The following is a 57,671-nucleotide window of genomic DNA, read 5'->3' as shown; positions in this document are numbered from 1 at the left end:
GATCCACATTCAGTTGCTCTACAAGCACATCCATTCCGTCCACCACAATTCGATCAATCCTTCGCCCTGGTCGTCGCTGTCGATGCATCCGATCGAACATCTTCTCTATTTTTCCGGATCGCTGATCCATCTGCTGATACATTCGCATCCGCTGCTTGCCATCTACCACTTGCATTTCGTCGGCTTCGGCGCGGTGGTGGGCCATGTCGGTTTCGACAAGATCGAGACAGGCGATGAGAGTGCGATCGACACCCACGCGTTCGCCCACTACCTCCATCACAAATACTTCGAGGTGAACTACGCCGACGGCGGCATTCCACTCGATCGGTGGTTCGGCACCTGGCATGACGGTACCAAGGCCGGCGACGAGCTGATGGAAGCGCGCTGGCAGAAAAAACGCGACAGAATGAACGCCAGCATGGAGGCCGAGAAATGAGCCACCGTCCGACGGTAGCCGTACTTAGAGCGCTGAAGGGAAAGCGCCAGATCTTGACGATGCACGTCGACTCCGCGGCAGAAGCGGCCGCCGCGGAGGAAGCCGGCATCGATATGTTCACCTGCGAGATCGACGAGAAGCTTCCAGGCATCCGTGCCGCGGCCCCAAACGTCTTCATCCAGGCAGGCTCCGCACAAGGTGTCTTCTCCAGTCCCGAGGCCGCCATTCGCGAAAGCTTCCGTGCCATGGAACTGGGCGTCGATGGCGTCTACTTCGCCGGAGGCCTGCACATCGTGGAGGCCCTGGCAAAGGAAGGGATCCCGGTAACGGGCCATGTGGGTTACGTTCCTCGCTGGCGGACCTGGACAGGCGTGCGGGCGGTTGGGAAAACCGCTGAAGAAGCCGCCCACCTTTACGAGAGCGTGAAAGCTCTCGAGAGTGCAGGTGCCTGGGCCGTCGAGATGGAACTGATCCCCGTCGAGGTTGCGGTCTTCATCACCAACAACACACGCCTTATCACGGAGGGTATGGGCTGTGGGAATGTTTGCGATACGCAGTATCTCTTTTCCTGTGATGTGCTTGGCACGAACACCGGTCATATACCGCGGCACGCCGAAAAGTTTGCCGATCTCGCCGCCGAGGAGGCGAAGCTCCAAGCCATGCGAGTGGCTGCGTTCCAAGCATTCGCAAACGCAGTCCTCTCCGGGGCTTATCCGGAGCGCAAGCACGAGATCCACGTCGACGCCGCGATCGTGGAGCACCTCGCGCGCAGGCTGGAAGCCTGACATGTCCTTGGGCTAGATGCAGTTCGACCACACAACGATGAACGGGGCCTCGATGACCAGCCAACCGAAATTCGCGCTGAACCACATGACCGCGCCGCGGCTTGACTGCCGAGCGTTCCTCGACCTGGCGGCGTCTCTGAACTGTGTCGGCGTCGAGCTTCGCAATGACCTGGCCGACAAGAAGTTGACTGCCGCGCCGTTCTTCGACGGTGAGCACCCGGCGGCGATCGGCGCTTATGCGCGCGCGAAAGGGCTGCGGCTGCTGGGCTTGTCAGAAGCCTACGGCTTCAATGCGTGGTCGGACAGCATGCGCGACAAAGTCCAACTGCTCATCGAACAGGCAGCGGAAGCGGGCGCGGAGTCGATTAGCCTCATCCCGCGCAACGACGCGCCGGTCTATGCCGGGAACGAGCGCGATGAGGCGTTACGTCAGGCGCTCAGCGAGATCATGCCCATGCTTGACAAGGCAAAGCTCATCGCCCTGATCGAGCCGCTGGGTTTCGTCACTTCGTCGCTGCGCCACAAGGCCGACGCCGTCGCCTCGATCAAGGCGGTAGGCGGCGAAGCGCATTTCAAGCTCGTACACGACACCTTCCATCATCACCTTGCGGGCGAGCGTGACTTCTTTCCAGCATTCACCGGCATCGTGCACATTTCAGGTGTTGTCGACCCGTCCCTGGCACCCGAAGACATGCAGGACCGACATCGTGTCCTAGTCGATGATCGCGACCGCCTTGAAAATACGGGCCAGCTTCGTGCTTTGCTGGAGGCCGGCTATGCGGGGGCATTCTCCTACGAAGCATTTTCTACCGAGGTGCATACTTCCTCAGCCCCGGCTGCGTCGCTTAGACAGAGCATGGAATTTGTTGTTACGAACTTAGCTCGATAGCTGCGGCCGGTCTCGAAACGATGGGGCGTTGCGCAGCTATTTCACACCAATGAAGACATCGCAGTTATGCGCCGACCGCCGCTTTTGGGTCGCGTCGCCTGGAATATACATAGGCGAGGTTTGCGACCCGCAGCAGAGAATTGAGCGCGGCTGCCGCCGCTTCGACGTGGCCTTCGTCAGTCTCTTTCAGAGGGCCTTGAAGCGTAACCCGCCGAAATTCGCCAACCTTTCAATGACCGCCATACGAGTTTCCGCCTCGGCCAGATCCGATGTGGCGCGACCGAGGACAGGATCTCCTCCGGTGAGTGGTCTGAAACGCGATATCAGCCGCAAGCCGTCGCGCCAATGTCCTATCTTCCGCAACTGACGAAGACAACATCTCAGGCAGGTTCACGTCCCCACCTTGGCGAGATCGCCTGAGCCGTTCAACCAGCGCCCTGAAGCAGGTCGCAGGTTGCGAGTAGGAGCGCGAGCCGCACGATCGCTGCCCGAGCTCAGGCAGCCCGCTTGGCAACGATGCCGTCTAGCCACCCGACGGCCATGTCGGGTACCGAGTCGAGCAACTTGCGCGTATAGTCGGCATGGGGCTGAGCTAGAACCTGATCCTTGCCCCCCTGCTCGACGATCTGGCCGTCTTGCATAACGACAACGCGGTCGGCGATGGCGCGCACTACTTCGATATCGTGGGTGATGAAGAGATACGAGACACCCAGGCGTGCCTGCAGCCGCATCAGCATCCGCAGCACTTCCGCCTGAACCACTTTGTCCAGAGCTGATGTGATCTCGTCGCAGATGATCAGCCGCGGGTCGGCCGCAAGGGCGCGAGCGATGGCAATGCGCTGCTTCTGTCCGCCCGACAGCTGGCCGGGGGTGCGGTCGATATGGGTTTCGTTCAGTTCGACAAGATCCAGCAATTCCTGAACTCGCGCATTGCGGCGCGCGCCACGCAGCCCCTGATAGAGCGTCAGTGGACGGCCGATTATCTTGCGCACCGTCTGGCGGGGATTCAACGCGGTATCGGCGGACTGATAAATGATCTGGATCTGTTTCAGCGTCTCCAGAGATCGGCGGCGTATGATGCCCTGCAGCGGCTTGCCGTCATAGATCAGCTGCCCCGATGACAATTCCTTCAGTCCGACGATGACACGACCCAGCGTCGATTTTCCCGAACCGGATTCCCCGACCAGCGCCACGGTCTCGCCCCGGCCCACTTCGAGATCGATCGAGGTCAAAACCGGGAAATCGCCATAGTGCGCGCTAAGACCGGTTACCGACAAAAGCGGCATGCCCTTGCCTCCATGCTGGTCACCATGGCCGACGGGCATCTCATGCACTGCCCACAGGCTTTTCGTATAGGCATGAGCGGGCTGCTCCATGATCCGCGCGATGGGTGCCTCCTCCACCACCTCGCCGTTGCGAAGAACCGCCACCCGATGCGCGACCTGGGCGACAACCGCCAGGTCATGCGTGATGTAGATCGCTGCCACACCGTAATCCTCGATCACCTTGCGGATCGAGATCAGGACCTGGACCTGGGTGGTCACATCGAGCGCGGTGGTCGGCTCATCAAAGACGATCAGGGCCGGATTGCAGATCATCGCCATGGCGACCATGGCGCGTTGCAACTGCCCGCCCGAAACCTGATGCGGATAGCGCCTTCCAAAGTTCTGCGGGTCGGGAAGCTGAAGCGCATGGAACAGGTCGAGTGCGCGTTTCTGCGCCGTTTCGCGCGTCATCCCGCCGCGATCGAGGGCGACCGCGATGATTTGGTCCATCAGGCGATACGCCGGATTGAAGGCTGCCTGCGCGCTTTGCGCGACATAGGCGACCTTGGTTCCGCGGAACTTGCGCCGCTCCTCTTCCGGAACGGCGAGGATGTTGTAGCCCGACAGCCGCACCTCCCCCCCGGTGACTTTCGCGCCTGGACGAAGGTAGCCGAGGGCCGCCAGCCCAACGGTCGATTTGCCGGCTCCGGATTCGCCAATCAGCCCCAGTACTTCTCCAGGACGGATCGACAGGCTGACGCCGTTAACGATTTTCGACCATTGATCGTTCGATTTCGCTTCTATTCTCAGGTCTACAATATCGATGACGCAAGCGGTCGGTATTGCGGTCACGGTCTGGCCCTCCATCGTCTCAATCCTCGTCGCTCAGGCCGCTTGCCCGGTTCAAGAGCCAGTCGACCACGAAGTTCACCGCGATGGCCAGAAAGGCAATGGCTGCCGCCGGAATGAGGGGGGTGATGTCGCCCATGTTGATCAGGGCCGCATTATCGCGGACCATCGATCCCCATTCCGCCGTTGGCGGTTGAATGCCGACTCCGAGGAACGAAAGAGCCGCGATATTGAGGAAGATGAAGCAGAACCTCATGCCCAGCTCGGACAGGATCAATGGCAGGATGTTCGGAAAGACCTCATTGACCGCTATCCATAGCAGGCTTTCCCCGCGCACCTTGGCGTGCTCGACAAAATCCAGACTTGAAATATTCAGCGCAGCTGCCCGTGCGATGCGATAGAAGCGCGTCGAGGTGAGCACGGCGATAATCAGAATGAGGTTCGACACCGAGGAACCGAAGATCGAAAGGATCATCAGGGTGAAGATCAAGTCCGGGACAGACATCAACGCATCGACAAGACGCGAGATCACCTGGTCAACGATCCCTCCGACCAGTGCTGCGATAACACCCAGCAGGCAACCGATGACGAAGGATATGGCTGTGGTGACCAGCGCGATCGAAATGGAGTTCCGGGCGCCAAAGATAAGACGCGACAGGAAATCGCGGCCGAGCTGGTCGGTTCCCAGAACATGGCTGGCGCTCCATGGCTCGAACGGAACGCGCGAGACGACGTCGGCCTCGCCGCAAGGCGCGAGCAACGGAGCGAAAAGGGTAACGAAGGCGTAGATGGCAACGATAATCATACCGAACTTCGCGCTCGGCGGCGCCGTTAGAGCGAGCTTCAGCGCGCGCGAGACGCGGTTGGGGGCGACGGATCGGACTTGAAGGCTTTGCTCCATGGTTCACCTCCCTCAACGTGAATGCAGCAGACGCGGATTGCTGACGATCGAGATGATGTCGGCGATCAGGTTGAATGCGATATAGGCAGCGGCGAAGATAAGCGCGCAGGCCTGGATGACCGGCACGTCGCGATTTCGCACGGCGTCGATCATCGCCTGACCGACACCGGGGTAGACGAACACGACTTCGATCACGACTACGCCCGAGATCAGGTAAGCCAGGTTCAATGCGACCACGCTGGCGATGGGACCGATCGCGTTGGGCAATGCCTGGCGCATCACGACGCGTTTTTCCGGCTCGCCCTTGAGGCGTGCCATCTCGATATAGGGGCTCGCCATGACCGACAGGATCGCAGCGCGCGTATTGCGCACCATGTGCGCCAAGATAACCAGCAGGAGGGTGAGGATCGGCAGCACCATTCGGTAGAGCTGCTCGCCCAGCCCCATGCCGTTGCGAATGCCCGCCATCGACGGGAAAAGCTGCAGCTTCACAGCCAGGACCATCATGACAACGTAGGCCACGAAGAATTCGGGAATCGAGATCGAGGCAAGCGTAGAGGTCGACAGGAACTTGTCGAGGAACCGGCCGCGATAGCGGGCGCACACGATGCCCAGTGCGACGGAGAGCGGCACCGCGATCGCGGCAGTGATCGAGGCCAGAACGAGGGTATTCTTCAAGCGCGGCCCGATCAGGGCCATCACCGGGCGTCCAGAGAATGAAAATCCCATGTCCCCCGTCGCGGCCGCCCCCAGCCATGCGAGATAACGCAGGAACCAGGGGCGGTTCAGTCCCAACTTCGCCTCCATCGCCGCGATTGCAGCCGGCGTAGCGTTCTGGCCGAGGATGGCAGAGGCATAGCTGCCGGGCAAAAAGCTGACCGCCGAGAAGATGATCACGGAGACGATCAGCAGGCTGAGTAGTCCCAAGCCGATCCGACTCGCCGCCATCGACAGGATCGGATGGGATCTGGTCGTCATACGTGCTCTCCGCTGGTTCACTCGCTTGCGGGGACGGCTCCCGGCGGCCGGCAGGTACGTGCTCATGCGTTCGTCCGCCACCAACGCTCGGCCCCGCGATGGTTGTCGGCGGGCAGAATGCCCCCCAATGCCGCGTGACCGATATCCGTCGTCATGGCGAGACGCCAAGAAACGAATGCCACGGTGATCAAGCCGCCCTCGTCATGCAGCATCTGTTGCGCTTGGGCATAGATCTTGGCGCGTTTTGGCTGGTCCATCTCTGCGCGCGCCGATTTGACGAGCGCGTCGAAGGCTGGTTTTTTGAAGCCGGTGTTGTTCCAGGGAGCGTCAGAGACATATGACGTGGCAAGCAGCCAATCGAGCGTGACGCGGCCGTACCAGTCGGAAGCGTTGAATGGCTTTTTCAGCCAGACGTTGTCCCAGTAGCCGTCGTCGGCCTCTTGGATGATGTTTACGGTTATCCCGGCCTTGGCCGCATGGTCCTTGAACAGGACTGCCGCATCGACCGCGCCGGGGAAAGCGGTTTCGGCCACCGACAGGTTCACGGTCACATTGTCCAGACCCGCCTCCTTCAGAATGGCCTTTGCGGCACTCGGGTTATAGTCATGGTGAGGCGGCGTTTCAGCATAGAACGGCATGATCGAGGCGGCCGGATTGTCGTCGCCTTTCTTGGCCTCTCCCAAGAAAACCTTGGCAAGAATGTCCTCGCGGTCGATGGCGAGTTTCAGCGCTTTGCGCACCGCTGGATTGTCATAGGGCGCGACGGAACAGTTCATGTCGAATGTCAGATGCCGCAGGCTGGGTGTGCGAACGATCTTCAAGCGCGGGTTTCGCTCAGCCATCGCCACGTTACGGATATCGAGATCCTCGATCACGTCGACTTCGCCCGTCATCAAAGCGTTGAGCCGGGCAGTACTGTCGGAAATGTTCACCACCTCCACCTCATCGAAATGAGGTAGGCCGGGCTTGTGGTAATTGGTGTTGCGCTTCAAACGGATCGCGATACCCGGCTCGAAGCTCTCCAGCTTAAATGCACCCGTCCCGATGCCGCTTTGCCAATCGATGCCGCCGCCCTCGCGGGCCGGAAAGATCGACAGGTGGTAATCCGACATCAGGTAAGGAAAGTCGGCATTGCCCTCTTCAAGAATGAATACGATTTTGTCATCGCCGTCCTTGTCGATCTGCTTAATCTGCTTCACGATGGCGAGCGCGCCCGAAGTACTTCCCTCGCCCATGTGATGCAGAAGCGATTGACGCACATCCTCGGGCGTTAAGGGACGGCCGTCGTGAAATTTCACCCCCTTGCGCAGGGTGAACGTCCATCGTGTCGCACCCTCCTCGCCCGTCCAGCTTTCGGCCAGGTCGCCAGCAAGCGAGCCGTCCGGCTGCAATTCCACGAGGTTGTTGCAAAGCGACCCGTTAAAGGCAAAGCCGGTCATCACAGTCGCCCAGCTTGCCGGATCGAGCGTATCCTGTTGCGAACCGTCATTCATGCCGTAGCGCAGCTTACCCCCTTGCCTGGGCTTGTCCTGGGCCCAGGAGAGGCCCGGCAGGGCAACCATGCCGGCGACGGCGCTTGCCCAAACAAGCAAGCCCCGCCGCGTCGGTGCCATACCGGCGACGGCGGTACGATGTTCACGATTTTCGATATTCTGCCGCTCCATAAGTTCCTCCCTTTCCGAAACAGCAACACCATCATGCGTATCTGCAACCGCCCTGCCGCAAAAATGCGCGTCAACGCCCGGCAAGCACCAAAGCAAAGCCGCCCTGCTCAGCCATGAGAGAGGGCGGACCATACCCGCCCCCAGGCAGTTCCAATAGGCTCAGGTCTTGAGCCACCAACGCTCGCATATTCGCATATTGTCGAGCGGCATCAGGCCACCCACCTTGTGGTAGCCCAGCTTGTTGGAAACACCGTTGCGCCAATCCACAAAGGCAACAGTCAAGAGGTTTCCATCATCATGGATGATCTGCTGTGCCTCAGCATAGTAGGCCGTGCGCTTGGTTTCGTCCGTCTCGGCCCGCGCCCTTTCGCACAACTCGTCGAAACGGGCATTCGACCAGCCGGCGTTCCAGGGAGCCTTGGATGTGTAGATCGTCGAGAACAGCCAGTCGACCGTTGCCCTGCCAAACCAGTCCACGCCGGCGAAGCTTTTCTTCAGCCAGACGTTTTCCCAATAGCCGTCAGCCGCCTCGCGCACGACGTTGATGTTGATGCCGGCCTTGGCTGCATGTTCCTGATAGAGAACCGCCGCGTCGATCGCCCCGGCAAAGGCGTTGTCGGCGACGTGAAGATCCACAGAGACTCTGGTTAGCCCCGCCTTGGCCAGGTGTTCCTTGGCTTTCTCGATGTTGTAATCGCGCTGCGGCATCCCATGATAGTATTTCATGATCGAGGAAACGGGGTTGTCGTTACCCTTGCGCCCCTCGCCAAGAAATACTTTTTCGATGATGTCGTCGCGATCGAGCGCATATTTCAGCGCCAGACGGACATTGGGGTTGCCGAACGGCGCCACGCGCGTATCCATATCGAACGAGAAGTGCCGCAGGCTCGGCACGCGCTGGACGCTGAAATCCGAGCTGCGCTCGACCATTGCAACATTGCGGATGTCGAGATCCTGAATGAAATCCACCTCGCCCGTCAGCAAGGCATTGAGCCGCGCAGTCGCGTCGGGGATGGAGATAAACTCGACTTCGTCCAGATAGGGTTTGTTATTCTTGTGATAGTTCGGGTTACGCTTCAGTCTGGTGGCGATGCCAGGTTCGAAGGAGTCGAGGAGAAACGCGCCCGTTCCCTTGCCCGACTGGATATCGATGCCGCCGTCCTGCGCCGGAAAGACCGACAGGTGGTAGTCCGACATCAAGTAAGGAAAGTCAGCGTTGCCGCCGGCAAGCTTGAAGACGACTGTGTCGGACCCGTCGAGGTCAATCGAGGAAATCTGCTGAACTATGGCGCGGGCGCCTGACGTCGAGTCGGGCTTCATATGATGCAGGAACGATTGGCGCACGTCCTCCGGCGTCAGGCTCTTGCCGCCATGGAAGGTGACACCCTTCCTCAGCTTGAATCGCCAGGTCGCGGCTTTGTCCTCCTGCTCCCAGCTTTCGGCGAGATCGGGGGCAACTTCGCCGTCGGGCAGGATTTCGACCAGATTATTATAGACACCACCATTGAAACTGGCTCCCGTCCAACTGGTTGACCAAGTGCCTGGATCGAGATTGTCATTCTGCGAGGCGTTGTGGAGCCCCAGCCGCATCTTGCCTCCGATCTTCGGTTCGGCCGTCTGGCCGTACGACAATCCCGGCATGGTCATGACTGCACCCGCAGTGAAAAGCGCCGAACTGCGTGCCAGAAATTCGCGGCGGGAAATCGCGCCGTTGCATAGCTTGCGAGCCAGATCGTCCATCTGGATTTGATCCACTTCATTCATGTTCACCTCGGGATTGCTTGGCTGACATCTCGGCCGCTTCTTCGTTCCGGCACCCTCGAAACTACAGTAGTTGGAAACGCGAACCTGTCAACAAACTGATTGACCAATCAATCATATAATGGTGAAAATAGCGGATCTTGAACCCAAGGAAGAGTCTGCTCTCTTCCTGCTCGCCCTTGCCATGTCCGGTCGAACCCTATTGCGAGATGAGAGACCCGCTGCTGATCAAAGGACAAGTCGCTCGGTCCCTATCTCAGCTGGACCATGGAGTGGCCAATCAAACTACCCGGTGCTGGCGGTTCCATCAGCCTTCGCCAGAACCGGCGTGACCAGGATATCCAGTTTGTCTGCCACACCTACGACGATCAGGCTGCCTTGTGCGCCGCTTTCGCACAGCGAGCGCCGCTGGCGGCTGGTTTTGCCACCCGCGCTACATCCCGATCTGCCGTTCGGAGGGTCGTCATGAAAACTGTATTCTCCGACCGCCACAAGATGCAAAGCGTCGAAACCGAATTCTATCGGGGAAAATGGGTAAAGGCGTTCGAAATCCCGCGCCGGGCGCAGCTGATTCTGGATGCGGTGCAGCGCGCTGATCTCGGCCCGATCGTCGAGCCGGAAAGTTTCGACCTCGCACCGGCTTTTGCCGTGCATGATGCGGATTTCGTTCGTTTTCTGGAAAATTTCTGGGCCGAGTGGGTGTCTGAATCCGGTGCTATCCCAGCCTATCCCAACATCTGGCCTCCGCGTCGCACGCGTATGATCCCGACTGTTCGGCCGGGCGCAGAGCTCGGTCGCTACGCAGTCGACATGAGCAGCCCGGTTCTGGAAGGCACCTGGCAAGCCACGCGAGCTGCAGTTGATTGCGCCTTAACCGGGGCCCGTTTCGTCAACGCGGGCGACCCTTCAGCCTTCGCGCTCTGCCGGCCGCCCGGACACCATTCCGGACGCGACTATTTCGGTGGCTACTGCTTCTTGAACAACGCGGCCATCGCCGCGCAATATTTCCGCGACGCCGGCGCGCATCGCGTCGCCGTGCTGGACATCGACTACCACCATGGCAACGGCACGCAGGATATTTTCTACGACCGAGATGACATCCTGACCGTCTCGATCCATGGCGACCCAGTTCAGGAATACCCCTACTATATCGGTTTCGCCGACGAGACCGGACAAGGAACTGGTCAGGGGTTCAATCTCAATCTTCCGCTACCTTGGGGAACAGATTTTTCCACCTGGTGCGCGGCACTCAACCGGGCTATCGACCGCATAGCGGCAGCGGCTCCTGACCGCCTGGTAGTCTCGCTGGGGGTGGATACGTTCGAGGAAGATCCGATGTCGCATTTTAAGCTGGCAAGCCCCGATTTCGTCGAGATCGGGCGTCGCATCGGCGCGCTGAAAATACCAGCACTGTTCGTGATGGAGGGAGGCTATGCTATCGAGACGATCGGAACGAACGTCGTAAACGTCCTGCGGGGCCACTTGTCCGCGCAGGTATGAGATCAAGGCCGGACAGCAGTTCCGGCCTTCAGAAGTCCTCAGGAAAGTGCAACCGCATGAAAGCCAGGCAGGCCTCGTGACCGATCTTCTGCCCTTCGGCCATCGACATTGTTGACACCAGGTTCTCGATCCACAGTCCTGAAATCAGTGCGTTCAACGAGATCGCCAACTGCGCAGCATTGATTGATACGCCACGCAGTTGCGCAAGCTCAGTGATATCGGCATAGACGGCCCGGTTGTAGTGTTCGCGCAGCTCCGCGCATCTTTTATGATAAAGGGGAACCCGAACCGCTTCGGCCCAAAAAGCCAGCCACAACGCGATCGTATCCCGGCCGGCCGCTTTACGGCTGAAATCAGTATCGATCATCCGCCGGATGCGGTCGGCCGGGCCGAGCGCGGACGCGTTGAGCTGGGTGAGATAGGCTTCGTACTCCGCAGCCGTATGGTCCAGGGCGGCGAAGATGATGCCTTCCTTAGATTGGAAATGAAAGGAGACCACGCCATAGGAACATTTCGCCTCAGCGGCGATCGAGCTGATCGTGACGCCCGTGAGGCCCCGCTTCGAGATGACCTTGACCGCCGCCTCGACAAGGCTGCGGCGGCGATCGATGACCTGATCGTCGCGGCTGGTCGCCATCGTATTGCCCTTGGTGCCCCGTGACCTGGCTTTCACATCTGACATGGAAATTCAGCTTTTCATTCGAAAATGGGTCGGAATCCTGTCTCGCCATGCGCGCGGCGAAAAGCAAGCCTCATCGTTGCGGAAAGACGTCTAGCGCACCGCTTCATTGGCTGACTCAAGTCCTAGAAAGCGGGCGGCGTTGTCGTGCAGCCACAGCTTGCGCACCTCGTCGCCGAGGTCGAGGCTGTTGACTTCGGCGACCGCTGTATCGACCGGCATCATCGGGAAAGCCGAGCCGAAGATCATTTTGTGCTTCAGGATCGTGCGGCCATATTGCAGCAGCGGCTCGTATCCCGAATGCGCCTTGGCCAGCAGCCTGGGACGGACGGCAAGCACGCCGATGTAAAGGTTCGGGTGGCGCCAGGCGGCCCCGATCAGTTCCTGCACCCAGGGCCATCCGGGGGGCGAAGCTATGGCCCGCAGTTCGGGATAGCGGACCATGACGTTGTCCAGGTATTCCGGCTTGCCCAGCGACATTGGTGTGTGCGTAGAGAAGTTGATGCCGCAGTGAATGTTGACCGGCACATCGAGTTCGATCGCCTTTTCGTACAGCGGGAAGAGCCGCGCGTCGTCGGGCGCCATCTTCAGCTCAAAACACTGAAGATTGAGACCGCGCAACCCGAGGCGGTTGACCGCATGATCGAATTCGGCCACCGCATCCGCCTGATAGGGGTCGACACCCGCAAAGCCGATGAAGCGCGGCCCGTGCGAATTTATGAAATCCGCTACCAACTCGTTGGCGACCTTGAAGCCAAACGTCGTGCTCACATCGCGTGCCTTCAACACGACATGGCGCGTACCGAGCCGCTCATAGGTCTCCAGATATCCATCCAGCCCCTGCGCGGCCTCCGAACCCGCCGAGAGCATCTCGCTTGCCTCATAGACCCGCCTATAATTGCTCAAATGCGGGGCCGCAGGGGAAAACTCCGGCAGCGGCGGCCGACTGGAAAAATCGATAAGCATGGCTCAGTTCCATTTCCCGCGGTCTTCCAGGATCACCTTGGCCGCGTTGTGCCCGGGAACGCCGGTAACGCCGCCGCCGGGATGAACCGATGCGCTGGCCTGGTAAAGCCTTTCGATCGGGCTGCGACAATCGGCATAGTTCGGAGAGAACCGGCGGAAGAACATCTGGTCGGCGCTGATTTCACCGTGATGCACATGACCGTTCGGAAGATCAAAAATTCTCTCCAGATCCAGCGGCGTAATGACCTGTCGGTGCAGGATGTGCTCCTCGATGTTTGGGAACTGGGTCTTGAGCACCTTCAACACATTCTCCCACAGTTCCTCGCGCCGCTCATCCCAACTGCCCCTGACGAGCGTGTAGGGCGCGTGTCCGCCGAAGATGTTCATGATGTGGTGCCCGGGAGGCGCCAGCGTTGGATCCACCATCGACGGCACCTTCACGATCAGGAACGGCTCGTCGGCGATCTCGCCCTCCTGAGAGATGCGATGCGCGCGTTCCATATAGGCGACGCTGGGGGCGATCGTCATTTGCGGCAGGACGCCGCCTTCGCGCGCGGCCTGTGCGAAGACAGGCGCGTCCGGCAGCGATTTTAGCGCCAGGTTGACGCGAAACACCGTGCTTTCGCAACGGATGTTGGAGATGTCGCGATTGAAGTGCTCAGGCAACTGACCGGGCTCGATGAGCTTGGTGAAGATCGTGCGCGCTGTCGCATTGGCGACCACGATCCTTGATCGGATGTCCTCGCCACCCGCGAGCCGGACGCCGACCGCGCGTCCGTTCTCGACCAGGATTCTTTCGACCGGGACACCGGTGCGGATTTTCATGCCATGCACCTCACCGGAACGGCGGATGGCGTCGGAGATCGCGCCCATTCCGCCTTTCATGAATCCGGCGGGGCCTGCCGGCGTACTGCCGTCGCGCACGATGCCACGCGCCAGCATATAGGCCGAGCCCGGCGTCTTCAGACTGGAATTGGCGCCGCCGCCGCCGGCAAAGAAGCCGAGGACCAGTTTCACATCCTCCGACTCGAACCAGCGCGACAGGTAGTCGTAGGCGCTCATAGTCAGAAGGTTGTAGATGTCGAAAAATTGCGGACCAATCTTGCGAAAGCGCCATACGAATCCAGCCATGCGCCTCAAGTCGCGCATCTTGCTGCTGCCGGGATTAATGGGAATTTCCCAGAGAAGCTGCCTCATAAAGGGGGCGATCTTCTGCATATGGGCCCGATAGCGCCCGTATGCCTGACCGTCGGCGTTCGAGAACCTGCCGATTTCGGCTGCGAATTTGTCGGGGTCGTCCCACATGGTGAAGGTCCTGCCGCCTTCAAGCGCGAAGACGGTGGGATGCGCCGGCAGCACCTCGAAGCCGTATTTTTGCAGCTCAAGGTCAAGGATGACCTTGGGCTGCAAGAGGCCTTGGTAGTAGGACGCTATAGACGAGCGATATCCGGGCGCGATCTCTCCGGTCACGGCCGCGCCGCCGACGACATCGCGCCGCTCGACCACCAGGACCTTGACCCCGGCACGCGAAAGATAGGCGCCGCAGGTCAGCCCGTTATGACCACCACCGACGATGACGGCGTCATAGTGCGGCTTCATGCGTTGGCTCCTTCGATCCAGGCGCCGACCGTGCGATCATAGGAACCAGCCCGCGGGCCGGCGTCCCGCGCCTTGAGCTGCGGCTTGGATATCTTTAGCGAAGCGGTGCGGGGGAAATCCTCGACGACGGCATAGAAGCGGGGAACCTTGAAGGCAGCGAGACCGGCCTGGGCTGTAGCGATGACACCGTCCAAGAGCTGCTGGTCGAGGCCTTGGCCTTCCTTGAGCTTCAGATAGGCCTTGACCTCCTCGCCCCTGAGAGCGTCCGGCACGCCGACCACCGCGACTTCGGCCACGCCGGGGGCCGCGGCAAGAACCGTCTCGACCTCACGCGCGGCAATATTCTCGGCCGAGCGCCGGATCATGTCCTTCTTGCGGCCGACGATGTAGAAAAAACCGTCCCCGTCTTGACGGAACAGATCACCGGTGGAAAACCATCCGTCGCGCAGGACCTCGGCGGTCGCTTGCGGATTGTTGTAATAGCCCAGCATGATACCGGGACCGCAGATCTGCAATTCGCCAACTGCCCCTTGCTCGACGGGATTGCCCACCTCGTCGACGATGCGGCATTGTCGAAATGGACAGGGCACCCCGCACGATCCGGATCCGACCTTGTCGGAGCGCTCGATCGGGGCAAACATTGCCGGGCCCACCTCCGTCATACCGAAAGCCTCGCGCGCATTCAGATCGAATCGCGTTTCCAAAGCTTGGTGAAGATCGCTCGGACAGCCGTAGATGTTGGCGCGCACCACCTTGTTGTCGGCGTCGTGCGGCTGCGTGGCCATACCATGCAGAATCCACGGCAGCAGACAGAACTCGATACCGTACTCCTTCAGCCAGGAAGAAAAGCGGCTGGTCGATTGCCTCGCGGCGACGAAGAGCGTGCCCCTCTGATACATGGTCATCAGCAACAGCCACTGCGGATCCATGTAGAAGAAGGGCGTCGAGGCCAGAATGCGGCGATAGACCCTGCCGTCACGAAATGCATTCACCTTGCCTGCGGAAATCCAGTAGCGCTGGCTCAGCATGCAGCCTTTTGGGAAACCGCTGGTGCCCGACGTGAACTGGATGTTCAGGAGGTCGTCTTGGCCGACGCGTTCGGGTGCCGCGAAGCTATCGGTCGGCTCGCCCAGCGCCTGCCAGTCGCGCGCGCCGTCTGGTACGTCTCCTCCCACGACGATCATCCGCTCCAACGGCAGCGACACCAGATCCTCGGCGTGTGCAAGATCGAGCGTTGCACGCGTGGAGGCGTGGGTGACCACCCATTCGGCCTCGGCGACCTTCATCACATGCGCGGTCTCGCGTGGCGTGTAGCCGGGATTGATGGGCAGCATCACTGCCCCGATTCTGGCAAGCGCCAGCCAAGTCAGCGGAAAGGCGGCGATATTCGGCAGCATCACGCCGACATGTGTGCCCTTGCGGATCCCGATCGCCAGAAAACCCGCTGCGAGCCCATTCACCGTACGTCGCATATCGGCATAGGTGATGGTTTCACCGCGCTCGAAGAAATTCCACAACAGCCTATCACCAGCCTCATCGGCGGCGGCATCGATAAGCGCGCCGATATTGTCGGGCAGTGGCTCGGCTTCTATTCCACGAACGCGGTCAACATACCCGACGACAGGTTGCGCCAGGACTTCGTCCTTCCACATTTCCACCTCCGAATGCAGCAGATCAGTGTTGAGTTCCTGTGGCCGCGCCGTCGACAAGATGGGCGGCGGCAACAGTCAGTGCGCGAACCACATCGCCTTGAGATCGGTGTACTTGTCCATCGCGTGCAGAGATTTGTCGCGACCGAAGCCAGACTGTTTGAAGCCGCCGAAGGGAACCGCCATCGACCCACGATCAAAACAGTTGACCCACACCACACCCGCCTTGATCGTCTTGGCCGCTCGGTGTGCGTTCTTGATCGAACCCGTCCAAACCGCGCCCGCAAGGCCGTAGATCGTGTCGTTCGCCACCTCCATTGCCTCGTCGAAGCCCTTGACCGTGATGGCCGACAGCACTGGACCGAATATCTCTTCCCGCGCGATCTTCATGTCGTTCCTGACGCGGTCGAAAATGGTCGGCTCGATGTAGAAGCCGCCGGTTTCGACCCGAACGCGGCTGCCGCCAATCAGCGTGGTCGCCCCTTCGGCACGGCCGGCGTCGATGTAGCCCAGCACCCGATCCATCTGCTCTTGGGTGACCAGCGAACCCATGCGGGTAGCGGCGTCCAGCGGGTCGCCGGGCACGAAGGACTTTGCCTGTGCCATTATCTTTGCGAATAGCACGTCCCGAACGTTTTCATCGACGATCAGACGGCTACCGGCATTGCAGACTTGCCCTGTATTGGCGAAAATGCCGGCGGCGACCCCGGCCGCGGCTGCATCCAAATCGTCGCAATCGGCAAGCACGACCTGCGGAGACTTGCCTCCAAGCTCCAGGCCGATGCGTTTGATGTTGGATTGACCAGAATATTGCATGAAATACTTGCCGACCTCGGTCGAGCCGGTGAAGCCGACACAGTCGACATCCATGTGCAGGCCGAGCGCCTTGCCGGCGATGTGACCGAGGCCGGGCACGACATTCAGGACACCGGGTGGGAGCCCGGCCTCGATGGCCAACTCGCCGAATTTCAACGCCGTGAAGGGCGATTGCTCGGCCGGCTTCAGGACCACCGAATTACCGGTGGCTAGCGCAGGGCCGAGTTTCCATGCGGCCATCGACATCGGATAGTTCCACGGCACCACGGCGGCGACGACACCCAGCGGTTCGCGCACCACCAACGTGGTCATCTCATGGGAGGTCGCGGCCACCTCGTCATAGACCTTATCGATTGCCTCGGCATACCAGGCAATGCAGTTGGCGGCGCTGACCACATCGCCGTTGAACGCGTTGGCAATCGGCTTGCCGACATTGAGCGTCTCCAGGAGCGCCAGCTCCTCGCGATTGGTCAGGATTAGTTCGGAGAAGCGCAGCAATATTCTGCGCCGATCGGCGGGCGTCATGCGCGACCAGACACCCGCGTTGAAGGTCTTGCGCGCTGAGCGGACCGCCCTGTCGACGTCGGCCTCGTTGCACGAGGCCACCTGCGTCAGCAGCCGTCCGTCGCCGGGATAAATGCAAGCAAAGGTCTCATTCGAAACACTCTCGACATATTGGCCGTCGATGAAGGGGCGGTTCGGCAGCCGTACTGATTTTGCACGTGCATGCCAGTCGATAGTTTGCAGCATGTCAGTCTCATCCTTTTGTTAAGATTTGCGCAAGACCGATTCCCGGGCGATCGCGTCTAGCGTCCAAGGCCATGCGCCGCGCCGACCTCGGAAATGGCCTGGCGCATTATGGCGACGATGTCGTCGATCTGTTCGCGAGTGATAATGAGCGGTGGCGAGATGACGCACAGATCGCCCAGCGGCCGAACGATCAGCCCGAGCTCGAAACAGCGCTGGTCGATCTCCCGGGTAAAGGCCTTGTCCTCGTCCAGCGGATCGATCCGGTCGGTGTCCAGCAGGCATTGGACACACCCCACCAGTCCCACCGAGCGAACGTCGGCCACGCCTGGCAGGTCGGACAACGACTGCAGCCGATCGGCGAAATAGTCCGCCTGGGCGCGCGCATGCTCGACAACGCCGTCACGTTCCATCAGCGCGATGTTGGCCAGCGCCGCGGCGCAAGCCACCGGCTGGTTGGTGTAGGTATAACCGTTGGTGAACCAGCTACCCTTGGCGTTGTCGCCCGAAACCCGCGCGAGCACCTTGTCGGAGATCGCAAGCCCTCCCAGGGGCACGTAGCCCGAGGTCACGCCCTTGGCGAAAGTGATGATGTCGGGCACGATACCGAACAACTTCTCCGATGCGAACCATTCGCCGCAGCGACCGAAGCCGGTAACCACCTCGTCCGAGATATAGAGTATGTCGTGCTTCTCGCAGATCGCCTTGAAGCGGGCGTGATATCCCTCCGGCGGAATGATGACGCCGCCAGACGCAAGGATCGGCTCCGCAAGAAAGGCGGCGATCGTGTCCGCGCCTAGCTCCGCGATCCGATCCTCGAACTCCGACACAAGATCATCAAGGAATTCCTCTTGCGTTCGGTTGCCGGCATGACGCGGATTAGGACTCGCAAGAAATGTGATCCTGTCCTGCTGAATGTCGAAGTTCGGCCAATTCCCCGTGCGTCCCGTGCAGGCAGCGGTCAGCGCAGTCGAGCCGTGGTAGCCATCATAGCGCACGACTATGCGCTTCTTCTTGGGCCGCCCCAGTACGTTGTTGTAGAACTCGGAAAATCGGAGCGCGCTATCGACTGCGGTCGACCCTCCAGTGGTGAAGAATATACGGTTAAGGTCTCCTGGCGTCAGCGTTGCGAGCTTCTCGGCCAGAAGCGCAGCTGGGCTCGTGGCCATATACCAGGGAGATGCGTAAGGCAGCGTCATTGCCTGATGCGCTATGGCGTCCACGATCTCCTTGCGACCATATCCAACCTGGGCGCACCACATGCCCGCCGGGCCGTCGATCAGCCTGCGGCCATCGTCGGTATAAACATAGATTCCTTCGGCATAGGCCAGAACCGGCTGGGAGGACTTTCCAAGTTTTGCCATTTCCTGAGCAGGCACGAGAATGTGCTCGCGCATTGCGGTTTTAATGCCACTATCGAGAACACCCACCATGCGCGACCTCCCCATGCAATTGACCGACGCGCATCGGCTCATCGTCCTGCCACCGTGCGCTTTCGTTCCAACTAGTGACGCAAGTGGAGTGAAGTGTCAACAATTCTGATTGCTTGATCAATCAAAATTCTGCAGTTTTCCGATGCAGGACACAACCCAACGCTTTCCCCGCCTCAGAACCGTCAGGGAGCATTATGGGTCACGCCTCAATGACCGCCACCCTCGTAGATCCGGCCATGGCGCGGGAGGAAGGAGAGTAGCTACGGGCGTTGCGGCGCAGGTCGTCGTTATCAGCTTCTCGCGCCCGCACACGCCCGCGGCCAGCCTCGTGGAGGGGGCCCCGTAACCCGTCGACCCTGCCTCGAAGCAGACGGGCAGTCGATCATACCTCTTCCCACTTGATCGTCCGCTCTATCATTGTCGGACCATTCTCAACCCACCGACAAACCGCACCGCGCCAGTGTGGTCGCACTCTGCAATCGCCACCGCGTGCTTCTTCTTGGCTACATCAAACGAAATGAACGCTTCGCTATGCTCTCCCGTGGCTCGCCCCTAGTGCGTGAGGATCGGTTCGGCCAATCCGAACAGCCCTCGTCTCCTAATCGCACAAAAGGACGAGCCACCGATCTCCGTGAACGTGACGTCTAGAAGAAGGGACGTGAATTGACGATCCTGCTTGGTGCCAAAGATCGCTCCCGTATGCTGGGCAATGTTTCAACTGCGATCCAGTCCAGCGGCGGGCAAATTGCACCTTCCGTCTATTCCCTCCTCAGCTGCTTGCAGGAACGTCTTCCGTGGGAATTGGGTACAGGTGGCTCACTTGATCCGAACCTGTCAGATCGTCTTCATCCGGGCAGCCTAAGCATCCGGCTATCCGAAACGTCCCGCTCTCTCTTCTTCCTATTTTGAAGCGCGGTACGTCCCGGCGGCGGTTCTGCTTCTAAGCCACCTGATACGGAGCTCTAGGATGAAACGAACACTATTATCAGTCGGGCGCCATCGGGTTGGTCGCATGTGCGTCTGCGTCTTACGCCGAACCAATTTCCCTTCACTTGACCCATGCTTTTGAAAGCCACTTTGCGCGACATGCTTTTGAAGCCCTGCGAACGCGACTGGATTCTGGTCTCCTTCTTCCTGGTCCGGCGCGCAGATATCGATCTGGTGCTTCAAATAGGACGAGCTCACGACGCGCCAAGCGCAAATGCTGTTGCGACTTGTGCCATCCCTATCGACCTTCCTCAGGAGTTCACTTAGGATGAGAACTTCATCATTTCGACTGGATGTTGATGTTGACAGAGATGGTCGCCACGACGGCTATCTCAATGTGAAAAGCGCGAATGAGCTTTCACCTTTCGGGCAGTCAATGGTTCCGATCACGTCCATACGCAACGGGGATGGGCCCTGTATCATCGTCATTGGTGGATGCCACGGAGATGAGTACGAGGGGCAGATCATTGCCAGAACCGCGTTGAATCGGATCAAGGCAGAAGACGTCCGTGGCCAATTGATCGTGCTCCCCGCTGCAAACGCCGAGGCAGTGAGGATCGGGCAACGATTTTCGGCTTCCGACAATGGTAACTTGAACACCGCGTTTCCTGGCTCACCGAGTGGAACAACAACGCAGCGCATTGCGCACTTCCTTGAGACGTTTCTTATCCCGAGAGCGGACGTCGTTTTGGATATCCATTCCGGCGGCAAGCACATCGATTACTTTCCGTCAGCGATGATATCGGGCGCGATTGAGGGCGAGAGGAGGCAGCGCCTCATCGAGTTGACCAGGTGCTTTGGGCTCCCCGTCGCGTTCTTCGTGGATGAGGAAGACTATACAGCTTCAAGTCTGCTCGGCGCGTGCGACCGCGCGGGCGTATTGAACATAACCGCCGAGATCGGCGGCGGGTCCGTAAGCCCTCTGATGCTCGATCAGACTTGGTCGGGGTTGATACGCCTCCTTCATCACGTCGGCGTTTGGCGTGGCAAACTGGAGGAGGCATCGCCGGAAGTGGCATTCATGCGCCGACTGCCGGTTAGTTCGACAGTTTGTGCGCCGAGCAGCGGCTTGTTCGAAGCCCGCGTTCAGCCTGGCGAGCATGTTGAAAAAGATCAACTGGCGGGATTTCTACACTCGATCGATCTGCCCTGGTCGGCCCCGACCGCAATCCGCTTTACGGAGCCTGGCTTTGTCCTTTGCCGTCGCTTGCAGGTGGCAACACAAATCGGGGACGGCCTCGTCAAGCTCGCAGTACCCATGTCGCTTTAAGGTCCGCCATCAGGCAAGCATCATAGGCCTAAACACGCTGCTGTGGATTTGCCGAGTAACGCCTCCTTGCGGGAAAAATCAAACTTGGAGATTCTAAATGATAATCACTCGCAGAAGTTTTCTGCTAACCGGCGCTGTCTCTAGTGCCGTGATAGCCGCGCCTGCCATCGTCAGGGCATCAGAAAAAACAACTGTCACGATTTCCCAGGCGGCACCAACTTACCAAGCCGTTCTTTCCGGACTCACTACAGAATTCGAAAAGGAAAATGCTTCTATGTCGGTCAAGTTTGTGGCTGACGGAGATAGCTGGGACCCTCTTCTCAACAACACTATCCGAGCGTCCATGATAAACTCCTTGCCGGATGCATCCTGGCAGGCGCTAAGCTATACCGGTATTCTGGCGAGTAGGCATATCGCGCAACCGCTCAACAAATTGTTTGCAAATGACCTCGGTAGCCTCGAAGCCCTCGGGATTTCGAAGGCGATGATCGACGCCACTACGGTAAACGACGAAGTGTATTCGATCCCTTACGGTACGACGATCCCAATAATCTATTGTAACATGAACCTGCTCCGCAAGGTTGGGTATTCCATGCAACAGCCACCCGCCTCTTGGGATGAAATTCACGACATCGGGCTAAAAATTAAAACCTTGGATGGCGCGGTCAATGGCGGCTTCATTGAGTATATGGCGAATAACGCCTGGATCTTCCAGACATTGCTTGCCTCATATGGTGGTCGGATGATGAATTCGGCCAGAACGTCGATTGCCTTTGATGGAAGAGAGGGACTGCAAGCATTGAACACCCTTTCGCGCTTTGGCGGGATCGTGAGGACGGACATGTCCACAGAGCAGGCCCGCCAGGCATTCAAAGCAGGCTTGACCGCAATGCATATACAGTCGGCGAGTGGGACCACTTCCATCGCCAAGGCGGTCAATGGAAATTTTGAACTGGCTGTAGGTCAAATACCCGTCGCGGTCCCTGAAGGCCGCCTCGCCGGTGCGGGACACGGCTTCGTCATGTTCACGAAAGACGCCGCGAAGCAAAAAGTGATTTGGGAGTTCATGAAGTTCGCTGTCGGAAAGAAAGGCCAGATGATTTTGGCAAAGAATTCTGGTTATATCCCAATCAGTCTCGTAGCGTTGAAAGATCCAGCTTTTCTCGATGAGTACCTGAAGATCAATCCTCTTCATCGAGGTATTGTCGAGCGTCTCGCGATCACTGGCGATCAGTTCTCGTTTTCGAGCGACAACACCGTCATGATTGCCAAAATGATGTCGGACGAGATGCGAGAGGTGATCTTCCAACGTAAGGCACCTGCCACAGCACTGCAGGCCATGGCCACTGAGACGAAAAAACTGCTCGGCTGACCTGAGTAGCACAGGGACGGTTTTTGGTGGGGAACCGCCTGATCTCGATCACCTTACCCCCCTTTTGCGAGCAACAAAGCAGCGGAGCGTACGACGGGATCAGCGATACAAAGGGTATATCCCTCCATTGCGGGGCGACAATTTTGCTTTCCTGCTCGTGCGACCAGGCTCTCGCCAAGCTCGGCGAAGGGCCAACCGCCTCCAAAAAATCCATTCGGCCGATCTGCCCTGTCTGTCGAGGACGATTGTCCGCAAAAATGCGAGTCTGCTGATGGCCCGTTTCCGTGAAACAGATCACCAAGTCCTTCCACCTCGTCCAGTGCATTGGGGGATCGCTCAGCAGAAACGTGGTCTCCGTGACGGAAGGGTTTTGTTCGCTGAGGTTGCATGGGACCAAGGCCTTAGAGATGCGCGTCTGACGCGCTGGCTGGTCGGGTGTTGTACCGGGCCAGCGGGTGAGCCGGTATGATGACGGTGAAAGAAAGCAATTTTTCAGCGACGCGGAACCGCCTGAGCCGCCATTGGCGCAATGAAGCCGCACGGCTGATCGCTGTGGAGATTGAGCTTGTGTTGCGCCGCCAGAATGTGCCGGTGGTACGAGAGATATTGGACATTGCCGGCAGGCTGGCTGGCGAGGTGCTGATCGCCCTTACGTCACTTCCATCAGAACACCGATTGGCGTTGGATTGCGCCGGCGAACTATTTCCCGACGCGATCTCGAGGCTCGTTCTATCGTTGGCCGTAGAGTTCAATGAGCGCCAAAGGCGCGGCCAGCCTTTATCTGGAAACGCGATTGCCGATCAGGCTGACGTGGAGATTAGCGCCGAACAACACCAAGGTCGATTGACCTTGATGCAGAGCTGGGCAGGCGAGGTGGCAGGCCAGACCTTTATTGAGGACAAACTCAGCATTCCGCGATCGACGCTGCATCTGTGGAAACGTCGCAATGAGGTCATCGCACTGCCGAAAAGCAGGCGAACGCACGTGTTCCCGTTGGCGCAATTCGTCGACGGACGTCCAGTCGATGGCATTAGCCAAGTATTGGCAAAGATGCAGAATCCACGCTCTGCATGGCTTTGGCTGATTCATCCGTGCGCTCTGCTCGACGGTAAAGTCCCATTGGATCTCCTCAAGCAGAACAGGGCCGCGCAGGTGGAGAATGCCGCGGCGATCTGCTCCGAAACTGTCTAGTAGGATGATAATGATATTTATCCGCACAAGCTTGACCTGGAAGACAGGCATCTTCTTACGCAAGCGCGACGTGCCGGGCTTCTGGTCCAAGTAGGGTTTCGTGGAACGATGCGTATGACGCTTCAAGCAATTCTTTCGAAAGCAGGAGGCGATAACGTTCATGGCAATCAGCTCGGCGAGGAGGGCGGAGCGATCGGGACCGCGTTCGCAAGCGTCCAACCAGTTGCGTTAAATGGAACCTGATGGTCAGGTTTGGACAGTCAAACATTCAAGTCCAAGAGCACCCGAATGAGGGGGCTCGCATTGCGGCAGCAGGTCACGTCCTCGGATCCTTTGGCCGCCAGTCAAATCTCAATGGCAAGGAGGTTGCCCCACTCTGCGCGCTCCACGTAGATGGGTCCGACGACCGGGTTGCGCACTTCGGTTTGTCACCGAGATCCTCCACTAGCCCGCTCAACGCATCATCCGTCTCGATGCGAAAAGTTAGGCCTGCCGGACGGCAGAACCGGCTCATTGCGCGGGCGTCGGCTTGGGATTTACGGACTTTCACAAGAACAGTGCCTCGGACGACGCTGTCGTTCCGTTGCCCCACAGACTGGGATGACTGCAGGCCCGGGCGGCCCAATCTGATGGGCGCTGATGCTCTTGAACGCGCCGGCATCCGCTGCGCACCGAGATTGGTTGCATCGGCCAAGATGCCGGCCAGCATGGCAAAATATTCCTTGGGGTGTCGCCCGTGTGGTCGTGTGAACTGATCGGCGAACCCTGCGGCTTTCCCCAAACCAAGGGAACGCAGATCGAAGCCGCAGCCGATATCGATGTCCATGACACGGTCACAATTTGCGCACGGGGATTGACGCCCGCCAACATGAATGCTCTATTCTCAATATTCAATAATAAGTCTCGATAAACGAGAAAAATGGGATAAGCGCTTTACGATGGTTCAGCCCCCGATGCATGTCGGCATGACCGGCATATCCAAGACCTACGACGGCCATAGTTTTGTCGTGCGCGATCTCAACCTCGACATCGCGAAAGGTGAGTTTCTGACGCTTCTTGGACCTTCGGGATCGGGTAAGACGACGACACTCATGATGCTCGCCGGCTTCGAATACCCGTCAGGCGGGCAAATCACGCTCGACGGGCGGCCGATTCAGGACATGCCGCCGGAAAGGCGGAATATCGGCATGGTGTTTCAGAACTATGCCCTCTTCCCGCATATGACGGTCTCTGAGAACGTTGGTTATTCATTGAGGGTGCGAGGCTTTTCCAAGGAGCAGATCGCCACGCGCGTCGGCGGAGCGCTGGCGATGGTCCAACTTTCGAATCTTGCACAACGCAAGCCCACGGCCTTGTCGGGTGGCCAGCAACAACGGGTCGCGCTCGCTCGAGCGCTTGTCTTCGAACCCAGCCTGGTGCTGATGGATGAGCCGCTCGGCGCTCTGGACAAGAAGCTGCGCGAGGACCTGCAGCTCGAAATCCGTCGGATCGCCGACCGGCTTGACCTGACAGTCGTCTATGTCACGCACGATCAGCACGAAGCGCTGACGATGTCCGACAGGATCGCTATTTTCAACGACGGCCGCATCCAGCAAATCGGTTCAGCGCAGGATATCTATGGCCGCCCCGCGAACCGCTTCGTCGCCGAGTTCGTTGGCGACAATAACTGCCTCGACGCGAAAATCGTCTCGATCGAAGGCGATCTGGCCCGCGCAAGACTGGCCGGCGGCCAGGAAATTTGGGCACGCAGCAGCGCACACGCAAAGGTTGATCGACGGGCAACGATCGCCATCCGGCCGGAGAGCGTCCGTATAATCGGGCAGGACCGCGCCGGAACGCTCAGCGGTCAGGTCAGCGACATCATTTACTGCGGCGACCAGTTCCGGATCCACGTCGAACTGCCCGGCGGGGAACGGTTGATTGCGAAGAGTTCATCATCGTTGGGAATCCAGATGGAGATGGGCAGCCCTGTCCTTCTCGACTGGGAGCCGCACGATGCCTGGGCGCTTGACGGCAGATAACAGAACTGAAAATCCAGAGAGGACATCACATGTTAGGAGCGCGTTCGTTCAAACAGTCATGCCTTGTCGGGCTTGTCCTGACTGCGGCGAGTTTTCCAGCCTTGGCAGACGGCCTGACCGTCGTTTCCTGGGGTGGGGCTTTGCAGGAGGCTCAGACAAAGGCTTTCCTCGATCCCTACGCGAAGGCAAAGAACATCACCGTGACCCAGGATACCTGGAGCGGCGAACTGGCCAAGCTGCGCGCCATGGTCGATAGCGGCAATGTCGCCTGGGACGTCATCGACGTCGATCCGCAAACAGGCGCGACCGCTTGCGACCAGGGATTGCTCGAGAAGATTGGCACTGACGCGGCCTTCAAATCCGCGGGCCTCGTGGAGGGCGCCCTTACCGACTGCGCGGTGGGAACGAGCGTCTACGCCACCATCCTGGCGTTTCAGAAACAGGCGTTCCCGAACGCGCCCACCAAACTGACCGACATTTTCGACACAAAGACCTTCCCGGGCAAACGCGGCTTCCGCAAGAGCCCGGTGGATACGCTCGAACTCGCCCTGCTCGCGGATGGCGTGGCGGCGTCTGATGTCTATGCAACGCTGGCGACGCCCGCCGGCGTTGATCGAGCCTTCAAGAAGCTCGACACAATCAAGAAGGACATCGTCTGGTGGGAGGCCGGCGCGCAGCCGCCGCAACTTCTCAAATCCGGCGAAGTGACGATGGCACTGGCCTGGAACGGCCGCATTGCCGATGCCAACACCAAGGAAAGTGCCGATCTTGGGATCGCCTGGACCAATCAGATCCGTGGCTTTGACATGTGGGTCATCCCCTCCGGCTCGAAGAACCTTGCAGCCGCCAAGGCGTTGGTGGCCTTCAGCGTCAAGCCGGATGTCAACGCCACCCTGAGCAACTACATCGCCTACGGCCCAACCGTAAAGGCTGCCAGCGATCTCGTCGCGAAGGACGTGCTGCCGAACCTGCCGTCCGCCCCTCGAAATAGCGAGGGCGCGCTGGCCCAGGACGGAGCATTCTGGGCCAAGAACGGGGACGCACTGAACGCGCGCTTCTCCAGCTGGATTTCCCAGTAGGCCAGTCGGGAGTTGTTAGATGACACTGCCATACGGCGACGTGGGCTTGGTAATGACGCAGAATGATGCCCCTACGGGAAACATCGCGTCATCGACGGCTGGTGTCGTCGTTCGGTCCTCGATCAGAAGCGACAACAACCGGAGGGCAGCTCGGGCTGCTCTTCCGGCGGCGCCGCTCCTGATCTTCCTACTTCTGTTCCTGGTGATTCCCATAGGGTCTGTCGTTCATACGGCGATATCCGACGGGGAAATCGCCAAGGCGCTGCCTCTGACGACACAGACGCTTCAGGCCTGGGGTGGAGATGATCTTCCAGCCACTGCCACCTTCATGACGCTCGGACAGGAACTGGAAGCCGCAGGACACGTTGGATCCGTGCGCCCGCTAGCCCGTCGGCTGGGGTACGAATTGGCTGGTGGGGCGAGTGCCATCTTCAGCGCTCAGCAGGCGCTTTCCCAGGATTTCGACCGCGCCGACCCGAAGGCTTGGAAAGCCCAGTTGATCCAGGCAGACGCGGCGTGGGGACAGGGTGGCGTCTGGAGCATCATCAAGCACCATGACAGTCACTACAGCGCTTTCTATTTGCGCTGGGCAACCGGCTTTCCCGTGAAGATCGAAGCCGATGGCAGCCTGTCTCAGGAATCGCGTTATGATTTCCGGTCGATCTATCTCAGGACAATCCTGATCAGCCTTGTCGTCACGGGCCTCACGATCGTGATCGGATACCCGGTTGCGTATGTCATTGCCAATGCCAGCGGGCGAACCGCGGCGGTCCTCCTGTTCTTCATTCTCCTCCCGTTCTGGACCTCGCTCCTGGTGCGGACAATGTCGTGGATAGTCTTCCTCCAGACCAATGGCGTTCTCAACAATGCGCTGGCCGGAACGGGACTGAGCTCCGAACCGCTGCCCCTTCTTTACACGCGCATGGCGACGATCATCGCGATGATCCAGATCCAGTTGCCGTTTACGGTGCTGCCCATGATCAGCGTGATGCGCGCGATTCCAGCGAACCATGTAAAGGCCGCCCGCAGCCTCGGTGCAGGCCCTCTTCTGGCCCATGCGACGATTTTTCTGCCGCAGGCGGTTCCGGGCATTGCCGCAGGCGGGCTTCTCACCTTCGTGCTGTGCCTTGGCTTCTATCTGACGCCGGCCTTGGTAGGTGGACCGTCCGATCAGATGGTGAGCTTCTTCATTGCGAGGTTTACCAATGAAGATCTGAATTGGGGGCTCGCTTCGGCACTGAGCGTCGTACTCATCCTTGGAGCGGGCATTGTGGCGCTCCCCCTCGCGCGCCAGGTCGCACGTCACTCATCGGATCGGATCTGACTATGAGCCACCGCGTCTACACCGAGTTTCCCGCATACATTCGCATACCGCTTTACGGGTTTGTGGGGCTCGCTCTTCTCCTGCTGGTGCTCCCGCTGGCAGTCGCTCTCCCGATTTCGTTCAATGCCGATCCCTGGTTCACCTACCCATTCCGTGCAGTGTCTCTCCGCTGGTTCGCACAGCTCTTTTCCTCGCCCCTGTGGACCGGGGCAATGATCAACAGCCTGGTGATTGCGATTTCGACCACCGTCGTTGCCACCACTTTGGGCACGCTCGCGGCAATCGGCCTCGTCAATCCACGGTTTCCCTTTCGGACGACCGTGATGGCGCTTGCGATCACGCCCATGATCGTTCCCGTCGTCGTGCTGGGTCTCGGCCTGTTCATCTTCTTTTCGCCGCTCGGCCTCAACTATTCCTACGCCGGCGTCGTCATTGCCCACACCATTCTGGCATCGCCCTTCGTTGTCATCACCGTCACGGCGACGCTAACACGCTTCGACTTCAATCTGATGCGGGCCGCGGCAGGTCTGGGCGCCGGCCGCGTGACGGCATTTCGAACGGTGATGCTTCCAATCATCGCGCCAGGCGTGGCCGCGGGGGCGGTGTTCGCCTTTGCCTCGTCATTCGACGAAGTGGTGATGGTCCTGTTCATTGCCGGACCACAGCAGCGCACGCTGCCAAAGCAGATGTTCACGGGACTGCGTGAACAGCTCGATCCCACGATCCTCGCCGCGGCCGCGGTGATGATCATACTGACAAGCTGCCTGATGGCTGTAGCCTACAACGCCAACAAGAACAGGTAACGTGATGCTGCACATCATGTCGCAAGACACTGGGACGACCGGCACGGCGCAAGCCGGATTGTTCGCCGACGATTATCTCGAGGAGCCTTATTGGTGGTCGGCGGCGCCGCTGGCCTCTGCCGGCGAGAACATGGCACCGGCCAGGCTTGACGGCGGAGCGGATGTCGTCGTCGTTGGCAGCGGCATCACGGGTCTGGTCGCCGGGCTGCATCTGGCCCGGGCGGGTTGTGACGTTGCCGTTCTCGACGCGCAGAGGATTGGCGAGGGCGCTGCGCGCCGCAATGCCGGTTTCGTTGGTCGCACGCTCAAGCGGTCCGTTGAATGGCTGGCGGCAAAGTCCGGGCGCGACCACGCGGTGCGGGTCTATCGGGAGCTTGATGCCGCTCTCCGTGGCGTCCAGGCGCTTGTCGAGCGCGAGCAGATCGAATGCCACTACCAAACTTGCGGGCGCTTCATTGCCGCCAATTCGAACGCACATTTTCGTGCCTTGGTTGCGGAGCTCGAACAGACCCGACAAGCCGTCGGTTTTGACTATTCCGTGGTCGAGAAACATGAAGTTCGAACGGAAATCGCCTCCGAGGGCTACCATGGCGGTGCGGTCATTCCAGATCTCGGCTCGATTCATCCCGGGCTTTATCACGCCGGCCTCGTCGGCAAGGCGCTCGATGCCGGCGTCAGGCTGTACCCCCTCACGAATGTCGCGGGCGTCGATCATGATGTGCGTGGGAAGACCGTTCGAACGTCGAGAGGCGACATTGCCGCCCGTCATGTCATTATCGCCACCAATGGCTATACGAGCCGCGACCTCAAATGGCTTGCAAGGCGGGTCATTCCATTCCGCGGCTTTCTGATTGCAACCGAACTGTTGCCGCCGGAAACGATCGACAGGGTCATACCGCGCCGCCGCACCTATCTCGATACCAAGATGAACATCGATTTCCTGCGTCCGGCGCCCGATTCGAGCCGCCTTCTCTTCGGCGGCATGACCGGCACCGCGAGCCCGACGGCGACACCCCTCGCCGGAGCGCTCCGTGATCGCCTGGTGAGAATTCTGCCCGATCTCATGGGCGTGCGGATCAGTCGTGCCTGGACTGGGCACTGCGCTGGAACTTTTGATTTCATGCCCCATATCGGCACGAAGGACGGCGTGCATTTCGCTCTCGGCTACAACTTCGCCGGCATTCCGCTCGGAACACATTTCGGGGAGAAACTTGCAGCCAGAATTCTTGAACGAGGAGACCCGTCGTCCGTCTTCGACGTCGAAAAATTCCCCACGGCCCCGTTCTACGGCGGCTCTCCGTGGTTCGTGCCCTTGGCTATGCGCTATTTCGACTGGCATGATGATCGAATCGCAAAGGGCTAGAGCGCTGACATCATGGACAAGAGCACATCGGGCAAGACAGCCACAGAAAAGCCGTTGGAACGCTATGTCCGTATTCTCGAGATCGTGGCCGGCTTTCCAGACGGCATCTCGGGGACGACGGTAGGCGAGATGCTCGATCTGCCTAAAGCGTCGGCCTATAGGCTGATGAAGAGTCTGGCCGATGTTGAGTTGATCGAGCAAAGCGGCCCAAAGACGGCCACCTTCAAGCTCGGACGACGGCTGGAAAGGTTGCTCTTTTCTGGCGTCAGCGACGAATGGCTCAAGGTCGTCGCGCGGCCTACGCTCCAGGAACTGTCGGAACAAACGGGGCAAGCCTGCTTCATCGCGCGACTTTCCGGCGACAGCGTCCGCAGCGTTGACATGGTCTCGCCTGGCAATCTGGTCAGGGCCTACATCGTTCCAGGCCTTGAAATCCCGGCCCATGCCGGCGCCTCCGCCAAAGCGATCCTCGCCTTTCAGGACCCCGACTTTATCGCTTCCGTGCTTGACAGGCCGTTGAAGCGGTTCACCGCAGCCACAAAAACCGACTTCAGCCTGCTTTTGGACGAGTTGGAAGCCGTGCGCAAAACTGGCGTGGCATATTGCATCGGGGAGGATGTGGACGGATTTGCCGGGATCGCCGCCCCGATCAGGATTGAGGGCCAGCGTACGCTGCACAGCCTCTGCGTGACGGGCACGATCCATGGAATCCTGGAGGCCAATCGAGACCTTAACGTCTCGCTCATAAAGCGAACCGCGGAGAAACTTTCCAAGATACTTGAAAAGCAATTCCAGCTGACCGTGAAATCCAGCACCTGACCGGAAAGTAATATATCCGTTTCGAAGCGCCTGGAATGTCCATGGCGCGCTATTTGGCGTTAATAAGACCGAATGACGCTCGTTGGTGCGAGACCTTCCTAGTACTTTTTTAAATAGAACCCTCCCGCCCTTTGCCTTTTCAATGCGAAAATCGACCGAGAAGCCGATTTTATATTGACACGAAACGCGTCCTCGATCTACTTTCTCGTAAATTGATGCGTTGTACCGATTATCGAGAAAGGCAATTAGATGACTGCGATCGAATGGCGGCGGGCCGCCTCGAACCTCACCCTGCGCGGACAATCGTTCATAGACGGCAGGTTCGTCGACGCTATGTCCGGTGGCGTGTTCGGCGCGATCAACCCCGCCAACGGGACAACGCTTACCCAAGTCGCGTCTTGCGACGCGGCGGATGTCGACTTGGCGGTACACTCCGCGCGGAGGGCTTTCGACTCTGGTTCCTGGTCACGGCGCTCGCCGAGCGAACGCAAGAAAGTGCTGCAGCGTTTCGCCGACCTTATGCATCAGCACGGTGATGAACTGGCATTGCTTGAGACCTTGAACGTGGGCAAGCCGATCTCCGACGCACGGTCCATCGACGTCCCGGGATCGGCCAATACGATCGCCTGGTACGCCGAGGCGATCGACAAGATCTATGACGAGATCGCTCCGACCGGCAGCGGTGCATTGGGCATGATCACGCGCGAGCCGGTAGGCGTCGTGGCAGCGGTCGTTCCATGGAATTTTCCATTGCTGATGGCATGCTGGAAACTCGGACCGGCACTCGCGGCGGGCAATTCAGTCATCCTCAAGCCAGCCGAGCAGTCGCCGCTTTCCGCCATTCGTCTTGCGGAGCTCGCGGCGGAAGCCGGCATTCCGGATGGCGTGTTCAACGTGGTCACCGGACTTGGCGAAACCGCGGGCAAGGCGCTTGGCTTGCATATGGATGTCGACGCGGTGACGTTCACGGGCTCGACTGAAGTCGGCAAGCTCTTCATGAGCTATTCTGCCCAGTCCAACATGAAACGCGTTGCGCTCGAATGCGGCGGCAAGACCCCGCATATCGTCATGGCTGATTGTGGCAACCTCGATGAAGCCGCGACGGCGGCGGCCTATGGCATCTTTTTCAACCAGGGTGAAGTCTGCAACGCCGGCTCGCGCCTGCTGGTCGACGCCAAGATCAAGGATGCGTTTCTTGAGAAGGTTATCGCTGTTGGGAAAACGCTTACCGTTGGCGATCCCCTTGATGCCGCCACGAAGCTGGGCGCCATGGTTAGCCAGGTGCAGATGGACCGTGTGCTCGACTACATCGATATCGGCGCCAAGGAAGGCGCCGAGCTCAAGTCCGGCGGCAAGCGTGTCCTCAGCGAGACCGGCGGCTACTATATCGAGCCGACCGTCTTCGACAATGTCAGCAACAAGATGCGAATTGCGCAGGAGGAGATCTTCGGTCCCGTCCTGGCAACCATCTCCTTCAGGGGCGCGGAGGAGGCGATCGCGCTCGCCAACGACACCATCTACGGCCTCGCCGCCGCGGTGTGGACCGACAACATCGACGTCGCGCTGTCCACCGCCCGCCGGCTGCGGGCGGGCTCGGTCTGGGTCAACAATTTCGACGAGAGCAACATCACCATGCCTTTTGGCGGCTACAAGCAGTCAGGCTTCGGACGGGACAAATCCTTGCACGCGATCGACAAGTACACCGAGCTCAAGGCGACCTGGATCAAGATCCGCGCGTAGCGATCGTCCTGTTCCTCCATTGACCAAGCGCGCCCTCCTCGTTGTTTGATGCGAGGTACAGAAAGAGCCATACATGCGGGATCCACGCTTCGATATCCTGTTCGAGCCGGTGCAGATCGGACCCGTTGTCGCCCGCAACCGGTTCTACCAGACACCTCACTGCAACGGCATGGGCAATCTGCGACCGCAGGCCCATGCCGCGATGCGCGGCATCAAGGCCGAAGGCGGATGGGCGGTGGTCAACACCGAGCATTGCTCGGTTCATCCCTCCGGCGACCTGATGCCGGAGGTTCTGCAGATGCTGTGGGATGACGGCGACATTCCGCCACTCGCCCTAATGGTCGAAGCGGTCCACGAGCACGGCTCGCTCGCCGGCGTGCAACTTGCCTATCCCGCTTACTACAACGCCAATCGCATGACCCGCGAGGTGCCGCTCGGCCCGATGGACCGACCCGTCAGCGGACACCATCCAGTCCAGGTTCGCGCCATGGACAAGTCCGACATCAAGACGTTGCTGGGCTGGTGGAAGGCGGCGGCGCAGCGTGCGCGCAAGGCCGGCTTCGATATCCTCAATGTCGACGGCAATTTCTCCACTATCGCCTTCCAATTCATCTCGCCCCGCAATCAACGAACCGACGAATATGGTGGCTCGCTGAAGAACCGGGTCCGCTTGCTGAAGGAATTGATCGAGGCGACGCGAGAGGGGGGCGGCGATGCCTGCGCGGTCAGCGTGCGTCTGATCATTGATGAGCTGTTTGGCCCCGAGGGCCTTCGCGTCGCGGAGGAAGGGATCGAGGCGATCAGTTTGCTCGCCGAACTGCCGGACCTGTGGGATCTCGTGGTGGGAACCTGGGCCGACGATTCGCCAACCTCGCGCTTCGCATCAGAGAACGACCACGAGCCGTTCATGACCGGGATCAAGGGCGTCACCACCAAGCCGGTCGTGGGTGTAGGGCGCTTCACCTCGCCTGACACGATGGCGGGCCTGATCCGTCGCGGCGTGCTTGACATGATTGGCGCCGCGCGCCCGTCCATCGCCGATCCCTTCCTGCCGAAGAAGATCGAGGAGGGTCGCTACGAAGACATCCGCGAGTGCATCGGCTGCAACATCTGCGTGTCGAGCCACTTTGCCATGACGAACCTGCGCTGCACGCAGAATCCGACCATGGGCGAGGAATCGCGGCGCGGCTGGCACCCCGAACGAATTTCCGCCAAATCGAGCGATGCGACCGTCCTCGTGGTCGGCGGTGGACCGGCGGGCCTCGAATGCGCCCGGGCCCTCGGGCAGCGCGGCTACGAGGTTACCTTGGCTGAGCGGCGGAGCCGTCTCGGTGGCCGCGTGACCCTTGAAGGCGAGCTGCCGGGCCTGCGTGAATGGCTGAGGGTTCGAGACTGGCGCATCACACAGATCGACAAGCTCCCGAATGTCGGCGTCTATCTCGAAAGCGATCTCGGACTGGCCGAAATTCTCGAATTCGATGCCGACGAGGTCGTGCTGGCGACAGGATCACAATGGCGCGCGGATGGCATCGGACGTGCGGCGTTCAAGCCGATTGCCCTGTCGGCCAGCCTGCCCGTGTTCACACCCGACGACGTCATGCGCGGCAATCTCCCGTCAGGCCGCGTCATCGTCTATGACGACGACCACTACTACATGGGCGCCGTGATCGCCGAAAAGCTGGCGCTTGCCGGCAACGACGTCACATTGCTCACGCCAGCGGCCGACATCTCCTCCTTCACCATCAACACGCTTGAAAACATCCGCACGGCCAAGCGGCTCCATGAGCGCGGCGTCGGGATGGTTACGCATATGGCGCTGGCCGGCACCCGAGACAGCCTGGCGCTCTTCGTCGATGTGCGAACCGGGGCCACGGCGCACCGAGAGGCCGACGCCCTTGTCCTCGTCACGGCTCGGCTGCCTCGCAACGAACTGTTTGAAGCACTGACCACGCGTCTTGATCAGGGCAATGCAGGCCGCCTGCGCCGCGTCTCGCGCATTGGGGATTGCGAAGCGCCCGCTGCCATTTATGCCGCCGTATACTCGGGCCACCGTTTTGCTCAGGAATTCGAGAGCGGCAACCCGACATTGCGTCGTGAGCGGATACACCTTGCCACCTAGAACCAAGCGATGAGCATTCTCATGTCAGCACCAGCGACACCAAATTCCGAAAAGCTCTATGCCCGCGCCCGCGAGGTCATGCCTGGCGGAAACACCCGTACGACCGTTTATCGCAAACCGCATCAGATCTATGCCTGGCGCGGCGATGGCTGCCGGATCACCGACGTCGATTGCCATGTCCGGATCGATGCCCTGGGAAACTTCACCTCCCTGATTCATGGCTATGGCAACCGCCAGATCCTTGAGGCAGCCACACGGCAGCTCGAAGCCGGAACGTGTTTCGGCATGCCTACCGAGAGCGAAATCCGGCTGTCGGAAATACTGTGCGATCGCCTGCCGTCCGTCGAGCGGCTTCGCTACACAAATTCCGGCACGGAAGCAGTGATGAATGCGATCAAGGCCGCTCGCGCCTATACCGGCAGGCCGAAGATTGCGAAATGCGAGGGCGCCTACCACGGGACCTACGACCCCGCCGAGACAAGTCAGGACGCCAGTCCCGCTACCTGGGGCGATATCGAGAGGCCGGGATCTGTGCCGACCGCCAAAGGGACACCCCAGGGGGTGCTCGACGATGTCGTCGTCATCCCCTTCAACAACACCCCAGTCGCGGAGGCCATTCTGCGCGCCAGCGGCAACAGCCTTGCAGCCGTGCTCGTTGATGTCATGCCCAACCGCGCCGGTCTCGTCCCGGCAAAGCCCGAGTACTTGGCGATGCTGCGCCGCGTCACGCGCGAACTCGGGGCCCTGCTGATCCTCGACGAGGTGATCACGTTTCGCCTTGGCTACAATGGCGCACAGGGCCGTTTCGACATCGACCCGGACTTTACCACGCTCGGCAAGATTATCGGCGGCGGCTTCGCGATCGGCGCCATCGGCGGCCGTGCGGAAGTGATGTCGGTGTTCGATCCGAGCAAGGGCCAGCCCGCGGTGCCGCATGGCGGCACCTTCAGCGCCAATCCCATGTCGATGTCGGCCGGGATAGCCGCTCTTGAAGAATTGACACCCCTTGTATTCGAGAAGCTCGAGGCGCTCGGCGATCGCTTCGACCAGGGTGTTCGCGCCTGTTTCGCCCGGCATGGGATCAAGGGACAGGTTACAGGACTGGGCTCGCTGCGCCGTGTCCACCTGACGGACGCACCGCTGAGCGACTACCGCTCCACATTCGCCGCGGCAGATGGCGGCGCGCGGGTTACGGCTCTCGCCAAGGCATTGTTCGACCAAGGCGTGATCATTGCAGGCAACGGGCTGATGGCGTTCTCCACCGTCATGGAGGACGCGGATATCGACGAAATATTGCGCGCCTTCGACCGAGCATTGCCGGCGTTCGCAGGCTGATGGCGGCAAGGAAAACCTCAGGACAGTCAAGGAGCCGCGTATGAAAAGGCAAAAGGTCGACGTGATCAACAATTGGGGAGCGGCTATCGGCTATTCCCGGGCGGTGCGGGCCGGAAACATCATTGTCGTCTCGGGCACCTCCGCATCGGCACCCGATGGTGTCCTTCACCCTGGCGACGCGGAAGGGCAAACCATCGTGGTTCTGGAGCGCATTGGTGCGGCGCTACGCCAACTCGACGCCTCGATCGAGGATGTCGTCGAGACACGTATCTTCCTGCGCAATATGAAGGATTGGGAAGCCGTCGGCAGAGCCCATGGCGCCGTCTTTGGCGACATTCGACCGGCGACAACGATGGTTCAGGCGGGGGCGCTCATCGACGACAGCCTGCTCGTCGAGATCGCCGCGACGGCCATCCTTGCAAGCTGAGAGAAGCCTTATGTCGAACGACACCATCATCACTTGCGCCGTGACCGGTAGCCTGACGAGGCGGGAAGACAACGCCAATTTGCCGGTGACGCCGGAAGAAATAGCCGCCTCGGCACTCGATGCGGCCGAAGCGGGTGCGGCGATCTTGCATCTCCATGTCCGCCATCCCGACGGTCGACCGTCGATGGAACTCGATCACTATCGCGAACTTGTTCGCCTGATCCGCGCCAAGAACACTGAGGTGATCCTGAACATCACCACTGGGCCGGGTGGCCGGTTCCAGCCCGGTGAGGAGGATCCCAAGATCGCGGGTCCTCGGACGAATTTCGTGACAGCCGAACGCCGCGTCGAGCACATCCGCGATCTGCGGCCCGACATCTGCACTCTGGACCTCAACACGATGACTTTCGGCAGCGAGGTCGTCATTAACACCCCGCCCAACGTCAGGAAGATGGCGGAGATCATCTATGACTGCGGGGTCCGGCCCGAGTTCGAGCTTTTCGACAGCGGAGATATCAATCTCCTCAAAGACTTTCTCGCAAGCGGCGTGTTTCGCGGCCCTCCGCTCGTAAGCCTTGTGCTTGGCGTGAAATACGGCTTCGCGACGACGCCGGAGACAATGATGTTCGCCCGCAACATGCTGCCACGGGACGCCATCTGGACAGGGTTCGGTATCGGCCGCGCTGCTTACCCGATGCTCATGCAATCCTACCTGCTCGGCGGGCATGTGCGGATAGGCATGGAGGACACGATCCGGATGTCGCGGACTGAACTCGTGAAGAGCAATGCCGAACTGGTCGACAAAGCGAAATGGCTCTTGGAGAAACTCGGCGCCACAATCGCCAGCCCGTCTTCGGTACGATCTCAGCTCGTTCTGAAAGCTTAGCCAGTCCTGATGAGAACAACATCCGGGGCAAGGGGATCTAATGGTCGAGGCCGCACAAATCGCCCTGACAGGTCCCTGTGTGCCGTTTAGAATTATCTGTCGCTGTCCAGAATTAGCTGGGCTTCGGAGGTCGTTTCGGCGCTCGTGAAGAAACTTGAGAACGCAGCCGCCACACGACATGCCGTGAAGCGTGGTTCCGATGCGGGGAAGACGTATGCTGCCGAACCCGCAGGAAGCGGCAGCGCAGTTCTGAAGAGCGTAGCAAAGCGCTCGTGGGGAGGTATTCTCACCGTGGATGGCAACCACTTCGTAGCTGTCGCCTCCCTCAACGGTGTGTTCGACGCCGATCCTTATGCAGTCCTCGCGCGTCGGCTGCCCGATCTCGAAACGCATGCCGATATGGCTTTCGATCTGATCCATAGCGTGAGTGTCACGGGAAGCGGCCCGATTCCGGAGGAGGAGAATCCACGGGCGGTGCGGAAGGCGGGCAACCTGCAGCAGGCGCCGCAGAGGCGATCCTGCGCGAGGAGCCGTGGAGCAAACCGGTCGATCTCGCGGGCGGCAGATGATGGCGGCGTAAACGAAGGGCGCGGCGGCGGTAACTCCGAACGGCCGCGCATCTCGCGGGCGGAGCGGCGCAGCGAGCGCCGCGCGGTAAGGATGGTGATTTTGAGCGGGAGAGGTGGTCCGATCATTCCGGCGCGCCGGAATGATCTTTAGCGTCCAAACTTTCAAATATGGATATGGCACAAAAAACTTGTGATTCCACTGCACAAAAAACTTATCTTTTTACGACATCATTGACTTGTAAGAGTTCGACATTATAGACTTGTGATCGAACGGCATTAAAAACTTGCAAGGCACCATGGCCCAGCCCCGGGAAAAACTCGCTGAGTCCCTAGCTATCCTCAAAGAGCTCCAAGAGGGCGGGCGACGCATATTCAAGTCGGACGAACTGACCCGCGTTCACCGTGAGCGCCTGCTCCAGAACGGCTTTCTGCGCGATCTGATCAAAGGGTGGGTCATGTCGACTGGCCCCCAGGCGCAGCAACAGGACACCACCCCCTGGTACGCAAGCTTCTGGGAATTTTGCTCCCTGTACTGCAATGAGAGGTTTGGCAAGGATTGGTTCCTGTCACCAGAGCAGTCGCTGCTTCTGCACGCGGAAGCGCCGACCATTCCGCCGCAGGTGGTGGTCAACACCCCAAAAGGGACGAACAACAAAATCGACCTGCTGTTCGGCACTTCGCTTTATGATCTCAAGGTCAAGGAGATGCCGGCTGAGCTGACTGAGAAAAACGGCCAGCGTGTGTTCACCGTCGAGGCCGCCCTTATCCGGGTGCCGGAAGCGTTCTTCCAGCGTGCGCCTATCGAGATGCAGGTCGCCATGGCGTCCGTGCGCGACGTCTCCACCGTGCTGGCCCTGCTGCTGGATGGCGGCCATTCTGCCGTGGCGGGGCGGCTTGCGGGTGCATTCCGCCGCGTAGGGCGCGGCGCCTTTGCTGACGAGATATTGGCGACCTTCAAAGCGGCGGGGTATGACGTTCGCGAGTCAGACCCCTTCGCCGGGCAGACGGGCGTGACCGGCATTGCGACCGGCGTTCCCCCTCTGGTCGCCCGCTTGCGCGCGATATGGGAATCGCAGCGCGAAGCCGTGATTGAGATATTCCCGAAGGCGCCGGGACTGCCTTCGGACAAAGACGCCTATATGAAGTTCGTAGAGGATATCTATGAGAGCGATGCGTACCATTCGCTGTCGATAGAAGGCTACAGCGTCACCCCGGAGCTCATCGACCGGGTGCGCGAGGGGAGCTGGAATCCGGAGATTGATGAAGAGGATCGCAAGAACCGGGATGCCCTCGCCGCGCGCGGCTACTACCTCGCATTCCAGAAGGTCAAGGACTCGGTCGCCGCGATCATTGACGGCAAGCCGGCCGGCGCGCTGACGCGGGGAGCCCACAGGGAGTGGTACCGGGAGCTGTTCGCGCCATCAGTGACGGCCGGCATTCTCAAGGCCAGCGCGCTTGCGGGATATCGCAACCACCCTGTGTATCTGCGCGGCTCGCAGCACGTGCCGCCGCGTGCTGAAGTGGTGGCTGATGGCATGAATGAACTATTCGACCTGCTGGCAGCGGAACAGGAGGCGTCGGTGCGTGCCGTGCTGGGGCACTGGCTTCTGGGATATGTGCACCCCTATCCGGACGGCAACGGGCGCATGGCGAGATTCCTGATGAACGCGATGCTGGCGTCGGGCGGCTATCCCTGGACGGTCGTGAGAGTAGAAGACCGGAAGGCTTATCTGGCAGGGCTGGAAGAGGCGAGCGGCAATATGAATGTGAAGACATTTGCCGCCTTCCTCGCCGAACGCGTGCGATGGTCCATGGAAAAGGCGGCGTGAGGCGGGGTACGGAATGTTTAACTTGCTTGTTTCCGGGAGCGACGAGTGGTGGGAAACTCCGCCCTACACTTCAACGATCCACCGATTCAAAGAATACAGTCAACCGTCCGAGGTTGAGATCGATAGGTTCATGGCCCGCAGACCTGGCTCGCCGAAGTCAAAGCATTGATAGATCCGCTCCACCACACAGCGCGTTGCTATGACCGCGCTCTGAAGGTGCCCACACGAAGTTCGACACTGACAGGTTCGGATGAGATCTTGCAACGCTTGCACCTAATGGGCTTTGGCAGCGGCATATCCCATGTGAAGGCCAGCAGCCGACCTTGGTTTCAGACAACTGGGGTCTGAAGCTCGGATGCGTGGAGTCATCGTCCAGAAATGAAGTGCAAATTGTGCGGCTCACTTGTGCGATGTACAAGTAGGCGTTTGACTTCACCCGTTTCAATGCTTGTTCACATTCGTGTAACAAATCGATGGCTCGCGCCACTTTAAAAATCTTCGCACCCACAGCCAGGTAACGTACGATCGACCTGTTCAGGGATTGCTGTCAGATCTTAATGCCATCCATTCCATCTTGGGCTCAAGCCAAGGGGCAAGCTTTAGAAACCGTGGCAACGCCCTCACTTTGACAATGTTTCGAGCGAGTTCCGCAATACGCGGTCCGAGTGTCACAAATTCCTCGCTGCGGGTGACGAACGTCAACTCGCGGGAAAATCCCGGTCCCGGAAGCGGCATCACCTCGACACCGTCGATGTAGGCAGCGCCCTGGAGCAAGCACAGCGGCGTCGTTATGGCAACACCGACGCCAGTCGCTACCATCGCGACGAGCGAGTCGGAGGTGTCAAATTCGAGCATTCGCGGCGGTTCCAGGCCGAGCCGACGCAGATGCCGCTCAACATGAGTGCCGCTATGCGAGCGCGCACTATGTCGTATGAGGTGATGGCGCGAAAGAATTTCGCGCAGATCGTGGTCCCGGCAATCAGGACCTAGGTCTTTCGGGACCAACAGGAGATAGGGTTCGCGAAACAGCGGATAGCGAACGACATCGTCGAGGCCCTCCATTGGGTCCGAGGTGACGGCAGCGTCGATGGCGTGGCGCATCAGTGCCTCTGTGTGAGAGAACGCCAGCCCCGACCACGCTGTCAGCTGCAGAGCTAGCGCGCCATCCACCAGTTCCTTGACCAGATAGGCTCCGATAGTGCCGGCAAAGGAATCGACCAGACCGAGCCGCAGGTCAAGGCGCTCAGGCATTGCTGCCGCCGACCGCACCGTGTCAACCACTCGGCTGACCCGTTGAACGACCTCTCGGATTTGGACAGCCAGCACACTGCCCGCGGAAGTCGGAACCAACGGCCGGCGGTTGCGATGCAGCAGCTTGGCGCCGATCTCCTTCTCGGCGCGGCCCACGGCTTGGGATACGGCGGACTGGGTCAGACCAAAGCGTGAGCCGGCCGTGCTCATGCTGCCACTCTCAATCGCTGCCGCAGCGATTTCGAGAGTCCGTAGGTCGATGCTGCCCCTCATAAGAATTCTCCCACTATCAACTGGGGTCATATTCTTCATTAATCTCGCTACTTAGTCTAGAAAGCGATTGCGGCCAGCCGCTAATGGCGTCATCCCTGTCTGCGAACGCCGATCCGAGATGGCAACGGAATGAGGCTTTCAAGAACAACAATCAGAACAAGAAGTCGCCCGCGAAGCCATCGCTTCGTAGAGGCCGCAGGGTATTGAACACTCAGGAACGGAGATGATGATGTACGGTTTCAAGACGCTCATATTCGGCCTGGCTCTTGGGCTTGGCACGGCCGTCGCGCACGCCGAGACGCTCGGCTGTGGCGACGATACTTTGTGCAAGATCGAGGCGACGAAGGTCCTAAAGGTCGGCACCAAGGATGACTACAAACCGTGGTCCTATCGGGCGGCGGACGGCAACTTCGTGGGAATGGAAGTCGACTTAGCCAATGCGCTCGGCCAGCTCCTCGGTGCCCAGGTAGAGATCGTCAAGGTCAACTCTGCCAATCGCTTCGAATTCCTCGCCCAGGGCCAGATCGACGTGATGATCGCCTCGGCGACCGATACCGCCGAACGCCGACGGGTGGTCGGCTTCGTCCATCCGAACTACTACTCGTCGGGCTACAACATCTTGCTGCCGAAGAAAGTGACGGCAACGAAGTGGGAAGAAATGGCCGGCCAGACCATCTGCGCCATCCAGGGCGCCTGGTACAACAAACCGGCGCAAGAGAAGTTCAAGATCGAGCTGTTGGCCTTTGCCGGCACTGCGGAGGTCGACAGCGCCTTGCGGCAGGGCCGCTGCATCGGCGTCCTGTCCGACGACAATCTGATCAACGTGCAACTCGCCGACCCAAAATGGGCGGATTATCACATGCCGCTGCCGACCCAGGACGATGCGCCGTGGGGCATTGCCGTCCGGCTGACCGATCTCGACAAGCCGTGGGGCGTTCTGGTCGCCGGCGCTATCGCCAACTGGCACCGTTCCGGAAAGCTTCTTGAACTGGAAAAGGCCAACGGTATCGCGGAATCCGCCTATCTGCGCAAAATGCACGAGGCGCTGAAGGACCATCTGTCCGCAGAGTGAACCGGCAGCCGTTTCGAACACACGCGCCCCTTCAGAAAACCATGTCCCTGTTGGCAATCGTGCTCTTATCAAATGTTACGCGGTTCCCGTGACGGAAACCGGGTACCTCATCGCGGGAGCGGGCAATGCTCGATCTAATCCATCAGTTCGCGCTCAACCTGAAGGCGTCCGGCATCAACCTGACGATCCTCTATGATGCCTTCGATTTCCAACGCTTCGTGTCTGGGCTCGTGACTACCTGCGCTTTAGTGCTCATCTGCACATTCCTCAGTGTGCTGATCGGTGGCGCCGGAGCTGCCGTGCTGGCTCTATCTAGCGGACCGGCGGCAATGCTGGTGCGCGGTTATGTGGCTGTAGTCCGCAACACGCCGCTCTTAGTGCAAATGTATTTCTTCTATTTCGCGGTCGGCAGCCTGATGCCGGTCGGACAGAACGGCATCGGCCTGCCCGTGCCAATGATTGGAAATTTCACCTGGGCAGTGATAGCGCTCTCGCTCTACGCCGGCGCCTTCAACATCGAAACCTTCCGCTCCGGGATCGGTGCCGTGCACGGTTCGTACGAAGAAGCCGCGCTTGCGCTCGGCTATTCGCGCTTCAAGGCGTTTCGCTATGTCGTGGCGCCGCTCGGGCTGCGCTTCTCCTTCGCTTCGCTCGCCAACAATCTGGTCGATCTCACTAAGTCGACGACCGTCGCCTATGCGATCGGCGTGGCGGAACTGCTTTACGTGTCCAACCAGATCTGGTCGGACTCTCTCAATACCTTCGAGATGATGAACGTCATGCTGGCCATCTATCTTCTACTGACCGGAATCGTGGTCTGGCTGATCGGCTTTGTGCAGGCGGCGATGCGCCTGCCCGGCTTCGGCGCGAACTGAACGGAGCGCGCCATGTCCGAAACTTCCATCTTCACCGATATCCTTCGCTGGCTTCCCTTCGTGCTCTGGGGTTTTGGGCTCAATATCCTTATGAGCATTCTGGCCATCGCGCTTGGTACGACAGCAGGTGTGTTCCTGGGGCTTGGCCAGATCTCGCACGCTCGTCTGATCGGCGGTGTCTCGCGCCTCGCCACCCAACTGTTCCGCAACGCACCGTGGCTGGTGTTGCTGTTTTACTGCATCTTCCTGATGCCCTATTCGATCACCATTTCCGGCATGACCCACGAAGTGCCGAGCTGGCTGCGCGCAACGATTGGCTTCAGCGTGCCGGTGGCAGCCAACTTTTCAGAGATTGTGCGCGGCGCGATCGGCTCTGTGCCAAGGGGGCAGTGGGAGGCGGCCGAAGCACTTGGCTATTCCAGGCCCGTCACGCTGTTCCGCATCATCCTGCCGCAATGCATTACGCGCATGCTGCCACCGTGGATGAACCTTTACGCGCTGCTTATCACGGCGACGCCGCTGGCATCGATCGTAGGCGTAGAGGAAGCGCTGTCGCGCACCCAGGCGGCGGTCCAGTCCGAGGCGCAGGGCGGCTTCCTGATCCCGATGTACGCCACCCTGCTGGTGATGTTTTTTCTCTACACCTATCCGATTTCCCGCATCAGCAGCGCACTCGAGCGGCGCTTCCGAACCGTCTGAGGAATTCCCATGCGAACTGCGAGTGAAGATCGCGCACTGGTCTCCTTGAGGGGTGTGCGCAAGGCCTTCGGAAGCTTTCAGGTGTTGCGCGGCGTCGATCTCAGTGTCGCCAAGGGTGAGGTGGCTGCCATCATCGGCCCCTCCGGTTCCGGCAAGTCGACGATCCTTAGGACCATCAACGGCCTGACGCCGGTCGATCAAGGCGCCATTCAGGTCGGCGACATCACGGTCACTGATCCCAATGTCGACAAGGTGGCGCTCAGGCACCGTGTAGGCATGGTGTTCCAGCAGTACAATCTGTTTCCTCACAAGACGGTGCTGGAAAACGTCGCCATGGCGCCGATCCAGGTGCTCAAGGAACCGCGCAAGGAAGTCGAGGAACGGGCGCGCAACCTGCTTGGCGGAATGCGGCTGCCGGAGAAGGCGCTCTCCTATCCGGGCGAACTGTCGGGCGGGCAGCAGCAGCGCGTGGCGATTGCCCGCGCACTTTGCATGCAGCCGGAAGTGATCTTGTTCGACGAAGTGACGGCGGCACTCGATCCCGAAATGGTCAAGGAAGTGCTCAGCGCCGTTCGGAAGGTCGCAGAGGACGGCATGACCTGCATCCTGGTGACCCACGAGATGCGGTTTGCGCGCGAGGCAGCCAACCACATCTATTTCACCGACAAGGGAGTAATCGTCGAACACGGCGAGCCAAAGGCATTTTTTGCCAATCCACAGGATCCACGGACCAAAGAGTTCTTGGATAAAGTCCTCTGAAGTTGCCTCTATCCAGGCCAAGGAAATCGACATGAACGAGACTTCGCCCGGGTCGGCAAGCAGCGCCGGCCAGCGCATTGAGACGGACGCATTGGGCAGCCGACCCATCGACAACGCCCACTATTACGGCATCCAGACGGTGCGCGCGCGAGAGAACTTTTCGATCTCGGGCAGGACGATCGCCGACATTCCAGGCTTCACAGAGAGCGTTATCCGCATCAAACAGGCAGCCGCGCTGGCCAATCTGGCGGCTGGTGGGCTGCCCAAGGAGATCGCCGAGGCGATTGTCGCGGCCGGCGACCATTGTCTGGAAAACTTCGAGCAGTCGGAATTCTGCGTCGACATCTACCATGGCGGCGGCGGCACGGCCGCCAACATGAACGTCAATGAGGTTCTGGCGAACCGGGCCAACGAGGCGCTGACGGGCCGCAAGGGTTATGACCGCGTGCATCCCAATACGGATGTGAACATGGCGCAATCGACCAACGACGTCATCCCATCGGCCATGAAACTCGCCGTGCACGGATTGTTGACACAGCTTGAGGGCACCGTGTCCGGCCTGATTGAGGCGCTGGTCGTCAAGGAGGCCGAGTTCGCCGGTGTGATAAAACTCTCGCGAACCTGTTTTCAGGATGCGTTACCGATCACTCTCGGCCAGCAGTTGTCGGGCTACCGGCATGGCTTCCAACGCGCCCTGCACGAACTGGGGATCATGAGGAAGAAGTGCCTGCGCCTGCCACTCGGCGCGACCGCCGTCGGCACCGAATTCGGCGCGCTCGCCGGCTACAAGACGAGGGTGTACGCCGAGCTCGGCCGCATTACCGGCCTCGCGTTGAAGCCGGACGAGAACTTCTTCGACGGGCTGCAGAATGCCGACCAATGGGTATCGATCTCCGGCGCGCTGAAATCGCTGGCACTATCGATTGCGAAGATGTGCGCCGATCTGCGGCTGATGTCATCGGGTCCGCGCGCCGGCTTTTCCGAGATCACGCTGCCTGCGGTGCAGCCCGGCTCTTCGATCATGCCCGGCAAGATCAACCCGGTCATTCCGGAGATGGCTATCCAGGTCCATTTCCGCGTCCTCGGCAACGACGCCACCGTCACGCGCGCCTGCGAAGGCGAACTCGACCTCAATGTTTGGGAGTCGATCATCCTGAACGCCGTTACCGAGTCGATCGTGTTGCTCGACCGGACGATCCCTTTGCTCATTTCGAAGTGCATCGCCGGGCTGACGGCCAACGAGGCGACATGCCGCGATGCTGCAGAGGGATCGCTGGCATTGTCCACGGCGATCGCGGCGATCTTCGACTATCCGAAGGCCGGATCGGTGGCGCGATTCGCCGCCCAGCGGGGGCTCAGAATTAAGGATGCGGCGGTTCAGATGGCCCTTCTGTCATGGCAAGAGGCGGAGGAGCTTTTTGAGGTCTCGCTTTTTGCCGATCCTTTGCGCTATCAAACGGTGATCCAGAAATATCGCCTCCTGGCGCAGCAACACGCGCTCGGCGACTCTTCCGACGGAACCACCGGCAGCACATGGTAACAACAGTACCCGAGGTGGCATTCGTCGGAACCGGTGGCACCATCGCCTCAATCGGCAGGGATGCTTTCGATGTCCTGGATTACGGAAGCAACGACAATAGACTGCATGCCGACGACATCATCGCGGCGCTGCCGACGTTGGGCGGTTTGGCTTTCGTAACGCCTGTTCGTTTCAAGAACATCGAGAGCACCGCAGTAACATCCGACGATTGGCGGGATCTGGCGTTGCTCTGCGCCAGGCTCGCCGAAAACAACCCAAAGCTCGCTGGCATTGTCATCGGCCACGGCACCGCAACGCTGGAGGAAACCGCCTACTGCCTCTCGCTGACGCTTAAGCTGAAAATTCCCGTGGTTGTCGTTGGGTCGCAGCGGCCGCTGAATGGAATGTCGTCGGATGCGCAGGCGAACCTGGTGAGCGCGATCAGGGTTGCAGCGTCGCCCGATTCAAACGGCCGCGGCGTGCTGGTCGTATTGAATGACGAAATCCATGCGGCACGAGACGTGAGCAAACGGTCGACTTTCCGCTTGCATGCCTTTCAATCCGCGGATTTTGGCATGCTCGGTCAAGTCGACGGCGAGATGGTTCGCTACTATCGCCGAACGGAGCGATTGCATACCGTCAAGAGTGAGTTTTCGATTGCAGACATCGAGGCAATGCCGCGCGTCGACGTCGCTTACAGCTACGCGGGTTCGGACGGAACGGCAATCCGCGCCTTCACGGCTGCCGGCGCGAAAGGCATCGTGCTTGCCGGCTTCGGGCCGGGTATGGGCACTCCAGGGGAAGTCACGGCACTTAAGGAAGCAATTTCGAAGGGTGTCGTGGCCCTACAATCATCTCGCGTCGGAAGCGGCGGGGCACTGGACAGCGCCAGGCATCGCTCGATGGGGATATTTGCGGCGGATAACCTGCCGCCACAGAAGGCGCGAATTCTGCTTGGCCTCGCGCTTGCAAGGACGCAAGACCAAGCCAAACTTAAGAGGATATTCGCTACATATTGACATTAGCCACGCATCATTTCTGTCGGGCAGGGTCCAAGCCGCTGCGAGCGTTTTAAGGATTGAACCAAGCCGCGAACGCGGCATTTGGCGGATCGGTTTGCAGGTGACGCTTCTGTTTTGAAGGATTGCGGCTGTTGAAGCGCAATCTCGAGAACAGGAGCAAGGGCGCGTCGTCTCGGTCGGCGTCATCATTGCCGTCGGGGTCGACACTGACGGCCGGCGCGAGGTGCTGGGCATGGAGATCGGCGCCTCCGAGGCCGAGCCGATCTGGACCGAGTTCCTGCGCAAGCTCACCCGACGTGGCCTCAGAGGCGTCAAGCTCGTCATCTCCGACGCGCACGAGGGCATCAAGGCAGTCGTCACCAAGGTGCTGTGCGCGAATTGGCAACGCTGCCCGAGTCCACTTCATGAGGAACGTGCTGGCCCATGCCCGAAAGAGCGGGCGCCGTGTCGTCTCGGCCTTCATCGCCACCACCTTCGCCCAGGAAACGCCGGAGGCCGCCAGCCCCCAATGGCGTCGCCGACCAGATCCAGCCCAAGATGCCCAAGCTCGCCACCATCATGGACGACGCCGAGCCCGATGTGCTGGCCTACGTGACCTTCCCCAGGAGCACCGCGCCAAGCTCCAAAGCCCGCATCGAAAGCCCAGCGAGCCGGTCATCAAGATCCAGCCGATCAAACCCGAATCCTCGGCCGCAATGGATGCAATCGCGGTTATCATTGCCACCGGGCTGAGACTGTCTTCGGAAGGGACGAACGCGCGTAAATTTGCTTGCTGGAGCTTTTCGCCGCCGGACGCCACCGTCAGCCCTTGCCCGAATCGTGGTAGCGTAGCATGCGAAATCCACCTAGACCCTCCAACAATAAACCCTTCCAGGTCCCCTTTTGATACCCGTTGTCAGATCTCCGAGTCCACGGTAGTGTACACGATATGTTCCACAGGAAGTGTGCTCCATGAGGTCTCCGGTTCGCCAGGTCGGAAGACCACGAAAAGCCGTCGCAGCGTACGCCGGAGTGACGGATGCCCCCCTGAGCCTGCAAAACGGACGGGTGATGGCGCGCGCCTGGAGCGATCAGTTGGACATTCGGCGGCGACAACCAGCAGCTTGGTCTTTCATCGCCAAGACCGTTGAGGCCTATGTCGAGGCCTCTGGAGAGGTGATCGGCTGGTCGCTTCCGATCGCACCGCTCACGGTCGCATTGACCTACTCGCTTGACACTTCGGCGACCGAGTTGGCCAAAACGTTGGGCAGAGCCGCTGCCATGCTGCCGATCGAGGAGGCCTGCTATCAGCTGAGTGCCTGCTACACCGCCATGTTGCCCCAGGAAGTGCGCACCGCCTGGGGAGCCTATTACACTCCACCAGCGCTCACCGACCGGCTCTTGCAGCTCGCGAAGGAGGCCGGCGTCGACTGGCAGACCGCACGAATCCTGGATCCAGCATGCGGCGGCGGGGCGTTCCTACTGCCCGTGGCGATGCGTATGCGCAGCGCCCTCCCTCAAGCTAGCGCCACGGAGCTGATCGAGCACTTCGGCGCCCATTTGCAGGGCTTTGAAATAGACCCGTTCGCGGCTTGGCTGACCCAAGCCTGGCTGGAGATCGCCTTTGCCGACGAGTTGAAGGCCACCGGCCGTCGCTTCCCTTCCGTTGTAAAAGTCTGCGACAGCTTGACCGAGACGGTTTCCGGTAAGCGCTTTGATCTGGTAGTCGGCAACCCGCCTTACGGCCGCATCAAGCTTGCAGCACGGCAACGGGAGCATTACGGCCGCAGCCTTTACGGTCACGCCAATCTCTATGGCCTTTTCACTGACTTGGCGCTGCGCTGGACACGGGTTGGCGGCGTCATCGCCTACGTGACGCCGACCGGTTTCCTCGCGGGCGAGTACTTCAAGGCACTACGTGGGCTGCTGTCCAAGGAAGCGCCGCCGCGGGCGGTGGACTTCGTGACCGCCCGCAAAGGGGTATTTGAAGACGTCCTCCAGGAAACGATGCTGGCCACGTACAAACGTGGCGCCAAAGTGGCGCCGACGGTGGTCCACTATCTGTCTGTCAACGGAACTGCCCAGGTCACGCATGCCGGCGGGTTCAGCCTACCAAGCGAGCGCACAGATCCTTGGTTGGCGCCAAGAAATCCTTCAGATGAGGGACTGGTGAAGTCGCTGGAGCGGATGCCGACGCGGCTATCCGATTGGGGTTACAAGGTGTCGACAGGTCCGATGGTGTGGAACCGATTTAAGGGCCAGTTCCGCAATCGGCCCGGCAAAGATACCTTGCCCGTGATTTGGGCCGAAGCCGTTACTTTCGACGGGCGCTTCATATTCCGGGCGGACAAGCGGAACCATGAACCGCATTTCCGGCCATCGGCCGGAGATGAGTGGTTGAAAGTGTCGGAGCCCTGCGTCCTGCTGCAGCGCACCACCGCCAAGGAGCAGGCACGCCGGTTGATTGCGGCTGAACTGCCCGCCGACTTTATCAAGACGCACGGCAGCGTGATCGTCGAAAACCATCTCAACATGGTCAAGCCGCGCGTCAAAAGCCCAAAGGTTTCGACGGCGGTCATCGCCGCTGTCTTGAATTCGGGGATTGTTGACCGGGTGTTCCGCTGTATCAGCGGCAGCGTGGCGGTTTCAGCATTCGAGCTTGAGGCGCTACCTCTTCCTTCTCCTGATGAATTGGCGGAATTGACAAAAATGGTCTACCGGCAAGCGCGCCAACCCGAAATCGACGCGCACATTGAAATGCTATACCTGAGCCGATCGGCCGCATGAGCACCCTGCCAGGTCTTCTTTCGTGGGAATCCGTGCAGGAGAGGCTCAAAGCCATTTTTCCGGAAGGCACTCCCCATCGCGGCTATCTGACGCGAGATCTAGCCGCCAGTACGGTGTTCGTGGCCCTCTATATTGGAGCCGTCGAGGGAAGTGGCATTTGGCTCGGGCCAAAACATGTTTACCGGTTCAGCGATGATCAAGCGGATATGGTCTCCGACGATCAACGCATGGGGTACGCCTCGCAGGTCATGAAGGCCGGAGGTCGTGCGCCAGGAACGCAATGGTATCAGGACACCACGCGCGAACCGATCCGGGACGAAACCCTTCGGGAGGCCCTCGTGGTCGTGGGTGCCGCTATCGAGCGGCAGGATATACCGACGACCTCCAGCAAGCCGCGTTACGCGCTGCAGGCCGGGTTCGCCGAGTTGTTCGACCCAAATCTGGTCGGCGAAAAACTGGACTCTGCGACCGGCGCTTGGCAGAGCAAAACCTTGAACAAGGGGGCGCTTGCCCGCATCGCCATTGTCCGTGGCGGCGCGGGATCGGCCGGCGACAGTCTAAGCGTGACGTTCCCCAACGGTGAAACCCGGCGGATGAAGCCTGGACCGAGTTCGGAAATCACAAAGGCCGTCATCGAGGTCTTTGCGCCCCGCTTCATGGGGGAGCCTGCGATTCTGTTTGTCAGCGAAAGCGGCAACAAGGTTGTTTCTCGCGACGACGCCCTCGCGAAATCAGTTGGGCTGACGATCAAGGCGGATAAGGATCTTCCCGACATTATCCTCGTGGACCTGGCGCCCGAGCATCCCCTTTTGGTATTCGCGGAGGTCGTGGCAACCGATGGTCCTATCAATGCCAGGCGGAAAAAAGCCCTGGAGGACCTAGCGAACGACGCGGGATTTCCGCTGGAACATGTCGCCTTCCTGACCGCCTATCTCGACCGCAGCCGCCCCTCGTTCAAGAAGACGGTGGATTCCCTGGCATGGGGAAGCTTTGCGTGGTTCTCCGCAGAGCCGGATCATCTGATGGAGCTTAGTGACGGGAAGCGCTCGCGGCTGATTTAGGCTGTGTCATGGGCTATGCGATCAACTGGTCGAAGACTATGGCGCGTTTCATCTTCGCTTTCTCGGTCCCCGCTGGTTTTCTTGGCATTAGGATGTCACCTCCTCCTGCTGGAACCGATCCCCCTTGGTGGCTACTGCCTCAGAATGTCCCAGGACAGCAGCACTGTCATGCTAGTCTAGACCTTAACAGAAACGTGCAACACCCTGGCGCAAGCCTTGTTGCTGCCCGGGCCATGGACCTTGGCCTTGGCTTCTGCGAAGTCGTGGCGCGCCAAAAGGCCTCGCGCATGGGCGGATTGGGCATGATCACTTTACCGTTGAGGCCATCGAGCGGCGGCAACCCTTTTCCGGGTCAGGCAAGCTTTGCTGTGCCGGCAGTCACCCCAGCGGCCATTCCGTCCGCCATTTGCCGTCGAGGCCCTGGACCAAGACCTCCTTGACGTGTCCTTGCGCAGCTGTGGCAGACGCAGCTTTGATCGCGGTTAACAGCGCGGCCGAAAATTCTCGCGTAGCGATATCGAGACACTGATCCGCATTTGTCGGAAGCTTTAGCGAACTGTCGCTCAATGTCCTCTAAAAGCTATTCAGGGTATCGTATGGTCACCTTCGAACTGCTGGCGACAACGGGCGACAGCACCGGCAGCATGCTTCGGCGACCCTTCACTCTCATCTGGATTGGGCAACGGCGCTTCGTCGGGAAGTTGGTCCGGATCAGGTTCCCTGATCGGTTTAGGCTTCCAGCTCGGCGCGGGCATGGGCGCGTCTCGGTTTGGTTCGGATTCGGGTGGGCGAGGCATCGAAATCATCTCCCATTCGCTTTACACGTGGCGTTAACGGCGCTCGCCGCGGCTGAGCCCACCTCGGAAGCCTCCGAGACGGGCTCATAATCGATCTGGCTGGCCGGTCAGCGGTTCTTGTGGCTCTGCTCACCGGCCTTGACGTGTTGCTCATGCGTGCCACCACGCGTGCCGCTGCCCTGCTGACGCTCGTCGGCAGCGTGTTGCTGGCGATGCTTGTCATCCATGTTCTTGTGGCTCTGCTGTCCAGCCTTCACATGCTGCTCATGGGTACCGCCTTGATTGGCTTGATTGACCATCCTTCTTCTCCGTTTCCACCGATACGAGACGATCAGTCGCCTCGGAAGGGAAAGGGCTTCGCCGCTAGCCAGTTCCCTCACAAAATATTTCGTGAAGCTTGGCTGGCCCTTGCAAAGCCAAGCTGCCTCCAAGCAGGATCTTCGGTGCACGTCCGGACGCCGATTGCGAACGATCGGGTCATTAACTCGACGCCTCGATACCGCGAGGCGATCGAAAAGATTCGTCGCAGCGAGCATGATGCGCGCTCGACGGCGATCGCCATCGGCCTTTCCGAGGCACGTCGCGCTAGGGTTGACCTGCCGCCGCCAAAAAGAGGCAAGGTTAAGAAGAGTACACGCAAGGCGCCGAATACGAGTACGAGGTCGGACAGGGCGAGCGCACGCCAAGGCATCGCCCGAAGGTCTCCAAGGCTGTGTCCGAGGTCCTTGAGCATGAGCCGAGGAACACTGCATCGCGTGATGCTCTCTCACGGCGGACCAAAAGCGCTGCATCACACCGGGAGGCGGAAGGACGCTCGACTGCGGCGAAGAAGGCGGGCGAGACGAAGTGCGCATCGGTCGCTCGGCCGCGGCTCGGAAGGCTGCCGAAACGCGTGCGCGGAAGACTTAGCGGGAAGCAGCGAATGGGTTCGAACACGTCACGGACACCCTTCCGCTTTCCCGGAGCTTGGCGGCGGTCCGGCGTGAGCCCGCCATATGGATGGCGGCGACCAGGCCAATTGCGCGTCGATGCATTCTCCCTGTTGCAATGTCTCGCGCGCTTTATTAGCCCACAAATTGCTAATCGCATGCCTCAAGCCTATGCTGTTGGCATCGGCCGCCGGTCATATCGGATGCGGCTGACAGTAAGAGGTACGCGCTCTTGCCCGTTAGGGGGAGAAGAGCCATGCCTCAATTTTGCAAACTCTATCTCCAGAGGATTTTGCGCTTTTACAGCCATCGATGCATCACGTCGAACTGGCCATCAAAGCCCGGCTGGAAGATTCCTATCAGCCTATCGAGCACGTGTATTTTCCGGAGACGGGTATCGCGTCGGTGGTCGCCACGATGACCGGAGGCCGGCAGAGCGAGGTTGGCATCCTCGGCCAAGAAGGTATGACGGGAGTCGCGGTCATTCTCGGGCAAGACAAGTCTCCCAACGAAACCTATATCCAAGTCGCCGGCAATGGCTGGTGCCTGCCGGTTGAAAACCTTCGCGCCGCAATTGCACAAAGCCAAACCCTCCGAGATTCGCTGCTTCGCTATGCCCATGCATTCCTGGTGCAGTCGTCCCGAACGGCGCTGGTGAACGGACATTCGAAAATCGAGGAACGACTGGCCCGGTGGCTGCTGATGGTCCACGATCGGACTGAGGGAAAAATCTACCTGACACATGAATTTCTGGCGACCATGCTTGGCGCTCGGCGTCCCGGCGTAACAACAGCCCTGCAAATGCTTGAATATCGGGGACTGGTTCACGCCAAGCGCGGCGAGATCACGATTGTCGACCGCGCCGGCATGATAAAACTCACACACGGAGCCTATGGGGAGGAGGAGCAACGTCACTTCGGCACAGCCTCCAGCTGATTGTCCGCAATCGGAGATAGGATTGGAGCCCGCAAAAAAAATACTCTGTAAAATCGCGTTGGTTTGGGTTCAGGGAGGAAACTCTGGATGACCGGCACGTGGCGCGCCATCACAGTTGCGGCCGAGGCTTATGTTCGTTCCAGAAGCAGCGCCGGATTCTTTTCCATCGCACAGGCAATCCGCGCCATCCGAACATTAATGCCGGCATGCCAGGCTTCCGACAGAATTACGAAGCACTGGCCACGCTGCGGCGGATAAATAGGTAAACGTGTACGTCGGCGAACATCCGCGGGCCTGAAGAGGGTCGTCGGCGGTTCTCTCGTGAGAGCGAAGATGGAAGAGAAGTAGAACTTTCGTATGCTTTATTTGCACACGATCTCTCATAACTACTTGATTTTCTTCACTTACCTGCTCCATCCATCATCGGGCACTCCCGACGGATGACCGTAGGCGATGCGCGCCAGATGACTGCCGCCCGGCAGAAAAAGCACGAGCGGGGCGGTCGAAGCGTCGATCCGCTCACATAAAAGAAACTGATGGCCTGACGCGGAAACCAGGCGCCCGCCGGGCCAGAGATCGGACATGGAATCTCTCAGCAGACGCCATGCATCTGTTTCAGTTCGGCGGCATCGATCACCACGACACCATCGGCATCGGCCGCTACCCAGTCTCCCGGTGCGATCGTGGCTCCTGCAATATCGAGGATGACGTTACCCTCCCCTGCTCCCTGCTTGCGCGGCTTGCGCGGGCAGGTGCCGAGGGCAGCTAACCCGACATTGACGGCATGAAGCGCCTGCGCATCGCGGATCAGGCCATTCACGATCACGCCAGCCCAGCCGTTCTCCAGCACCAGCGCGGCGAAGTGGTCGCCGAAGACCGCGTGCTGCCGCGAGCCCCGATTGTCGATCACCAGCAATCGGCCCTCGCCTTTTTGCTCCAGGAGCCGGCGGATCAGCGCCGTATCGTCTTGGGCAGCGAAGGTGGCGGCAGGCCCCTGAAAAGAGGCTTTGCCGCCGAAGCTCCGCCACGGCAGATCGACGATCCGCGCGCGCTCCGCGAAAAGATCGCAAAGATCGGCGGTCGCCGAAGGAAAGCGGATGACGGGTGCGGTCATTGCGGTCGCTCTCCGTCGGTCGTCACGTGCCAGAGAATACGTTCCTCGAGTGCATCGAAAGCCTCTCGCCGGTGCAGCGAAAATCGATTGTCGAAGAGCATCAGGTCGTCCGGCTCGATGCTGTCTCCCCAATAGCTGTCGAACCGTTCGATGATGCTCCACAGAACGTTCGAGAGCTTTTCGCTCTCTTGCGCCGAAAGACCCTCGATCAGGCATCCACGCTGGCGTGGAGGAAATAGCGAGAGCCGGCCCGTCGCCAGGTCGCGGCGCACCAGCGGGTGCTTCGGGCCAATATGGCGGCGGTCGGCTCCCTCCGGCAAGGCCTGGATGTCCGCGGCATATTCCGTTGCGTACGAGGATTCTGAATAATGAATGGCCTTGAGGGGGGCGATGAAATCCGACAGAACCTTGGGCAGGCTGTCGTAAACGGCCTGCAGGTCCATGAAATAGGTCTTGGGCGGGTGGCGGGTGGGCGCCTTGCGACCGTAGAGGAAGGTCAGCGCCGTCGGCGTATCGAGATAGCTGCCGTCGGTATGCCAGGCATTTTCCGACGAACCGCCGTCGCCGAGGACCGTTCCGTCGCGCGACACATTCGACACCACCTTGATCTGCGGGTGCTCCGGGATGTGAACCGTACCAGCAGAATTGGCGCGTCGCAGCGACCGGATCGGTCCGAAACGGCCCGCGAGCCGAACGAGCTCGCCGGGGCCGAGCTGCTGGCCGCGGAAACGCAGCACCTTGTGGGCCGCAACGAGGCCTTTGATCTGTTCGATACGGTTGTCATTGTCGTTCAAGAGCTCGTTCAGGTCGATCCCTGTGACATCGGCCCCCAGCATGGGGGAAAGAGGTTTTGCGGTCTGCACTTTTATCTCCAGTTGGGTTGCCTGCGGGAAGCGGCGTCGTCGTTTTCGATCTCAAACATAGACAACTATGTTTGTCAACGCGGTCAATACGACTTTGTTGGGAGTCCGGAGGTGCTGAGCGGAAAATCAGTAGTCGAGGATAAATTCGACGCGGCTACCGCAATAGGACGTCACGCCATAGAAAATCGGCATGTCGCTGTCGCTGATATTGAGGATCTCCAACTGGAAAACCGGGTCCTGCGCCGCCATCTTCAGGTAACGGGCCTCTTCCGCATCCGGCAAGCGGCATTTGATCCGTGCGGTCTTGCGGCGGAAACTCTTCACGCCCAGTTCGCCAATCAGTTCGGATAGCGAAATTTGCGAACTCTGGCCGACCGGTATGCGGGCAAAGGCTGCTTCCACTTTCGGAAACCGCTCGACGGGAAAATGCAGCCGGGCGAGGTGAACCGGGATGCCGTCGGCCTCGCCGAGCATCGCCGCTGTCAGGATCGGCGAACCGGCCTTGATCTGCAACTGCAAGGCGATGGCCGTCGGGGCGCCATAGATGATCGTGGAGAGGATACGCCGGCTCGGCACGCGCATGTTGTCGAGCAAGTTCTGTTCGAAATAGGTCTGCGATCCGAATCGATAGGCGATGGCATCCTCGACGACGAACGTGCCTCTGCCGCGCTCGGAGCGTACGAGGCCCTGCCCCTGCAGATGTGAAAGGGCACGCCTTACCGTATGTCGATTGACCCCGAAACGCGTGGCGAGCTCGACATCGCCGGGCAGGCGTCCGCCAGGCGTCAAAATCCCCTTTTCAATTTCTTCGACAAGCGTGTCGCTTATATTTTGCCAGATCGCCATTCCATTCCCCGTCCATCTCGTCTGGCCCACCGCAACGCTGCCGTCAAGCAAGGGATGACCGTGTTTTGGTCATGCAGGCGTCACACAATTCTCCTACTAACATAGTTGTCTATATTTGAAATTCCAGCTAGCCGCTTTCCTCGATAATTCGCCATTTCACCACCACGAAAAGGGACGTCATGACCACGAGACGAGAAATGCTGCTCACCGGCTTTGCAGGGCTTGGCATGCTCGCAATGCCTCAGACCCCTGCTGTCGCAGCCGCGAAGACGACGCTGCAAGTCGCCTATTCGCCGGCCAACCTCTCTGCCATGTACGAGGCGGTCGCCAAGGCCTTCACAGAAGAAAATCCCGACATCACGGTGACCGCCCGCGGCTTTGCCACCTATAACGATCTCATGCAGGACAACCTGCGTGGACAGATCACTGGCGGCCTGCCGGACGTCTCCCATGACGGACTCAACCTCATTCGAGTCTACGCGGACCGCAAGTTCGCCGTGCCGCTCGACGACTATATCGCCCGCGAGAACAACTGGAACGCGGCGGGGTATCCGGCCGCCGTCCAGCGTATCGGCAGCATCGGGGGCAAGACTTTTGCGATCCCATTCGCGGTCTCCACGCCGACGATCTTCTTCAACCTCGATCTCGTCAACCGTGCCGGCGGCAATCCCGACAGATTGCCCACTGACTGGCCAGAGATCAACGCGCTTGCGAAGGCAATCGAGGGTTTAAAAGGCAATATTTCCGGCATCTACTACGACTACGCGGCAAGCGGTGCCTTCGCCTTTGAGACCCTGCTGTTCAGCCGTGGCGGTACCATGATGAGCGCCGGCGAAAA

General features: G+C 59.9%; 47 protein-coding genes and 2 pseudogenes (2 of these 49 running past the window's edge). 31 read left to right on the top strand and 18 right to left on the bottom strand.

Annotated features, from left to right (window positions below; all coding sequences use genetic code 11):
* The 3 genes in view from FJW03_RS01040 to FJW03_RS01030 are tightly spaced (at most 59 nt apart) and all read left to right on the top strand, a layout consistent with a single transcriptional unit that may run on beyond the window.
* On the top strand, positions 1-436 hold the end of the coding sequence (locus FJW03_RS01040; RefSeq protein ID WP_140762591.1) for a sterol desaturase family protein. 581 nt of this gene lie to the left of the window's left edge; the window shows 436 of its 1,017 coding nt (coding positions 582-1,017); its start codon lies off the left edge, out of view; it ends in the stop codon at positions 434-436.
* 59 nt (positions 437-495) lie between these two features.
* Positions 496-1,221, top strand: coding sequence for a 3-methyl-2-oxobutanoate hydroxymethyltransferase (locus FJW03_RS01035; RefSeq protein WP_226890736.1), 726 nt, complete (start codon positions 496-498; stop codon positions 1,219-1,221).
* Between the two features lie 52 nt (positions 1,222-1,273).
* Positions 1,274-2,110, top strand: a complete 837-nt coding sequence (locus tag FJW03_RS01030) for a TIM barrel protein (protein WP_140762586.1) — start codon at positions 1,274-1,276, stop codon at positions 2,108-2,110.
* A 494-nt stretch (positions 2,111-2,604) separates the two neighbouring features.
* Here the strand turns inward: FJW03_RS01030 and FJW03_RS01025 are convergent, their stop codons facing one another.
* From FJW03_RS01025 to FJW03_RS01005, 5 genes are all read right to left on the bottom strand, one after another.
* Complete coding sequence (locus tag FJW03_RS01025; RefSeq protein WP_140762583.1) at positions 2,605-4,242, bottom strand: ABC transporter ATP-binding protein; 1,638 nt, start codon at positions 4,240-4,242, stop codon at positions 2,605-2,607.
* Between the two features lie 4 nt (positions 4,243-4,246).
* Positions 4,247-5,125: an ABC transporter permease gene (locus FJW03_RS01020; RefSeq protein WP_140762580.1), complete on the bottom strand. Its 879-nt coding sequence runs from the start codon at positions 5,123-5,125 to the stop codon at positions 4,247-4,249.
* A gap of 12 nt (positions 5,126-5,137) precedes the next feature.
* Positions 5,138-6,103, bottom strand: a complete 966-nt coding sequence (locus FJW03_RS01015) for an ABC transporter permease (protein ID WP_140762577.1) — start codon at positions 6,101-6,103, stop codon at positions 5,138-5,140.
* A 62-nt stretch (positions 6,104-6,165) separates the two neighbouring features.
* On the bottom strand, positions 6,166-7,767 hold the full coding sequence (locus tag FJW03_RS01010) for an ABC transporter substrate-binding protein (RefSeq protein ID WP_140762763.1): 1,602 nt from the start codon (positions 7,765-7,767) through the stop codon (positions 6,166-6,168).
* Positions 7,768-7,926: 159 nt separating this feature from the next.
* Positions 7,927-9,531, bottom strand: coding sequence for an ABC transporter substrate-binding protein (locus tag FJW03_RS01005; protein WP_140762574.1), 1,605 nt, complete (start codon positions 9,529-9,531; stop codon positions 7,927-7,929).
* Between the two features lie 462 nt (positions 9,532-9,993).
* Between FJW03_RS01005 and FJW03_RS01000 the strand changes: the two genes are divergently transcribed.
* Positions 9,994-11,028 (top strand): histone deacetylase family protein, encoded by a 1,035-nt coding sequence (locus FJW03_RS01000; RefSeq protein ID WP_140762571.1) that lies wholly within the window; start codon positions 9,994-9,996, stop codon positions 11,026-11,028.
* Between the two features lie 28 nt (positions 11,029-11,056).
* On the opposite strand, the gene FJW03_RS00995 is transcribed toward FJW03_RS01000, so the two are convergent.
* The 6 genes from FJW03_RS00995 to FJW03_RS00970 all read right to left on the bottom strand — a co-directional run bounded on the left by FJW03_RS00995 (position 11,057) and on the right by FJW03_RS00970 (position 18,917).
* Positions 11,057-11,665, bottom strand: a complete 609-nt coding sequence (locus FJW03_RS00995) for a TetR family transcriptional regulator C-terminal domain-containing protein (protein WP_140762568.1) — start codon at positions 11,663-11,665, stop codon at positions 11,057-11,059.
* 135 nt (positions 11,666-11,800) lie between these two features.
* Positions 11,801-12,577 (bottom strand): amidohydrolase family protein, encoded by a 777-nt coding sequence (locus FJW03_RS00990; protein ID WP_226890735.1) that lies wholly within the window; start codon positions 12,575-12,577, stop codon positions 11,801-11,803.
* A 99-nt stretch (positions 12,578-12,676) separates the two neighbouring features.
* Entirely contained in the window at positions 12,677-14,272 is a 1,596-nt protein-coding gene (locus FJW03_RS00985) for a phytoene desaturase family protein (protein WP_140762562.1), read from the bottom strand.
* Complete coding sequence (locus FJW03_RS00980) at positions 14,269-15,924, bottom strand: class I adenylate-forming enzyme family protein (RefSeq protein ID WP_140762559.1); 1,656 nt, start codon at positions 15,922-15,924, stop codon at positions 14,269-14,271. Before FJW03_RS00980 ends, FJW03_RS00985 begins: the two co-directional genes overlap by 4 nt.
* A 75-nt stretch (positions 15,925-15,999) precedes the next feature.
* A complete protein-coding gene (locus FJW03_RS00975) occupies positions 16,000-17,487 on the bottom strand; it encodes an aldehyde dehydrogenase (RefSeq protein WP_140762556.1) in 1,488 nt (495 codons plus the stop codon).
* A gap of 56 nt (positions 17,488-17,543) precedes the next feature.
* Positions 17,544-18,917, bottom strand: coding sequence for an aminotransferase (locus tag FJW03_RS00970; RefSeq protein WP_140762553.1), 1,374 nt, complete (start codon positions 18,915-18,917; stop codon positions 17,544-17,546).
* A gap of 1,255 nt (positions 18,918-20,172) precedes the next feature.
* On the opposite strand from FJW03_RS00970, the gene FJW03_RS00965 reads away from it, so the two are divergent.
* From FJW03_RS00965 to FJW03_RS00955, 3 genes are all read left to right on the top strand, one after another.
* Positions 20,173-21,174, top strand: coding sequence for a succinylglutamate desuccinylase/aspartoacylase family protein (locus FJW03_RS00965; protein ID WP_181173214.1), 1,002 nt, complete (start codon positions 20,173-20,175; stop codon positions 21,172-21,174).
* A gap of 97 nt (positions 21,175-21,271) precedes the next feature.
* Positions 21,272-22,546, top strand: a complete 1,275-nt coding sequence (locus FJW03_RS00960) for an extracellular solute-binding protein (RefSeq protein ID WP_140762547.1) — start codon at positions 21,272-21,274, stop codon at positions 22,544-22,546.
* Between the two features lie 465 nt (positions 22,547-23,011).
* Positions 23,012-23,737 (top strand): hypothetical protein, encoded by a 726-nt coding sequence (locus tag FJW03_RS00955; protein ID WP_181173213.1) that lies wholly within the window; start codon positions 23,012-23,014, stop codon positions 23,735-23,737.
* Positions 23,738-24,289: 552 nt separating this feature from the next.
* Here FJW03_RS00955 and FJW03_RS30295 read toward each other — a convergent pair.
* A pseudogene (locus FJW03_RS30295) lies at positions 24,290-24,503 on the bottom strand (hypothetical protein); the annotation flags it as partial.
* Between the two features lie 172 nt (positions 24,504-24,675).
* Between FJW03_RS30295 and FJW03_RS00950 the strand changes: the two are divergent.
* The 13 genes from FJW03_RS00950 to FJW03_RS00890 all read left to right on the top strand — a co-directional run bounded on the left by FJW03_RS00950 (position 24,676) and on the right by FJW03_RS00890 (position 40,051).
* On the top strand, positions 24,676-25,758 hold the full coding sequence (locus FJW03_RS00950) for an ABC transporter ATP-binding protein (RefSeq protein ID WP_181173212.1): 1,083 nt from the start codon (positions 24,676-24,678) through the stop codon (positions 25,756-25,758).
* A gap of 29 nt (positions 25,759-25,787) precedes the next feature.
* The gene (locus tag FJW03_RS00945; RefSeq protein ID WP_140762542.1) at positions 25,788-26,837 is read left to right on the top strand and encodes an ABC transporter substrate-binding protein; all 1,050 of its coding nucleotides are present in this window, start codon (positions 25,788-25,790) and stop codon (positions 26,835-26,837) included.
* A gap of 19 nt (positions 26,838-26,856) precedes the next feature.
* The gene (locus FJW03_RS00940; protein ID WP_140762539.1) at positions 26,857-28,161 is read left to right on the top strand and encodes an ABC transporter permease; all 1,305 of its coding nucleotides are present in this window, start codon (positions 26,857-26,859) and stop codon (positions 28,159-28,161) included.
* A gap of 2 nt (positions 28,162-28,163) precedes the next feature.
* Positions 28,164-28,964, top strand: coding sequence for an ABC transporter permease (locus FJW03_RS00935; RefSeq protein ID WP_140762536.1), 801 nt, complete (start codon positions 28,164-28,166; stop codon positions 28,962-28,964).
* A 4-nt stretch (positions 28,965-28,968) separates the two neighbouring features.
* Entirely contained in the window at positions 28,969-30,327 is a 1,359-nt protein-coding gene (locus FJW03_RS00930) for an NAD(P)/FAD-dependent oxidoreductase (RefSeq protein WP_140762533.1), read from the top strand.
* A gap of 12 nt (positions 30,328-30,339) precedes the next feature.
* A complete protein-coding gene (locus tag FJW03_RS00925; RefSeq protein WP_140762530.1) occupies positions 30,340-31,146 on the top strand; it encodes an IclR family transcriptional regulator in 807 nt (268 codons plus the stop codon).
* 249 nt (positions 31,147-31,395) lie between these two features.
* Complete coding sequence (locus FJW03_RS00920; RefSeq protein ID WP_140762527.1) at positions 31,396-32,886, top strand: aldehyde dehydrogenase; 1,491 nt, start codon at positions 31,396-31,398, stop codon at positions 32,884-32,886.
* 73 nt (positions 32,887-32,959) lie between these two features.
* Complete coding sequence (locus tag FJW03_RS00915) at positions 32,960-35,005, top strand: FAD-dependent oxidoreductase (RefSeq protein WP_140762524.1); 2,046 nt, start codon at positions 32,960-32,962, stop codon at positions 35,003-35,005.
* 21 nt (positions 35,006-35,026) lie between these two features.
* The gene (locus FJW03_RS00910; protein WP_140762521.1) at positions 35,027-36,340 is read left to right on the top strand and encodes an aspartate aminotransferase family protein; all 1,314 of its coding nucleotides are present in this window, start codon (positions 35,027-35,029) and stop codon (positions 36,338-36,340) included.
* A gap of 40 nt (positions 36,341-36,380) precedes the next feature.
* Positions 36,381-36,767 carry a RidA family protein gene (locus tag FJW03_RS00905; RefSeq protein ID WP_140762519.1) on the top strand — a complete coding sequence of 129 codons (387 nt, stop codon included), beginning with the start codon at positions 36,381-36,383 and terminating at the stop codon, positions 36,765-36,767.
* A 10-nt stretch (positions 36,768-36,777) separates the two neighbouring features.
* Entirely contained in the window at positions 36,778-37,653 is an 876-nt protein-coding gene (locus FJW03_RS00900) for a 3-keto-5-aminohexanoate cleavage protein (protein WP_140762516.1), read from the top strand.
* A gap of 144 nt (positions 37,654-37,797) precedes the next feature.
* Entirely contained in the window at positions 37,798-38,373 is a 576-nt protein-coding gene (locus FJW03_RS00895) for a hypothetical protein (protein WP_181173211.1), read from the top strand.
* A 145-nt stretch (positions 38,374-38,518) separates the two neighbouring features.
* Positions 38,519-40,051 carry a Fic family protein gene (locus tag FJW03_RS00890; RefSeq protein ID WP_140762513.1) on the top strand — a complete coding sequence of 511 codons (1,533 nt, stop codon included), beginning with the start codon at positions 38,519-38,521 and terminating at the stop codon, positions 40,049-40,051.
* Between the two features lie 534 nt (positions 40,052-40,585).
* Here FJW03_RS00890 and FJW03_RS00885 read toward each other — a convergent pair.
* On the bottom strand, positions 40,586-41,575 hold the full coding sequence (locus tag FJW03_RS00885; protein ID WP_140762482.1) for a LysR family transcriptional regulator: 990 nt from the start codon (positions 41,573-41,575) through the stop codon (positions 40,586-40,588).
* Between the two features lie 229 nt (positions 41,576-41,804).
* Between FJW03_RS00885 and FJW03_RS00880 the strand changes: the two genes are divergently transcribed.
* The 9 genes and pseudogenes from FJW03_RS00880 (at position 41,805) to FJW03_RS00840 (ending at position 51,348) form a co-directional block, all read left to right on the top strand.
* A complete protein-coding gene (locus tag FJW03_RS00880) occupies positions 41,805-42,647 on the top strand; it encodes a transporter substrate-binding domain-containing protein (RefSeq protein ID WP_210240581.1) in 843 nt (280 codons plus the stop codon).
* Between the two features lie 125 nt (positions 42,648-42,772).
* Positions 42,773-43,522 carry an amino acid ABC transporter permease gene (locus FJW03_RS00875; protein ID WP_140762476.1) on the top strand — a complete coding sequence of 250 codons (750 nt, stop codon included), beginning with the start codon at positions 42,773-42,775 and terminating at the stop codon, positions 43,520-43,522.
* 12 nt (positions 43,523-43,534) lie between these two features.
* Positions 43,535-44,221, top strand: a complete 687-nt coding sequence (locus FJW03_RS00870; RefSeq protein WP_140762473.1) for an amino acid ABC transporter permease — start codon at positions 43,535-43,537, stop codon at positions 44,219-44,221.
* 9 nt (positions 44,222-44,230) lie between these two features.
* Positions 44,231-44,980 carry an amino acid ABC transporter ATP-binding protein gene (locus FJW03_RS00865; RefSeq protein ID WP_140762470.1) on the top strand — a complete coding sequence of 250 codons (750 nt, stop codon included), beginning with the start codon at positions 44,231-44,233 and terminating at the stop codon, positions 44,978-44,980.
* A gap of 31 nt (positions 44,981-45,011) precedes the next feature.
* Positions 45,012-46,520 carry a lyase family protein gene (locus FJW03_RS00860; protein WP_140762467.1) on the top strand — a complete coding sequence of 503 codons (1,509 nt, stop codon included), beginning with the start codon at positions 45,012-45,014 and terminating at the stop codon, positions 46,518-46,520.
* The gene (locus FJW03_RS00855) at positions 46,514-47,518 is read left to right on the top strand and encodes an asparaginase (protein WP_140762464.1); all 1,005 of its coding nucleotides are present in this window, start codon (positions 46,514-46,516) and stop codon (positions 47,516-47,518) included. Before FJW03_RS00860 ends, FJW03_RS00855 begins: the two co-directional genes overlap by 7 nt.
* A gap of 154 nt (positions 47,519-47,672) precedes the next feature.
* Positions 47,673-48,150 (top strand): annotated as a pseudogene (locus tag FJW03_RS00850) (transposase); the annotation flags it as partial.
* Between the two features lie 421 nt (positions 48,151-48,571).
* Positions 48,572-50,287 carry a class I SAM-dependent DNA methyltransferase gene (locus FJW03_RS00845; protein ID WP_226890543.1) on the top strand — a complete coding sequence of 572 codons (1,716 nt, stop codon included), beginning with the start codon at positions 48,572-48,574 and terminating at the stop codon, positions 50,285-50,287.
* Positions 50,284-51,348 carry a BsuBI/PstI family type II restriction endonuclease gene (locus FJW03_RS00840; RefSeq protein ID WP_140762458.1) on the top strand — a complete coding sequence of 355 codons (1,065 nt, stop codon included), beginning with the start codon at positions 50,284-50,286 and terminating at the stop codon, positions 51,346-51,348. Before FJW03_RS00845 ends, FJW03_RS00840 begins: the two co-directional genes overlap by 4 nt.
* 904 nt (positions 51,349-52,252) lie before the next feature.
* Here the strand turns inward: FJW03_RS00840 and FJW03_RS00830 are convergent.
* Complete coding sequence (locus FJW03_RS00830) at positions 52,253-52,444, bottom strand: hypothetical protein (RefSeq protein WP_140762452.1); 192 nt, start codon at positions 52,442-52,444, stop codon at positions 52,253-52,255.
* Positions 52,445-53,386: 942 nt separating this feature from the next.
* On the opposite strand from FJW03_RS00830, the gene FJW03_RS00825 reads away from it, so the two are divergent.
* A complete protein-coding gene (locus FJW03_RS00825) occupies positions 53,387-54,010 on the top strand; it encodes a Crp/Fnr family transcriptional regulator (protein ID WP_140762449.1) in 624 nt (207 codons plus the stop codon).
* Between the two features lie 404 nt (positions 54,011-54,414).
* Here the strand turns inward: FJW03_RS00825 and FJW03_RS00820 are convergent, their stop codons facing one another.
* The 4 genes from FJW03_RS00820 to phnF form a co-directional block, all read right to left on the bottom strand.
* Positions 54,415-54,594 (bottom strand): hypothetical protein, encoded by a 180-nt coding sequence (locus tag FJW03_RS00820; protein WP_140762445.1) that lies wholly within the window; start codon positions 54,592-54,594, stop codon positions 54,415-54,417.
* 8 nt (positions 54,595-54,602) lie between these two features.
* Complete coding sequence (rraA, locus tag FJW03_RS00815; protein ID WP_140762442.1) at positions 54,603-55,124, bottom strand: ribonuclease E activity regulator RraA; 522 nt, start codon at positions 55,122-55,124, stop codon at positions 54,603-54,605.
* On the bottom strand, positions 55,121-55,987 hold the full coding sequence (locus FJW03_RS00810) for a TauD/TfdA dioxygenase family protein (protein WP_140762439.1): 867 nt from the start codon (positions 55,985-55,987) through the stop codon (positions 55,121-55,123). The genes rraA and FJW03_RS00810 overlap by 4 nt, the downstream gene beginning before the upstream one ends.
* Positions 55,988-56,113: 126 nt before the next feature.
* Positions 56,114-56,833: a phosphonate metabolism transcriptional regulator PhnF gene (gene phnF, locus FJW03_RS00805; protein WP_140762437.1), complete on the bottom strand. Its 720-nt coding sequence runs from the start codon at positions 56,831-56,833 to the stop codon at positions 56,114-56,116.
* Between the two features lie 179 nt (positions 56,834-57,012).
* Here phnF and FJW03_RS00800 point away from each other — a divergent pair, with 179 nt between their 5' ends.
* Positions 57,013-57,671, top strand: partial view of an extracellular solute-binding protein gene (locus FJW03_RS00800; protein ID WP_140762434.1) — the 5' portion only. Its footprint extends 607 nt past the window's final position; the window shows 659 of its 1,266 coding nt (coding positions 1-659); its start codon is at positions 57,013-57,015; its stop codon lies beyond the right edge, outside the window.

It is taken from the genome of Mesorhizobium sp. B4-1-4 (assembly GCF_006439395.2).
Taxonomy (GTDB): Bacteria; Pseudomonadota; Alphaproteobacteria; order Rhizobiales; family Rhizobiaceae; genus Mesorhizobium.
Note: the sequence above shows the minus strand (reverse complement) of the source record. Positions and strands in the feature narration are given on the sequence as shown.

What these genes read in the sequence shown, in the direction of transcription:
- FJW03_RS00860 (WP_140762467.1), top strand. Translation starts at nt 45,012, where the DNA reads ATGAACGAGACTTCGCCCGGGTCGGCAAGCAGCGCCGGCCAGCGCATT.
- FJW03_RS00950 (WP_181173212.1), top strand. Translation starts at nt 24,676, where the DNA reads ATGGTTCAGCCCCCGATGCATGTCGGCATGACCGGCATATCCAAGACC.
- FJW03_RS01015 (WP_140762577.1), bottom strand. Translation starts at nt 6,103, where the DNA reads ATGACGACCAGATCCCATCCGATCCTGTCGATGGCGGCGAGTCGGATC.
- FJW03_RS00855 (WP_140762464.1), top strand. Translation starts at nt 46,514, where the DNA reads ATGGTAACAACAGTACCCGAGGTGGCATTCGTCGGAACCGGTGGCACC.
- FJW03_RS00990 (WP_226890735.1), bottom strand. Translation starts at nt 12,577, where the DNA reads ATGCTCTCGGCGGGTTCGGAGGCCGCGCAGGGGCTGGATGGATATCTG.
- FJW03_RS00955 (WP_181173213.1), top strand. Translation starts at nt 23,012, where the DNA reads ATGATGACGGTGAAAGAAAGCAATTTTTCAGCGACGCGGAACCGCCTG.
- FJW03_RS00865 (WP_140762470.1), top strand. Translation starts at nt 44,231, where the DNA reads ATGCGAACTGCGAGTGAAGATCGCGCACTGGTCTCCTTGAGGGGTGTG.
- FJW03_RS00985 (WP_140762562.1), bottom strand. Translation starts at nt 14,272, where the DNA reads ATGAAGCCGCACTATGACGCCGTCATCGTCGGTGGTGGTCATAACGGG.
- FJW03_RS00915 (WP_140762524.1), top strand. Translation starts at nt 32,960, where the DNA reads ATGCGGGATCCACGCTTCGATATCCTGTTCGAGCCGGTGCAGATCGGA.
- FJW03_RS00960 (WP_140762547.1), top strand. Translation starts at nt 21,272, where the DNA reads ATGATAATCACTCGCAGAAGTTTTCTGCTAACCGGCGCTGTCTCTAGT.
- FJW03_RS00890 (WP_140762513.1), top strand. Translation starts at nt 38,519, where the DNA reads ATGGCCCAGCCCCGGGAAAAACTCGCTGAGTCCCTAGCTATCCTCAAA.
- FJW03_RS01030 (WP_140762586.1), top strand. Translation starts at nt 1,274, where the DNA reads ATGACCAGCCAACCGAAATTCGCGCTGAACCACATGACCGCGCCGCGG.
- FJW03_RS00825 (WP_140762449.1), top strand. Translation starts at nt 53,387, where the DNA reads ATGCATCACGTCGAACTGGCCATCAAAGCCCGGCTGGAAGATTCCTAT.
- FJW03_RS00975 (WP_140762556.1), bottom strand. Translation starts at nt 17,487, where the DNA reads ATGCTGCAAACTATCGACTGGCATGCACGTGCAAAATCAGTACGGCTG.
- FJW03_RS00910 (WP_140762521.1), top strand. Translation starts at nt 35,027, where the DNA reads ATGTCAGCACCAGCGACACCAAATTCCGAAAAGCTCTATGCCCGCGCC.
- FJW03_RS01005 (WP_140762574.1), bottom strand. Translation starts at nt 9,531, where the DNA reads ATGAATGAAGTGGATCAAATCCAGATGGACGATCTGGCTCGCAAGCTA.
- FJW03_RS00900 (WP_140762516.1), top strand. Translation starts at nt 36,778, where the DNA reads ATGTCGAACGACACCATCATCACTTGCGCCGTGACCGGTAGCCTGACG.
- FJW03_RS00905 (WP_140762519.1), top strand. Translation starts at nt 36,381, where the DNA reads ATGAAAAGGCAAAAGGTCGACGTGATCAACAATTGGGGAGCGGCTATC.
- FJW03_RS01035 (WP_226890736.1), top strand. Translation starts at nt 496, where the DNA reads ATGCACGTCGACTCCGCGGCAGAAGCGGCCGCCGCGGAGGAAGCCGGC.
- FJW03_RS01010 (WP_140762763.1), bottom strand. Translation starts at nt 7,767, where the DNA reads ATGGAGCGGCAGAATATCGAAAATCGTGAACATCGTACCGCCGTCGCC.
- FJW03_RS00920 (WP_140762527.1), top strand. Translation starts at nt 31,396, where the DNA reads ATGACTGCGATCGAATGGCGGCGGGCCGCCTCGAACCTCACCCTGCGC.
- FJW03_RS00925 (WP_140762530.1), top strand. Translation starts at nt 30,340, where the DNA reads ATGGACAAGAGCACATCGGGCAAGACAGCCACAGAAAAGCCGTTGGAA.
- phnF (WP_140762437.1), bottom strand. Translation starts at nt 56,833, where the DNA reads ATGGCGATCTGGCAAAATATAAGCGACACGCTTGTCGAAGAAATTGAA.
- FJW03_RS00840 (WP_140762458.1), top strand. Translation starts at nt 50,284, where the DNA reads ATGAGCACCCTGCCAGGTCTTCTTTCGTGGGAATCCGTGCAGGAGAGG.
- FJW03_RS00845 (WP_226890543.1), top strand. Translation starts at nt 48,572, where the DNA reads ATGGCGCGCGCCTGGAGCGATCAGTTGGACATTCGGCGGCGACAACCA.
- FJW03_RS00980 (WP_140762559.1), bottom strand. Translation starts at nt 15,924, where the DNA reads ATGTGGAAGGACGAAGTCCTGGCGCAACCTGTCGTCGGGTATGTTGAC.
- FJW03_RS01020 (WP_140762580.1), bottom strand. Translation starts at nt 5,125, where the DNA reads ATGGAGCAAAGCCTTCAAGTCCGATCCGTCGCCCCCAACCGCGTCTCG.
- FJW03_RS01025 (WP_140762583.1), bottom strand. Translation starts at nt 4,242, where the DNA reads ATGGAGGGCCAGACCGTGACCGCAATACCGACCGCTTGCGTCATCGAT.
- FJW03_RS00870 (WP_140762473.1), top strand. Translation starts at nt 43,535, where the DNA reads ATGTCCGAAACTTCCATCTTCACCGATATCCTTCGCTGGCTTCCCTTC.
- FJW03_RS00970 (WP_140762553.1), bottom strand. Translation starts at nt 18,917, where the DNA reads ATGGTGGGTGTTCTCGATAGTGGCATTAAAACCGCAATGCGCGAGCAC.
- FJW03_RS00930 (WP_140762533.1), top strand. Translation starts at nt 28,969, where the DNA reads ATGCTGCACATCATGTCGCAAGACACTGGGACGACCGGCACGGCGCAA.
- FJW03_RS00880 (WP_210240581.1), top strand. Translation starts at nt 41,805, where the DNA reads ATGTACGGTTTCAAGACGCTCATATTCGGCCTGGCTCTTGGGCTTGGC.
- FJW03_RS00875 (WP_140762476.1), top strand. Translation starts at nt 42,773, where the DNA reads ATGCTCGATCTAATCCATCAGTTCGCGCTCAACCTGAAGGCGTCCGGC.
- FJW03_RS00965 (WP_181173214.1), top strand. Translation starts at nt 20,173, where the DNA reads ATGAGAACTTCATCATTTCGACTGGATGTTGATGTTGACAGAGATGGT.
- FJW03_RS00935 (WP_140762536.1), top strand. Translation starts at nt 28,164, where the DNA reads ATGAGCCACCGCGTCTACACCGAGTTTCCCGCATACATTCGCATACCG.
- FJW03_RS00945 (WP_140762542.1), top strand. Translation starts at nt 25,788, where the DNA reads ATGTTAGGAGCGCGTTCGTTCAAACAGTCATGCCTTGTCGGGCTTGTC.
- rraA (WP_140762442.1), bottom strand. Translation starts at nt 55,124, where the DNA reads ATGACCGCACCCGTCATCCGCTTTCCTTCGGCGACCGCCGATCTTTGC.
- FJW03_RS00995 (WP_140762568.1), bottom strand. Translation starts at nt 11,665, where the DNA reads ATGGCGACCAGCCGCGACGATCAGGTCATCGATCGCCGCCGCAGCCTT.
- FJW03_RS00830 (WP_140762452.1), bottom strand. Translation starts at nt 52,444, where the DNA reads ATGGTCAATCAAGCCAATCAAGGCGGTACCCATGAGCAGCATGTGAAG.
- FJW03_RS00885 (WP_140762482.1), bottom strand. Translation starts at nt 41,575, where the DNA reads ATGAGGGGCAGCATCGACCTACGGACTCTCGAAATCGCTGCGGCAGCG.
- FJW03_RS01000 (WP_140762571.1), top strand. Translation starts at nt 9,994, where the DNA reads ATGAAAACTGTATTCTCCGACCGCCACAAGATGCAAAGCGTCGAAACC.
- FJW03_RS00820 (WP_140762445.1), bottom strand. Translation starts at nt 54,594, where the DNA reads ATGTCCGATCTCTGGCCCGGCGGGCGCCTGGTTTCCGCGTCAGGCCAT.
- FJW03_RS00940 (WP_140762539.1), top strand. Translation starts at nt 26,857, where the DNA reads ATGACACTGCCATACGGCGACGTGGGCTTGGTAATGACGCAGAATGAT.